Genomic DNA, 57,671 nt, shown 5'->3' on the forward strand with positions numbered 1-57,671 from the left:
CCGGGCTGGTAAATTCAATGGTGTAGCAAAAAGGCTGGCTTAAATATTCCTGCCCGGTAAACGCTAATACATCCAGCGGTGCCTTGTTGCCCCAGACTTTCAGCCGATAACGACTGTGATCAAAGATGACCACTGAGGTTGAAGGGATCATGACTGACTACTCCGTTTCTCTTTTTTTCTGCACACTATCAGTCTGTAAATCCCCTTGAATATTATGAATACGAGATGGGGACATTTCGTTTTGAAAGCTCGGTATCACAAGCCGCTCCTCAATAATAAAATAGAACGAAAGACATGAGTGTCATGTCATCACAAATTTCAGAAATGAAAAACCGGAACCCGCTATTTCCCACAGGCCATTAGCCGGACAGAAAATAAGAAAAAACCGATAAGATGTGTTCAAACAAATATTCAAATTGACCGAACGAGTCATTTCTTAACCAAGGCGATTTTCTAAACAGCTTGACATAAAATCAAGCTATTTTTTGCCATAAAGCACTTTTGTTTAATCTAAATCGGATATAAAAACTAAAGAACTCAATATAGGGTACACAATATATAAACCCAACTTAAACAACACAACATGTATTCAAATAAAAAGGTTGCATTTATTCTCATAAAATGACAGGGATGAAAAATCCTATTACACCAGGATAACTCAATGATAATAAAACTATCATAACCATTATTTTTCAATTGGTTACCTGATTAAGATAAACAGGGCAGATTATTTTTATCCCGACGACACCTCAAATAAAACAGGCGCAAAGAAGAATGATTATCAATTAATTCATACGAACGAGAATAAATGAATATCTGCTTATTTAAACAGGGCAGAAATAACGTTATTACACGTCTGTCCACTCCGCCAGAATAAAGTCCGGTAAATTAATCAGAATACCATGACAATATCAACTAAGCAGATTTACGCTTTGTCGATAACAGCTCCCGGTAATTAACAACGTCATGGTGATAATAAATATGATAGTGAAACTTGTGTTTGTCGCTTGTCCATTGAGGCGGGTCTGCCGGCCAGTAAAATCAGCGTTTTTTTTCCAGACTGCGGCTACTCAACGCTTCTCTGCCAGAAAATGGCTTAACCCACGCCCCATTATTCAGTTTCCCCGCATTACATAATCTGCGGAAGATCTACCTTGTATATTATCGACATGTTTATCTCAATCACGGCACATCGAACGCTTTACCTACTTCACTTAAATTCTGGAACTCACCTGCTGTTCCGGTTGCTTTAGCTTGAATCGAACTCAGGATGTCCTGACGATTAAAAATCGAAGCCTGCAATAACGCAGTCTGTTGCAATGATTCGTAGACACTATGATCACGGCTGTAAAGCATTGCCCGTTTAATCCCATTAATGGCAACTGGAGGCCTATCAGCAATACGCCGAGCGGTCGTCAAAGCCCCGTCGATCAATGCTTCTGTAGAAGGGAAAATCTTTACCACAAGACCTAAATCATGAGCCTGAGCAGCGCTCAACGTATCCCCGGTGAGTGCAAGATAACGGGCCATACCGCCAGGAATAAGGTGTTGCAGACGTTGAAGAATCCCCAAGTCAGCCATCATACCGATATTGGTTTCTTCTATACGAAATTTCGCGTCATCGGAGGCAAAGCAAAAGTCACATGCGGTAATTAAGTCAAATCCGGCCCCAAGACAGGCTCCTTGTACCGCAGCAATGACAGGAAAGCGTGCACGTTCCAATACAGTTATCGCTTCCTGCATTTGCAATAAACTAAACTGCATAGCTTCCCTCTCATGGGGATTAGCTGTATCGACATCTTTACTGGAGGCAAAGATTTGCAGGTCAAGCCCTCCACAAAATACGCGTCCTTGTGCAGAGATCACCATTACCCGCACCTCACCTGAACGACTGAGTTGATCCACTGCTTCAGGAAATAGTTTCCAAAACGCGAGTGTCAAGCTGTTGGCCTTTTCAGGACGACTTAGTTGTAAATGAGCGACTCCATTATCAACGGTGATGATAAAATGCTCATTGGATTGATTAATTATCATAGGAGACTCCTCTTACCAGTTTAAATATGAGACTAGGATTCAACCTTAGCATTGTCAAGCCGCTCGCCTATAATAAGCTTCAGTTAACAAATTCGTTTTAAGCGCACTCCCCAATTTATGTATGCAGAGCGTATCCATTAAGATATATACCGATGGACCAATAGGTGCAAAGTGACTTGGATGTGGTATTTTTTATTTATAAGAATTTTTAACTAAAATAATTTCGGAGAATACCATTCCCTCATGGAATAGGGTTTCTTTGATTAAAATGTTACTCAATGGTTTTGTTTTTTTACATTCAGACGGAAATTATCCGCTTTCTAAAGAGAAAAATTGAAATAATTGGTTTTCATGACAAAAATTTATTCTCTTTCTAAAAAACTTTGTGTAATACTTATGTGGCTACTTGGAGATTAACTTAAATCTAGAGGGTATTACAATGAATCGTACTAAAATTGTACTGGGTGCAGTAGTTCTGGCTTCTACTATGTTGGCTGGTTGTTCAAGTACTGCTAAGGTTGATCAATTGTCTTCCGATATTCAGACTCTGAATGCAAAAGTTGATCAACTGAGCAACGATGTGAACTCAGTACGCACTGACATTCAAGCTGCTAAAGATGAAGCAGCTCGTGCAAATCAGCGTCTGGATAACCAAGTTCGTTCCTACAAAAAATAATTTTTTGTAATTAAGTATAAAAATGGTGCACATATCTGTGCACCATTTTTTTATTAAAATTTTTGTCAGATAAATATTCTCTGACCTCCCTGTCCACAAAAAATCATTAATCTTTCTGATAGATTGGCCCAGGCTGATATAACGGTGGTAATTTAAACGATTCAAATGCGTTTTCATTCACTTCCTGTTCCACATCTTTAATATCGTCTTCTACTGAAGTTAAATTCTCGTCTTTCAGGTTCTGTTGCGTTTCAAGCTGTGTACCTTTACTTACCAATACCGGCATACCAGAACGGCGCACAAGAGCTTGTTCAACAATATTTTTATTCGTCTTGCTATTATCAATGAATTTATTCAGATTAGCTGATCGGACAATTTGTAACGTCTGTGGATCATCATCCTCTTTTTTAGATAACGGCTGGTGTACTTCCACATAACGTCTACCATCTGGTTCTACTGAATATTTAACGGCTTCGTTGATAATCTGTACTCTCGTTCCACGGGGGACACTGTTAAACAGCGCTTCAATATCATCAGGACGCAAACGGATACAACCAGAACTCACGCGCATACCGATACCGAAATCAGCATTAGTACCGTGGATCAGGTATTCTCCGCGCCCGGCAGCTAAGCGCAATGCAAACAATCCCATTGGGTTTTCCGGACCAGCAGGTATAACCGCAGGTAAAGTAATCCCTTGTTCGGCATAATTCTTGCGGATATTTTTAGTCGGCGTCCAAGTTGGGTCCTTGATTAATTGGCTGACAGACGTTGTCATCACCGGCGTATTACGGCCAAGCTGCCCAATGCCAATCGGATAGATGATGACTTTATTTTTTCCTTTAGGAAAATAGTAGAGTCTCAGTTCTGCAAGGTTAATCACAATTCCCTGCCTTGGTGTATCAGGCAACAACATTTGTGATGGAATAATCAATTCAGAACCCGGAGCAGGCAAATAAGGATCGGTACCTGGATTAGCTTCCAGCATTGCCAGTAAACCAATTTTATATTTGGCTGAAATGGCCTCCAGAGAACGCCCGTCATCTGGTACAACAAATATCGTATTTTCGCCAATTAAACGACTATTGGCAGGTGGCAAGGTATATTCTGTAGCGCTGACTGTATTAGTCAACCCACTTAACAATAACATGCCGATAAGCGTTAAAACTTGTTTCATGCTTGCTTCCTGGAATTACTTTTGAATGTTATCGGATAAATTAATCGCAAAAGGTTGAGATCTTATTCCCCTGTCACGGTATATATTATCAGTAGCTAAAGAAACGTGTAAGACTGGTATTTAAACCATTTTACTTGCCGTATTCCGGATAGCACATATCATCGCATGTAGCCCCTGTGTTCGTGATGGTGTCAAATGTTGTTCCAGAGAAAGTCTTGCAAAATATTCCGTCACATCCACATCCAAAATCTCCTGGGGCATCCTATCTTGAAAAAGAATAAAGACAATCGCAACCAGCCCTTTAACAATCGCAGCATCACTGTCACCAGCAAACTCTACTTTACCTTGGTCATTTTTTTTCAGTGAGATCCACACTTGGCTCTGGCAACCTGAGATTAAATACTCAGGTTGGCGCTGTTCATCAATAAGAGAGGGCAATCGCGCCCCCAGTTCAATCATATAGAGATATCTCTCTTCCCAATTCTGACAACGGGAAAAATTACGCAACAATTTATTTTGGTCGGGCAAACTTGCCATGACTTTTTCCTTATCATTTTTTTGATCTACAACCGGCTCAACCAAGCAGTTTTTCGATCCGCTTCAATGCAGCAACAAGTGCATCAATATCTTCTTTCGTTGTATAAATCGCCAGTGATGCTCTGCACATGCTGGAAACCTGATAATGTTCCATTAAAGGAAGTGCACAATGATGCCCAGTACGAATAGCTATTCCATATTGATCAAGGAAACTTCCTACATCATAAGCATGATGGTAACCAAGGTTGAAAGCAATAACCCCCTGACGTAGTTCGGGGCCATACAATTTCAGTGACCTAATCTCCTTCAGTCGTATAATGGCATAATCCATCAGCCCCTGTTCATGTTGCTGAATTTCATCCAGTCCAAGTGAAGAGATATAATCAACAGCAGCACCAAGCCCAATAATTCCCGCCGTATTCGGCGTTCCTGCTTCGAACCGCCACGGTGGTGACGCATAGGTTATCCCTGTTTGTAAGCTGACGTGTTTTATCATCGCCCCACCCCCTTCCCAAGGTGGCATAGCATCCAGAAGGGATTTACGCCCGTAAAGCACGCCGATTCCTGTCGGTCCGTATAATTTATGGCCGGAGAAAACATAGAAATCGCAATCCAGCTTCTGCACATCAACTTTCTTATGCATGATGGCCTGAGCGCCATCAACCAGAATATGTAATTGGGCGCCCTGCTCATTAGCCAATTTTCTGGCCTGTTTTATAATTTCACATACAGGATTTACTGTGCCAAGCACATTAGATAAATGAGTAAAAGAAAGTAATTTGGTACGTGAATCAATCAAGGATGATAAAACCGATTGATCCAGTTCACCATTTTCATCCAACGTCCATATTCTGATTTCACATCCAATCTGTTCTGCCAGCATATACCACGGAACGATATTGGCATGATGTTCCATCTCAGTAATCACAATATTATCGCCGTCATTGATGAATTTGCGGCCATAGCTGTTAGCAACCAGATTAATCCCTTCTGTCGTACCTTTAACGAAAACAATCTCTTCATCACTTTGCGCATGAATAAATTGCGCTATCTGGTGGCGCACGTTTTCAACCATACGAGTAGCCGCAGAACTCAAGGTATGAATTCCCCGATGAACCGCCGCATACTGATGCAAACAAAATTCACCTTCCCGTTCAATAACCTGGACAGGTTTCTGAGCACTGGCAGCACTGTCAAGATAAACCAATGGATTTCCATTAACCTGCTGAGCTAATACCGGGAAATCCTGTTGCACTTTTTTTACAGAAAAAGTCATTTTTCCACTCCCGCCAGACGGTGTTTAATGTGTTCCATGACAACGGATCTCAGGACTTCATCTTCAATAGAGTCAGTAAGTTCGGCAGCAAAAGCAAATACAATCATATGCTGTGCTTCACGTCGGTTGATACCTCGTGATTGCAAATAGAATAGTTGTTCTTCATCTACCCGACCAACGGTCGCACCATGACTGCATTTCACATCATCAGCGTAAATTTCCAATTGTGGTTTGGTATCCACTTCTGCCTGCTTGCCCAATAGCAGATTGTTATTGGTCATTTGTCCATCGGTTTTCAGTGCATGAGGCGCTACTTTGATCATGCCATTGAACACCGCTTTGCTCTGATCCATCACAATTGTTTTATGCAACTGGCGACTTTCACAATAACCGTTGTTATGTTCCAGATAAGTGCGAGTATCTGCAACCTCTTTACCTTGTGGCAACAACAAGCTATTCAGTGATAAATTAGCTCCTTCACTATTAAGCTGCACACTGGTATTGTGCCGGCCAAGCCCCGCCCCTAACAAAAAGCTGGTGCTTTTCACCTGAGCATCTCGACCAATCACAATGTCGTTATGCGCAAAGTGGTAGCTTTCGCTGTTTTCAACGCCCAGTTTTATATGAGTTAAACTGGCATTATCACCCACGTTTGCGGTCAGTCTGCTCCCGGTCATATGGGCTTGCTGCTCATCAATACTGACGAAATGTTCGATCACTTTGGCACTCGCATTAGCCCCCACAGAAATGTGGTAGCGGTAATGGCTAGTATTCAATATTTCACCAGAATAGCCACTCGTCATATTTAGCAGATACAGTGGCTTTGCTGCGATTTGTCCAGCTTTTAATGTGATCACCAAAGGCTGTTGTGCTAAACTTTCTGTTAGATGCAGAAAAATTTCACTCTGTATCGGTGTCGGAAGTTCACTTTTGTTATCCAATAAGCTGAGCTGATAAGGCCCAAATTCACAGGAACTCAGTAAAGGGGAAAAACAACCATCCACCAGCACAACTCGCCAGCAATCTACGGGAATAGCCAGTTGTTCGCACTGTGCTGCTGTCAATTCCCCAGTTTTGATACTGTATTGCTGATTTAGCAGTCGTTCCAGCGGCGTATAGCGCCAGTCTTCATGTCTGAATTGAGGAAAATTGGTTTTGGTTGCTTTCTCCCAATGCATGCTGGCATGCAATGAATCATCACCATGGCGAGAGTGATACAAACCAGCAAAACGTCCTAATGCTTTCTGATTACGTTCTGTAACCTGGCGGGTCTTCTCAGTCCTTTCACTGTTGGTCAATAAGCCAGCCATAACCTTGTTCCTCCAACTTTTTCGCCAGACTGAAATCACCGGATTTAATAATCTGCCCCTGATAAAGCACATGAACAAAATCAGGTTTCACGTAATCCAGAATACGTTGATAATGGGTAACGATAATGAATGAACGGTTCGGATCACGCAGGGAATTCACGCCATTAGCCACAATTTTCAATGCATCAATATCCAACCCTGAATCGGTTTCGTCCAGAATACAAAGCGTCGGTTCCAGCGCGGCCATTTGCAGAATATCATTACGCTTTTTCTCACCGCCGGAAAAACCAACATTGACTGAACGTGTCAACAAGTCTTGTGGCATATTCAGCAATTCAATTTTTTCTTCGATAAAATCGGCAAAATCAAAACGATCCAGAGGCTCCTGATGACGATATTCACGCACAGCGTTTACTGCCGTTTGCAGGAAGAATTGATTGCTGACACCGGGAATTTCTACCGGATATTGAAAAGCAAGAAAAATCCCTTCACCGGCCCGTTCTTCCGGATCAAGTTCAAGTAAATCTTTTCCTTTAAAAGTGATGCCACCATCATCAATTTCATATTCTTCACGGCCAGCTAACGTTGCTGATAATGTACTTTTGCCAGACCCATTTGGCCCCATAATGGCATGGACTTCACCAGGTTTAACTTCAAGATTTAATCCTTTTAGAATTTCATTACCTTCAACACTGACTCGTAAGTTTTTAACACTTAACATATTACATGCCTTCGAACGACTTAACGTTCTGTCATAAAAAAGGGAAACAGGGAGAACTTATCCAACGCTGTGCTCAAGGCTAATCGCCAACAATTTTTGCGCTTCAACGGCAAATTCAAGGGGAAGTTCAGAGAACACATCCTTACAGAAGCCATTAACAATCATTGAAATCGCATCATCTTCACTGATGCCGCGTTGCAGGCAATAGAACAACTGATCTTCACCAATGCGGGAAGTTGTCGCTTCATGCTCAAGTTGCGCGGTATTGTTCTGTACTTCTACATAAGGGAAAGTATGCGCGCCACATTCGGTTCCAATCAGCATGGAATCACATTGGGTATAGTTACGGGCGTTTTCTGCTCCCGGCAGTATTTTTACCAACCCACGATAACTGTTCTGGCTACGGCCAGCAGAAATGCCTTTTGAGATGATGGTCGATTTAGTGTTACGGCCAATATGGATCATCTTGGTGCCCGTATCTGCCTGTTGAGTACCATTAGTCAGGGCAACAGAGAAAAATTCCCCAATCGAGTTATCCCCTTTCAGGATCACGCTCGGATATTTCCAGGTAATTGCTGAACCCGTTTCAGATTGGGTCCAGGACATCTTGGCATTTTCACCTTCACACAACGCTCTTTTAGTCACAAAGTTGAGAATTCCTCCTGCACTATCACCACCTGAAAACCAGTTCTGTACTGTGGAATATTTCACTTCTGCATCTTTATGGATAATCACTTCCACAACAGCGGCATGAAGTTGATAGTTGTCACGTACAGGGGCGGAGCATCCTTCTATATAGCTGACATAGCTGCCTTCATCAGCAATTAGAATAGTCCGCTCAAATTGACCCGTTTTAGCAGCATTGATACGAAAATAGGTGGATAGCTCCATCGGACAACGAACCCCTTTTGGTACATAAACAAAAGTACCATCAGAAGCAACAGCTGAATTCAGTGCAGCAAAGAAGTTGTCGTGGCTTGCAACCACACTACCAAGGTATTTCCGAACTAATTCAGGATATTCCTGTATCGCTTCACTGAATGAGCAAAAAATAATGCCCTCTTTCGCTAGCTTATCCCGATACGTTGTTGAAACAGACACAGAATCAAAAATAGCATCTACTGCAACAGCTTCTCCTTCTCGTACAGGAACGCCTAGCTTATCAAATGCCTCTTCAATTTCTGCCGTCAAATAGTTACCAGTTTGCTCTGCACCAGACTGCGAACTACAACTATCATCACAAGCACCACATGAAGGTGCTGAATAGTAGCTGTAGTCCTGGTAATCAAGATTAGGGTAATTCGCTTTTAACCAATGTGGTTCTTCCATTCCCTGCCAATGGCGATAAGCCTCTAGCCGAAACTCAAGCATCCACTCAGGTTCATTGCGTTTTGTGGAAATTGCTCGCACAACTTCTTCACTCAAACCTTTAGCTAACTCATCCGTCGCTACCTGAGTGAAAAAACCTTCTTTATAACGATGATCGCTGAGCCAAGTCTGCACATCGTCGCTGATTTCTACATTGCTCTGAGACATATATTGGTACACTTATATACCAAAGCTTTCACCACACCCACAGGCATGTTGTGCTTTTGGATTATTGAATTTAAATATCTGATTTAAACCTTCACGAACAAAATCCACTTCAGTACCATCAATAAATGGCATGGCTTTCAAAGGGACATACAAACATGCTCCTTCATTCTCATACCTTAGATCGTCAGGTGCAGGATCGTTAACCATCTCAAACACATAGCCAAAGCCTGCACATCCTGATTGCTTAACACCCAGATATAATCCTTTGCTTTGTGGATTTTGCTGCATCAATTTTAAGATCTGTACTGCAGCTCTCTCTGTGATGGTAATTCCTTGCCATGCCGTTTCATTCAGAGAGAAAGTTTCAACACTATTTGTCATCGTTAACCTCATATTTTCTATGGCAGTTTTTCGCCACTGTTATCGGAGTCTTCTCCTCTTATTATAATGGTAATGATAACCCTTATCACTTCAACCATTTGTTTTAAGAGGATATACATTAAATAGATTAAATTTTATTCGAATGCAGGGGTTTATGTTCATTCCATATGAAAGGTATATCTTTAATTTACTGTTTTATCTATAAATTACTAGTTTGATCAACTGTGCTATTTTTTGCTTATCGACGTAAGACAAAAAGCACAAAAGGTTCATTAGGGATACTATTTGAGGTGAACTTTCAGATATACCGGAAATGCAGAGCAAGAGTTGCTATTATGATCATAATATATACAAATAAAGTTTCTATTTAATTAACTCAATTAAACGTATTCAGAAATAATCTTATCTATATATTACGCTCTTAATATGCCTTCCTTTATTCTATTAATAGCTTTATTAACCGCTAATTTAATTTGAAAGTATTACGTGACCATAATAAATATTTGCAAGACCTTGCAGATCATGCGAATAAACGTATACTGCCTCCGGGTGCTTGAGACTTTCTGTCTTGAGCATTGTGTTCTAGGCAGAAAGAGAAAAGCCCCATCCGACTATAAATCGAAATGAGGCTACTCCTTATGCCCAACAACGTAAGGCTAGCCTCTTACCTGACAAAAAGCAAGGAGAGAAGGCTATGAAGCCGCAAAAAATCGTAATATTTAGTTTGATCGTTATTTGTGTGACGTTACTTCTGTTCACATGGATAACAAGGGGTTCACTCTGTAAACTCCATATAAAACGAGGTAATACAGAGGTTGCGGCAATCATGGCTTACGAATCCAGCAACAGGTAAGGCAGCCTTGGCGGGAGGTTTTTACTCCCGCCCTTTTAGATGTTGTTATGGCTTGGATCTCAGGCACCCTTCATATTTAAGTGGAATTAAACATAAATTAAAACCGGTGAAATTTTAGCATTAATTGATATATCGGCGTTTACAGACTTAAATAAAAATTTGCAATTAGGTTTTTATCTATTCCAGCATTAATTTCCTCAATATAATTTAACATTTAAATTCATCGGATATATATAAGAAAATCAAATAATCCATAACATTATAAAAATATCAACAAGATCCAGGAAATATATATATTCCCTAGATGGACATCACAAATAAATTTAATTACCTTGAAAGATAACTTTTTCACTTAAATAGTAGGTTATCATCCATACAATAACCTACTTTTACTTTTGTTTTATACCCGTTATCTTTCAAGTTGCCTCTTTGTTGGCTGCACTCACTCACCCCGGTCACAGAGTTATCTATGCTCCCGGGGATTCGTTCCCTTGCCGTCGCGATACATCTTGAAATCCATTGGGTATATATATTTTATCCAGGTAAAACTGATGTGGTTAATCGGGAAGTGCAACATAGATGTTGCCGATCATCAAAAATATCGATTCCCCATACCTGATGATTACGCCCAAGGTGGAGAGGTCTACACACCCCTTTCACCTCACCACTGCGAACAGAACGGATATGGTTAGCATTTATTTCCAGCCCGACAACTTTTTCCTCACCTTCAGAACAGAGATACCCAGCCAAAGAACCAAGTGATTCTGCTAATACAACCGACGCCCCACCATGTAATAAGCCAAATGGTTGCTGGGTGCGATAATCAACCGGCATTGTACCTTCGATAAAGTTATCACCGATATGCGTGATTTTTATGCCCAGATGGCCCATCATACATTGGCTACTCACTTGATTCAGGCTCTCCAGTCCAATATCACGTTTCCAAATCATGGGATTATCTCCAATAAAGCTTGCAACGGATGCTTAAGTACTTGCCCTTCTATCCGCTTAACCTGACTACGGCAGGAATAACCAGAACTCAGGCAACGCTCCAATGGTAGTTTTTGCAAGGCAGGTTGCCAGGATAATTTATAGATACCAATAGAGTGTTTTATGTTTTTGTTTTCATGACCATACGTTCCAGCCATTCCACAGCAGCCTACACTGATATTATCCAGCTTGCTACCCAGCCGATGGAAAATTTTTTCCCACTGTTTACTACTGCCCGGTAGCATAGTCACTTCCGTACAATGTCCTAACAGATACCATTTATCTCTGGGCGCTTCTTTATTACCCATTTTCTCTGGCAAAGCATTGATCAGCCATTCATGCACAAGCTGAACCTCAAACTTGCCTCGCTGTTCACCAAGAATATCGTTGTATTCATCCCGGTAACACAATACCAATGCGGGATCAACACCAACCATAGGAATCCCCAGCTCAGATACCCGATTAAGGAAATCTGACGTTTTTCTGGCCGTTTTAGCAAAATGGGATAAAAATCCTTTGATATGTTGAGCCTTACCATTAGGAGAAAATGGCAACAATATCGGTTTATATCCTAATTTTTCTACCAAATAGGCAAAGTCAGCCACAACTTTAGCATCGTAATAGCTAGTAAACGGGTCCTGAACAATCAACACATGTTTATCACGGTGGGTCTGATCCATTTTTTCAAGCTGTTCTAAAGTGGTAGAAAGCGCATAATGGCCAGCAAGCTGCTGGTGTAATGTCGGGCTGGATAATAAAGGTAAATCCACCATCCCGATGGTACGGCGGCTCAATTCCTGCACCCACGGTTGTTTTAGGAAGAAATTAAATACCTGCGGTGCCTTAGCCATTAATGGCGTACTGCTTTCCGCGCCTGCCACAATATGATCACGTAAAGGGCGAAAATAGCGACCATGATATAACTCAAGAAAACGTGCTCGAAATGATGGCACATCAATTTTGATCGGGCACTGTGTTGAACAAGCTTTGCATGCCAGACAACCAGACATTGCCTCTTTTACTTCATGAGAAAAATCATACTCTCCACGCCATGCTTGCCAGCTATTACGCGTCTTTTCAATCAGCCCACGCAGGCTTGGTCGTTTTTGTTCCAATCCCTGTTGTAGCAGTTTCAGGTCCATGCCCTGTTCAGTTAAAAGACGAAGCCATTCACGCACTAATGTTGCCCGTCCTTTCGGCGAGTGGATGCGCTGTTGGCTAATTTTCATTGATGGACACATCGGGCTTTTCACATCGAAATTAAAACAGAGTCCATTTCCATTACACGCCATAGCGCCACGGAATGTATTTCTTATATTTATCGGAATTTCCCGGTCATAAGTTCCTCGTTTGACCGCGTCGACTTTCATCATCGGCGCATCAACGCCAATCGGTGAACAAATTTTACCCGGATTCAAACGGTTATCTGGGTCAAAGGCAGCCTTAATCCGACGCAATTCTTCATACAGGGTGCTACCGAAAAATTCAGGGCTGTATTCAGCACGAAATCCTTTACCATGTTCCCCCCACAACAAACCACCATAACGTGCCGTGAGGCGGACAATTTCATCAGAAATCTGTTTCATTAGTATCTCTTGCTGAGGATCACACATATCCAGCGCTGGACGAACATGCAACACACCAGCATCTACATGACCAAACATACCATAGCTAAGATGATGGCTATCCAATAGCTGTCGGAATTCTACAATATAATCAGCGAGATGTTGTGGCGGTACGCAAGTATCTTCCACAAACGGGATCGGTTTCGCAGCACCCTTACTGTTACCTAGCAAACCAACGGATTTCTTGCGCATCGCATAAATACGCTCAATATCATCCAACTCCCGACAAACTTGATAACCAATAACACCCGCCTGCTTGCCATCCATAAGTTCATCAAGACGCTGACAAAGGGTTGTTACTTGCTGATCTATTAGTTGTTGGTCATCACCACTGAATTCAACAATGTTCAATCCCTGCATATCCTTACCAGGCACATCAGTAATCAACTCTTTCACTGAATGCCAGACGATATCCTCACGCGCTAAATTCAGCACCCTGGAATCTACAGTTTCAACTGATAAAGCCTTTGCATTCACCATAAAAGGCGCATTACGCAGTGCAGAATCAAATGAATCATATTTTACGTTCACCAATCGCCTGACTTTCGGCAACGGTGTAATATTCAGAACAGCTTCCGTAATAAAAGCCAGCGTTCCCTCTGAACCAGTCAAGATACGGCCTAAATCAAACTTCTGCATATCATCACTGAAAACATGGCGCAAATCATAACCTGTCAGAAAACGATTAAGTTTAGGGAATTTTTCAACGATAAGTTCACGTTGTTCACGGCAACGGTTAAGCACCGTGTTATAAATACGACCTGTAACAGAATCTTCTTGCGCAATCGATTCCGCCAGCTCTATGTCCATAGAGCGGGTATCAAGTAGCTCTCCACCCAACAAAACTGCCCGTAAACCAAGAACATGATCAGAAGTTTTACCATATACCAACGAACCCTGACCGGACGCATCGGTATTAATCATTCCTCCCAACGTCGCGCGATTACTGGTTGAAAGCTCCGGTGAAAAAAAATAACCATACGGACGCAAATATTGATTCAGTTGATCTTTAATCACACCCGCTTCCACTCTCACCCAACCCTGCTCTGGGTTAATTTCAAGGATGCGATTCATATAACGGGACATATCTACCACGATACCACTATTAAGAGCCTGTCCGTTTGTACCTGTCCCGCCTCCGCGCGGAGTAAATGTTAAATTCTGGTATTTTTTTTCACCTGCGATACGAGCCAGCAAAACTACATCGGCTCCGGATCGGGGGAAAATAACAGACTGTGGTAATAGCTGATAGATACTGTTATCTGTCGCCATTGTCAGACGATCTGCATAGCTGTTTGTAGCATCTCCGGTAAACCCGTGCTCTTTCAGTGTATTCAAGAATTCCTGAGCCAACTCACTGACGTGAGGTGCTTGTGATATGCGTGGGATCATTATCGTTTTGACCCTTGTAAAATGAGTGTCCACATTGCTTTATTTATACTACTCTTTGAGTTTGATACCTTAGTCAGTCGTAACAATTAATCACTGCTAACTCATTTATCTGAGAAGGCAAGCGTTTACCTTATCATAATATTCACCTATTTTGAGTAACTTATAGATAACATCTTATTTATTGATTATCTTTATCGCCACTGAATTACTTAGAGAAATTAACTTATGGACAAATCACAACCGCATTATGATCTACCAAAGTTATTGTTTACCTTAATTTTTCTTTCACTCTTAATCGTTACCAGCTTCTGGGTAATGAAACCCTTTATCCTTGGTTTTGTCTGGGCCGGAATGGTTGTTATCGCCACCTGGCCTTTACTGGAAAAACTACAGAACGGCTTATGGGGTAAACGCTGGCTTGCTGTCGCGATTATGACGTTATTACTTATTCTGTTATTTGTGATCCCGATTGTATTGCTGGTCAGTAGCTTGTTAGAAAACAGCGGGCCATTAATTGCGTGGGCTAAATCCCCTACTAATTTTCAAATGCCGGCCATGACCTGGCTGAACGATATTCCTCTAGTTGGTGATAAGCTTTACAGTGGCTGGAATTCACTGATTACTGATGGTGGAAATGTTCTGATTGCCAAAGTTCAGCCCTATATTGGAGAAGCTGCAACCTGGTTCTTTACCCAAGCAGCAAATGCCGGACGCTTTGTTTTCCATCTTGCTTTGATGGTGCTATTCAGTGTGTTGTTATATCTGAAAGGTGAGCAAGTGACGATGAGTATTCGCCATTTTGCCATTCGCCTGGCGGATAAACGTGGAGATGCCGCCATCCTGCTGGCAGCACAATCTATCCGTGCTGTAGCGCTCGGCGTGGTCGTTACTGCTCTGGTTCAAGCTATTATCGGTGGTCTTGGCTTGGCTGTTGCGGATATTCCTTATGCTACATTGCTGACAGTACTTATGTTTGTCTGTTGTGTTGCCCAGATCGGTCCATTGCTGATTTTAGTTCCTGCTGTTGCTTGGCTTTACTGGACAGGTGATACAGCTTGGGGTACCGCGCTATTGGTCTGGAGCTGTGTAGTCACAACAATGGATGGATTTCTTCGTCCATTTTTAATCCGTCTGGGCGCAGATTTGCCTATGGCCCTAATATTAACCGGTGTTATTGGCGGGATACTCTCATTCGGAATGATTGGTCTATTTATCGGACCCGTTGTGTTGGCTGTTGCTTATCGTTTATTAATTGCATGGATGAATGAAATTCCAGAACCTGAAAATGATTTGACAGAAACTGAAAAATATCTGGAACAGAAATTCTCAGAATAATTTGTATAACAATTAATTTTGCCGCATACAGCGAAAGAGGATTAACTCTTTCGCTTAAATATAGCTTTATACAGACACATCTAATCATTCATCTGAAATACGAGTTTATTAAATATAAATATTGTCAAATAAATGTTAAAAAAAGGTTAAATATCGCCATTTTTACCCATAAATAATACGTAAATTAGGACTATTCTTAATGAATAAACTATTCAACTAAATTAATATAAACGGGCTATGAACGAGACGTTTATTTCTCCTTTTGATGGTTCTAGTAATTAGGAACGCGTATATTGCTGTGTGTAGTCTTTGCCTATCGAGCCCACGATAGGCTTTTTTTTACTATTTTTATGCTTTTCTAGAGTCATGTCATCCGTTGCTCTAGCCATTAAAAAAACCCGCCATTGCTTTGACGGGCTTCCAGCTCAACGGTGTATTATCCGGAGTTAACTCTCTTTTGCTAATCCTAACCAAGTTTTTACAACGGTATCTGGATTTAATGACAGGCTATCAATCCCCTCTTTCATCAACCAGTGCGCAAAATCCTGATGGTCTGAAGGCCCTTGACCACAAATTCCCACATATTTGTTTTGACGCTTAGCCGCCTGAATAGCTAACGAAAGCATCGCCTTAACCGCATCATTACGTTCATCAAATAGTTCAGATACCACACCGGAATCCCGGTCCAAGCCAAGAGTAAGTTGAGTCATATCGTTAGAGCCAATAGAGAAACCATCAAAGTGTTCAAGGAACTGTTCTGCCAGAATTGCGTTGGACGGGATCTCGCACATCATAATGACTTTCAGTCCATTTTCACCACGCCTCAATCCTTGCAATGCCAGCTCAGTAACAACAGCTTCAGCCTGAGCAACAGTACGCACAAATGGGATCATAATTTCAACGTTTGTCAGCCCCATATCATTACGTACACGTTTAACCGCTTCACATTCTAATGCAAAACAATTACGGAAGCTGTCAGAGACATAACGGCCCGCACCACGGAACCCCAACATAGGGTTCTCTTCATCAGGTTCATAAATGTCGCCACCAACCAAGTTAGCATATTCATTGGATTTAAAGTCAGACAGACGAACAATAACCCGTTTCGGCCAAAATGCAGCCGCCAGAGTGGCGATCCCTTCAGTCAGGCGCCCAACATAAAATCCAACCGGATCATCATAACCCGCCATCAGAGATTTTATCTCTTGCTGCAATTCCGGGGTTTGCTGATCAAACTCCAATAATGCGCGGGGATGAACACCAATCATCCGGTTAATAATAAACTCCAAACGAGCAAGACCTACACCTTCATTCGGTAAACGGGCAAAATCAAATGCACGGTCTGGGTTACCAACGTTTAACATAATTTTCACATTAAGCGCTGGTAATTGATCTACCTGAGAGCTTTGCACCGTGAAATCCAGTTGATTCTGGTAAACAAAACCGGTATCACCTTCCGCACAGGAAACCGTCACCTGCTGATTTTCTTTCAAACGTTCTGTTGCATCACCACATCCAACAACTGCCGGTATTCCCAACTCGCGAGCAATAATTGCTGCATGACAGGTGCGGCCACCACGATTAGTTACAATTGCAGCCGCCTTTTTCATAATCGGCTCCCAATCCGGATCAGTCATATCAGTGACTAAAACATCACCCGGTTGGATACGCTCCATTTCATTTAAGTTATGGATAACTTTTACTATACCTGAACCAATACGATGACCTATAGCACGTCCTTCCACTAATACTTGACCTCGTTCATTCAGTTGGTAACGTTCCATAACCTGCTGGTTTGAGCGGACAGTCTCAGGGCGAGCCTGAACAATGTATAACTTGCCATTATGACCATCTTTGGCCCATTCAATATCCATTGGACGACCATAATGTTTTTCAATCAACAGAGCCTGACGAGCCAGCATTTCGACTTCTTCATCAGTTAAAGAGAAACGATTGCGTTGTGATTCTGGCACATCTTCGATACGTACTTGCTTACCATGCTCTTTATTATCAGCGTAGATCATATGCAGCTTTTTAGAGCCAAGATTGCGGCGAACAATTGCTGGCTTACCTTTATTCAGCGTTGGCTTATGAACATAGAATTCATCCGGGTTTACTGCCCCCTGAACAACCATTTCACCCAAGCCGTAAGCCGAGGTAATAAATACAACCTGATCAAATCCTGATTCAGTATCAATAGTAAACATCACACCAGACGAGGCGAGATCAGAACGAACCATACGTTGTATACCCGCTGACAGAGCAACCCCTCGATGGTCATAGCCCTGATGGACACGATAGGAAATAGCGCGATCATTAAACAATGAAGCAAATACATGCTTAATGGCAATCATCACAGCATCAATACCTTGTACGTTCAAAAAAGTTTCCTGCTGACCAGCAAAAGAAGCATCTGGCATATCTTCAGCAGTTGCAGAAGAACGTACAGCAAAAGAGGCTTCTGGCTCCCCGTCGGACAATTGTTGATAAGCATCTTGAATATCTTTTTCCAACTGCGGAGTAAATGGCGTATCTATCACCCATTGGCGAATTTGTGCCCCCGCTTTAACCAGTTGATTTACATCATCAACATCAGTTTCATCCAGCAAATTATAAATACGCTGATTGACGCCGCTTTGTTCCAGAAAATCATTAAATGCCCGTGCTGTCGTAGCAAAACCATTCGGGATAGAAACCCCCAATTCTGACAGATTCGTGATCATTTCTCCCAGGGAGGCGTTTTTACCACCCACCCGGTCAACATCATGCATACCTAATTGGTTATACCAAAGCACATTACACGGGGTGAGGTCATTATTGGGCATTAAAACAATCCTTTTAACATTCATGGGGTACAAGTTGGAAAATGGGTACTGCACTTAGCAGTCGTAAATAGACTAACACAATGTTTTGACACACATAGAAAGGTGAATCGATCAACCAAACAATATTATTTTTTTGCAGGTATAATCTGTAAAAAACCGATATCCTGCTTCGCTTAACTGAGCAATTTACAAAGACAAAAGGCCACTATAAATATCATGACAAAAGCCAGACTAGAAATATCAGGAGAAAATAACAATGTTGAACGCACCGTTTTCTTTATTTCCGATGGAACAGCAATTACCGCAGAAGTATTGGGTCATGCAGTATTATCGCAATTTCCTATTAAAGTAACCTCACACACTCTCCCTTTTGTTGCAAGTGAAGATCGCGCAAAAGAAATAAAGCAACAAATAAACCAAATATATCAAGATACGCGTATAAGACCTTTAGTTTTCTATTCTATTATCTCTTCTGGAGTGCAAAATATTATTACCAGTAGTGAAGGATTTTGTCAGGATATTGTCCAAACACTAGTCGCTCCATTACAGAAAGAAACCGGATTGGAACCAAAACCTGAACTTAACCGCACCCATGGTCTGACGGAGCAGAACCTTAGCCAGTATGATGCACGCATAGCCGCTATTGATTATGCTCTGGCGCATGATGATGGTATCTCTTTACGCAATCTTGACCAAGCGCAGGTTATTCTACTAGGCGTATCTCGCTGTGGAAAAACCCCTACCAGCCTCTATTTAGCCATGCAATTTGGTATCCAGGCTGCAAATTATCCTTTTACTGCGGACGATATGGATAATTTGCAACTACCTGCAACATTAAAACAATTTCAGCATAAGTTATTCGGTTTAACTATAAGCCCTGAACGACTGGCCACTATTAGGGAAGAACGCCGAGAAAATAGCCGTTATGCATCATTAAGGCAATGTAGAATAGAAATTTCTGAAGTTGAAGCTTTATTCCGTAAGAATAAGATTAATTATCTTAATACCACCAATTATTCTGTTGAAGAAATCTCGACCAAAATAATTGACATAATGAAGCTAAAACGCCGAATGTTTTAAGAACATATCAATATGAATAATTGAAAAAATTTATCATATGACTAACTATATTGTTTGTTCGATTTAGTCATTTTCGTTTATTGTAATTTCAATTATCCATATATACCCAATAGATTTCAATTTGCAGCGCGGCGGCAAATGAACGCATCCTCAGGAGCATAGATAACGATGTGACTGGGGTAAGTGAACGCAGCCAACAAAGCAGCAACTTGAAGGATGAAGGGTATAAACATACTCGCTAGTGTGAAACAAACATTGAGAAAATATATGTCCAGAACAGATGGTTTAAGGACTCATCACGTCGATAGTCTGATAACACCTCAAGCCCTTACGATTCAATTTCCTATATCCGAAAAAATCGCCAAAAATGTGACAACGTCACGGAAACGTATTGAAGCCATTTTATCAGGTAATGACCCACGACTTATGGTTATCGTCGGTCCCTGTTCTATTCATGATATTGATGCTGCTTTAGATTATGCTCATCGACTGAATACATTACGCGAAAAATACCAGCATAGACTGGAAATTGTTATGCGTACTTATTTTGAGAAACCACGCACAGTCGTGGGCTGGAAAGGTCTTATTTCAGATCCAGACCTCGACGGCTCCTGTCAGGTTAATCGTGGTATTACTCTGGCCCGGAAATTATTGGTTGACGTAAATGAATTGGGTTTACCCACTGCAACCGAATTTCTGGATATAGTGACCAGCCAGTATATTGCTGATCTGATTAGTTGGGGAGCTATCGGTGCCAGAACAACTGAAAGTCAGATTCACCGTGAAATGGCATCAGCACTCTCCTGCCCGATTGGTTTTAAAAACGGAACTGATGGCAACACTCGTATCGCAATAGATGCCATCCGGGCAGCCAGTGCCAGTCATACATTCTTATCGCCGGATAAGCATGGTCAAATGACTATCTACCAAACTGAAGGCAATCCACACGGTCATATTATTATGCGTGGAGGTAAACAACCCAATTACAGTGCCGGAGATATTGCCTCAACTTGTGATCAACTACGTGAATTTGATTTACCGGAGCATTTAGTCGTCGATTTTAGCCACGGTAATTGTCAGAAAATACACAAACGCCAACTGGATGTAGCAAAAGAGGTAGGTCAACAGATCCAGAATGGTTCTACAGCAATTGTCGGTGTGATGGCTGAAGGCTTTCTGGTTGAAGGCTCTCAAAAAATCATTCCGGGGCAGCCACTGAATTACGGCCAATCTATCACAGATCCTTGCCTGAGCTGGCAAGATACAGAACAACTTATTGAAATTCTTGCCAAAGCAGTAAATTCTCGCTTCTGAATCTTTTCCTGAGTTAGCCTTTTTGATTCATAAAAGGCTAACTGACAATACATTAATAACTTGCATTAATATATTGATCTTGAACGTTAAAAATATTACTTGAAGTCATCTCTCCATATAACGATAATGATTCTCAATATAATAATGGTTAGTATTCTCTAAGTGGATCTATGACTAAAAATTCTACTAATTTCACCAAACTAAAACCGATAAACTAATATTAACTAAATATAAAGACAACTCAGCTAGCCACCCAGAACATGTATCGGAGCAGTTAGCTATTCCATAAATCACAACATATTATTATGGGGATTCGTTTGATGTCTCAATCTGCGAAATCAACACTTAAATTATCAGCGCTAAGCTTGGCAATTATCAGTAGTATTCCGACTGTTTATGCAGCAACAAAATCGCCCGATTCCGAAAGCGATAAATCATCCCACGATGTGATAACGGTTTATGCAACGGGTAATGAACGGGATAGTTTCGAAGCACCCATGATGGTGACAGTGATAAATAATAAATCACCACAAAGTCAGACAGCCGGTAATGCCAACGATCTCATCAGAAAAATACCCGGCATTAATATAGCCGGTACAAACCGTGCTAACGGACAAGATGTTAGCCTGCGTGGTTATGGCCCACAAGGCGTTTTGACATTGATTGATGGTATTCGCCAAGGTACAGATACCGGTCATATTAATGGTACGTTCTTGGACCCGGCATTAATTAAACAAGTCGAAGTTGTACGCGGTCCCTCAGCTCTGCTCTACGGTAGTGGTGCTTTAGGCGGTGTTATCGCTTATCAAACTGTAGATGCCGCAGATCTTCTACAAACGGGTCAAGATTATGGATTCCGCGTTTTTGCCCGCGGTGCAACTGGTGACCATAGCATGGGTTTTGGCGGTGCGACTTTCGGCAAGACAGAATCTCTGGATGGTTTATTTGCATTCAGTACGCGTGATGCAGGTAATATCCGCCATAGCAATGGTTTGACGGCTGATAATGATGAATTTATCAGTAACCTAATAGCGAAAGGTAGTTGGAAAATTGATGAAAACCAGTCCTTAAGCAGCCAGTTACGCTATTACCGCAATGAAGCTAATCAACCTAAAAATCCACAAACGCTCATCGGGAAAAATGACCAGCCTGACTCGTGGGCTGACCGAACGACAACTCAGCGTGATGCCCAACTCAGCTACCAGTTAAATCCAGCAGAATATGACTGGTTAAATGCCAAGGCTGATCTTTATTATTCGGATGTCACGATTGATGTCCGCACTAAAGAAAAGGGGTTCGAAGGCCGCGAGCAGAAAACCTATGGCGTAAAACTGGAAAACCGCTCCCGCCTGTGGACAGACAGCCCATTAGCGCATCAATTTACTTACGGTGGTGAAACTTACCAACAGAAGCAGACCCCAAACGGTAACACTGAACTCTTCCCTGATGCTGATATCCGCTTTTCTTCTGGTTGGGTACAAGATGAAATAACCTTACGCGACCTGCCAGTATCTATTATCGCCGGTACTCGCTATGACAACTACAAAGGAACCAATTCTAAATATAAAGATGTCAGCGCGGATAAATGGTCTTCCAAAGGCGCTATCAGCATCACACCAACTGATTGGTCAATGCTATTTACCTCTTATGCTCAGGCTTTCCGAGCGCCGACAATGAAAGAAATGTATAACGATTCCAGGCACTACTCAATGGGTCCAGGAATGGCTAACTACTGGATACCTAACCCTAATCTCCGTCCAGAAAGTAACACAACATGGGAATCTGGTTTTGGACTACGTTTCGATAACCTGTTAGCAGAAAATGATGAACTGAAATTCAAAGCCAGCTATTTTGATACCAAAGCTAAAGATTATATTAAGTTAGAACTTATTAACCCGCTTAAGAAAAAATCGGGCGAGATAGTTAAATTACCATCGGGTGATCCAATATACCTGAACACAACATCTACTAATGTACCCAGTGCCAAGATCTGGGGTTGGGATATCTCTATGAATTATGAATCCAATCTGTTCTCCTGGGAACTGGCTTACAACCGCACTGAAGGCAAAGATGAAAAGAGCGGTTATTCTCTTAATAACCTTAGCCCAGATACTATTACCAGCATATTGGATATCCCCATTGCACAGACCGGTTTTTCTGTAGGCTGGGTAAGCCAATTCACAAATCATACTGATTTCAAAGGCAAAGACGACAAAGGTAACGATCTCAAACAACAAGCCGGCTATGGGATTAATGACTTTTATGTCAGTTATCAAGGCGAAGGAATGTTAAAAGGTGTGACCACTACGGCAGTTCTAGGCAATGCCTTTGATAAAGAATACTACTCACCACAGGGAACACCGCAGGATGGCCGCAATGCCAAACTGTTAGTCAGTTACCAGTGGTAACTTAATACACTGTATTTCCACAAGGAGTTAAATTGTGAATTCGTCACTTTATGAGCGTTACCTGCAAGCCAAAGCTGATAATAAAGCCAAATATGCCCGTGATCTGGCTACCTATCTAAATGTCAGTGAAGGTGAGTTATTACACAGCCGCGTTGGCGTAGATGCCAAACGTCTTGATATTGATGCGCCCACTTTACTGGAGGAGCTGGCTGTTGTTGGTGAAACTAAAGCGATTACCCGCAATGATTTTGCAGTGCATGAACAAATTGGCCGATATGAAAATACCCGTTTCAGCAACCATGCCGGGTTAATCCTGAATCCTCGTGAGCTTGATTTGCGAATGTTCTTTAATCACTGGAGCAGTGTATTTTATCTGGTTGAACCAGCGAAAAATGGTATGCGCCACAGCATCCAGTTTTTTGATCATCAAGGTGATGCACTGCATAAAGTTTATGCAACAAGTAATACTGATATGGCAGCCTGGGAAGCGCTGATCGAAAAATACCAGACAGAAGAAAACCCAGCGCTGGTTATCAAACCTGTAGAAGAAACTGACCATTCAACTATAACAAATGAACTGAAAGTGCAGCTTGATGAAGAGTGGCGTGCCATGACTGACGTTCATCAATTCTTCATTATGCTTAAACGCCACAACTTAAGCCGGCAGCAAATTTTCAATGCCGTTCCGGACGATCTGGCTTACAGAGTAGAAAACTCTGCCCTGAACGAGATCATTAATGCCGCTTATGGTGATCAAAACGAAATCATGATTTTTGTTGGCAACCGTGGTTGTGTACAGATCTTCACTGGTAAGCTGGAACGTTTGATGCCATATCAAGAAGAAAACTCAGATCAGAAATGGATTAATATCTTTAACCGCAATTTCACACTACATTTAATAGAGAGTGCTATTGCTGAAAGCTGGGTAACCCGCAAACCAACAGAAGATGGTTTTGTCACTAGTCTTGAATTATTTGATGCTAATGGCAATCAAATTGCTCAATTGTTTGGTCAGCGTACAGAAGGCACTCTTGAGCAAACTAAGTGGCGTGAGCAAGTGGCTGCTCTGCCAAAACTGCAACCAGTACAGGAAGAGCGTGTAGCATGAAACAATGGCTTCTAACATTTGTCCTTGTGGTATCGTTCAGTGCTTTTTCCACTGAGCGAATCGTTACTATTGGTGGCGATGTATCTGAAATTGTTTTTGCACTTGGTGAAGGTGAAAAAGTTGTCGCCAGAGATAGCACCAGCCTGAAACCGGCAGCGTTGCTTTCCTTACCGGATGTCGGTTATATGAGGATGCTTAATCCTGAAGGCATTCTTTCTATGAATCCGACACTGGTTCTGACCAGTGAGCTGGCAAAGCCTTCACTCGCTCTTAAGCAAATCCAAGATTCTGGCGTAGAAGTTATTCAGATAACCGGAAAAGCATCGTTAGAAGCCATTCCTGAAAAAATTAAGACCGTCGCCAAGGCGGTCAATCAAGCTGAACGTGGCGAACAACTGATTCAGCAATATCAAAAAGAACTGGCAAAAATACCCACAACCAAATTGCCAACCCGTATCCTATTCGTTATGAGTCACGGTGGCATCATGCCAATGGCTGCCGGGCAGAAAACCGCAGCCGATAAAATGATCCGTGCTATTGGCGCGACCAATGCAATGCAAGGCTTCAACAATTATCGTCCACTTTCTCAAGAAGGCGTTATTGCCAGCGCACCAAATTTATTACTGGTGACTGAGGATGGCATCAAATCAATGGGCGGTTTAGATAAAATTTGGCAATTACCGGGTTTGAAACACACCCCAGCAGGTCAGAAACAACAAGTTTTAATTGTAGATGATATGGGACTGCTTGGTTTTGGCCTCAAAACCCCCACAGTGATGAAACAGCTAAGACAAGCGGCGGAGAAAGCTCAATGAGCCGTATGAAGTCCCCAGGATTAGGGATAGCATTTCTTTGTCTATTACTCTCTGGGTTAGCTATTGGCTCTGCCAATATGGGTGCATTATCACTATCTTTTAAGACATTGTGGGAAGCATCTATCAGTGATCCTCAATGGCAAATCTGGCTAAACATCAGATTGCCAAGAGTATTATTAGCGATACTGGTTGGCTGTGCTTTAGCGGCTTCCGGTGCTGTGATGCAAGGACTATTTCGTAACCCATTAGCAGATCCTAGCTTACTCGGTATCAGCAGCGGTGCTGCACTGATGGTTGCCGTGGTCATTGTTCTGCCATTTAGCCTACCATCTGCAATTGCTGTATACGGGCATATTATTGCGGCCTTTATTGGTAGCATATTAATTTCATTACTGATTTTTTCACTGAATAAATATAGCTACGGAAATCTGGCTCGTTTATTGTTAGCCGGGATTGCCATCAATGCACTCTGTATGTCTGCTATTGGTGTCCTAAGCTATGTCAGTGACGATCAACAATTACGGCAATTCTCTTTATGGATGATGGGTTCCCTTAGCCAAATAGAATGGCCGACTCTGGCAATTGCTGCTTCTTTGATTATTCCAACCACCATCCTAACTTTCAGTCAGGCACGTAAACTGAATCTGCTGCAACTAGGAGATGAAGAAGCCCACTATCTTGGTATTAATGTCCAGCGCACTAAATTCCAGTTATTGCTACTCAGCGCTCTACTTATTGGTAGTGCCGTTGCATTAAGTGGTGTCATTGGATTTATCGGGTTGGTTATTCCACATCTGATCAGAATGCAGTTTGGTGGTGATCATAATTGGCTGCTTCCCGGTGCTACGTTGGGTGGCGCTTCCCTTCTGCTCACCGCAGATACACTAGCAAGAACATTGGTTTCCCCAGCAGAAATGCCCGTTGGCCTAATCACTGGTTTAATCGGCGGTCCATATTTCTTATGGTTGATACTCAAACAGCCAGGGAGCCGCACATAATGGATACAATAAGAAATAATATTTTTCTACAAGCGGAAAATCTGAGTTATTCAATTAGTCATCAGAAAATAATTGATAATGTTTCGCTCTCTGTGAATAAAGGCGAGGTTATCGCCATTATCGGACCAAATGGTGCTGGGAAATCCACATTATTGCGGCTATTAACGGGATACATGAAGCCTGAATATGGGCAATGTTATTTGCATGGAATACCTATTGAGCAATGGCCAGCTCAACAGTTAGCTCGAACCCGTGCTGTCATGCGTCAATACAGTTCACTCTCCTTCCCCTTTAGTGTGGAAGAGGTTATTGCTATGGGACGCTCCCCTCATGGTAATCATCATAAACAAATAGCAATTGATACGGTTATTAAGCAAACAGATTGCCAGGAGTTACGCCACCGCGACTATCGACAATTATCCGGAGGTGAACAACAAAGAGTACAATTAGCTCGTGTACTTGCTCAGCTCTGGCATTCAACACCAACAGAGTGTTGTTTATTTCTCGATGAACCGACATCAGCTTTGGATCTCTACCACCAGCAGCATACGTTACGTCTGCTTTATCGGCTGACTCGGGAACAACCCATGGCCATGTGCTGCGTTCTGCATGATCTAAATCTCGCCGCTCTCTATGCCGATAAAATATTTCTGTTACATAAAGGAGAGCTGGTCGCAGCAGGCACACCAGAAGATGTGCTGAGTGATAAGATTCTAAGGAAATGGTATCAAGCCGATCTGGGTATCACCCGCCATCCTGAAACCCAGCAGCCTCAGATTTATCTGAGGCAATAACAACAAAAGCTAACAGGCAAATTATTTCCGTAATTTGCCTGCCTTATTTTTCCACTTATTCTACTTACGAAGCTTTATTGCATCAGGTAGATACCAGAAAGTTGAAATCAGGCACAAGCAATAACCCAAAAGCTCACACCCTTCTTCAACCATATTTTTTGCAGTGCGATCAAAATGTTCCTGCATTAAACCTTGCCATAACTCCCCCATACCAAACAGGCGGGAAAAAACTAACACACACAAAATACCCGCAGCCATCATGCCGTAACTTTGATGACGAGCAAAATGAGCAAGCCCAACTAACGTATCCTTACCTCTGCGAACAGCATAAAAAATACAAATCAACGCCAATGGAATGGCTATCCACGCCCAAGCACCATGAAATATTTCATCAAATATGGAATCCAGTTCTCTTATCAACAAACAGGCAAAAAAACCAGATATCAAAATTAAGGCAGGACGTAATTTGCTATTCTTCCTTGCTTCCCGAAGAAATACAGCAGAAATAACAAACAGTATACTCTCCTGAGAAATTTCAGTTAATGAATTCTCCTTCACTGCATTCTGCAAATAGATAATATCGATAAAAAGTAAGCCTATTACTATGGACAAGATCAGAGCATACAGGATGAAAAATACCAATTTTTTAGCTAAAAAGGCCAAATCCGATTGCATTACAACCTCCTTTAAATTGAACGACGAGCGATGATACTAATTTAAATAAATTGATGGAGAGCATTTGATGCTACTTATTATTAAAATGAAGAAAATCTTTATAAATGATAATAATTATCAATTATAAATAGCATTTTTTGCCTATCGATATTTTCAATTTATCTTAAAATACACCTATTAATAACTTACGTTATTATCATTATGAAAATAACTAACAGACTCTAATATTTTAGCAACTAGCCCACCTTAGTGGGAGGTGAAAATGTCAGAAATTGTAGTAAACGATATTATCAGGTGGCTTGAAACTCAGCTTCAATGTAATGAAGGTATAAAAATAGATACCATTGCTGACAAAAGCGGTTATTCAAAGTGGCACCTGCAAAGAGTGTTTAAAGAGGTAAAAGGCTGTACTTTAGGTGAATACGTTCGCAAACGGCGTTTACATGAGGCAGCAAGATCTCTGCGTGAAGGAAACCTACCGATCCTTGATATTGCCTTACAGTATGGTTTTAGTTCTCAGGCAACATTTACCCGAATCTTCAAAAAGCACTTTAATACCACACCTGCCAAATTCAGAGAGAATGGTAACCTACCTGAATTCAAGTACTTCTTAGGTTATGAGTGATAATCGATTTCCTAATAACTTTATTGGCAGTATTCTCTAATGGTCAATAGTTTATTGACCATTATTTTCTTATGCTATCTGAACTAATTCCCCCCTTACAATGAAGCAAAAACCAGATAAGAATTTCCCAAACAGCTATTGGCTAGTCCCAGTTTATTTCCTGGAAATGGAGAACAGATTTCCATAAATCTTCCAGAACAATTACTACATGTACCAGCATAAGTGATTCCGGATAACAATTTTATAAAATGGCAAAAAAACCATCCAGCTTTATTAACCCAAGATGAATAAAACAATTAATATAATTTAAAAACAAAAACATTTTCATACAATTCATAACCATAATATACAGTATTTTTTATTCAATCAGTAGGATCATTTTCACTCTCAGCAGGCAGATAAAAAACAATCGGAAATATTAAAACACTGTTCCTAAAGTTCAATGAATTTTCAGTTATTAAAGAAGTAAAAACCCTGAAAAACCAAATATCAGGGTTTTATTTAGAATTAATTACGATTCACTATTTATCCCAATAAACGTTATTTTTCATAAATCTTGAGCACTGCCCAAGTTTAAAATGGAAAAGAAAATAACATAATAAGATAGACTTTTAATACCTTTAACGTGAATAATGTTTTCTATAGGAATTCTCACTCCTATAATATCTTACCTATCATCCCCCACTTCCACCACTTCCTCCACCACTTCCTCCACTACTTCCTCCACCACTTCCTCCGCCACTTCCTCCTCCACTTCCCTTATCCTCTTTAATTAATACACCGTTGATATATCCATGTTTATTATATTCATACCCGGTAGTTCTAAGAGTGACCTTTTTTGAACTAAGGTGTGCAAGAAGCAAAGTTATTAGACTACCATTTCCCTGATAACCCCCGTTAGAGTTATCCAGCAAAAAATCCCGTGAAGCACCTTTGTCATCAATAATGACTACATGCACATTGTTTCTGGCTATTTCCGGAGCAATTTGAATGGAGGACACAGTTACATTAGAAATCGACACATTAGGGGAAACTATGTCATTAGAATTATTTTGATCAATCATAATATATTATTCCTTATAAAATTGGGTTCATACCAAGTTACGAATATAGAAATTTATATTACACCAAAAAACTCAACTAATTTATCAACATCCATATTAAACCATCATAATCCATAAACTTATAAGATATAAAAAACTTTACAACTTTAAAAATAGTTTATAACCATTAATTCGTCAATAAAATACCAAAGAAAATCAAACTAAAAAGAATAAACATTTAATATTAATTTATAACAACAAATTAAATTACTGTATGTTTTTTTATTTTTAACTTAGTGCTGACACATATCATATATTGTATTACCTACACATAACATTATAATAAACAAAAAACCTCCTAATAATAATCACTAATAATTATATAATTCATCAGAAACTAAAAAAATAACCAGCTAATATTTAACTAAATATCAGTTCAATAAAAACAATAAAAACAAAATGAGCCAGATATCTCTAATAAAATAATCTGACTCATTGTTCATTACTTCATAGTGAATTCAACTGACCATTCGTAAGTCACAAAGTTAGTAAAAGTGATGGTCGCATTGCAAATGGCACCACCGCTCGGAGTTGCCCCCTTATTCCACTTAGGCAATTTAACACCATTGACATATGTATTAACGAAAGTAGTCGAAAAAACACAAGTCTTATTTCCAATTTTATATCGTACAATCGCATAATTTCCATCAGGTGAAATCGGGCTTTGAACCTGATAATAATCGAAACCTCCTTGCTCTACCCTAACCTTGGGCTTGGATAATGCATTTACGTATGTACTGACTTCATTATTAGTAACGATGGTATAAACAGCATCAGCGCTACCCGGCGCACCGAGATGCTTAAATGTAACTGTTACGGCTGGTCCTGCATGAGCAATACCCGCAGCAGCTAAGGAAGCAGTTGCAAACAGGGCCAACAACGATTTACGTACTAACATTTAGATATTTTCCTTATGTTGTTTAGAATGGCTTACTGCATTTTGATACAACTTTTTCTTCTACAAGATCACTTAGAACACGATATATGTGCCAACCTCATAAAGCGAATTTCCGCTTTATATATTTATAATATAGACTACTTTAATCAGAATTTATTCAGATAGGGAAAATATTGAGGTAAATAGATAGGAATTATTTCATGGGAAAATTAAATCTTCCCAATGAATATTAATATTCACTTGTAGCGACAGCCAAAATTTAAATTTTAGCAGTGTAAATATATCAAAGTAAATTAGTTGCAACGAACCGTTTTAATATACAAAATTTTAATATAAACAATGGTACCAAAACTGGATTACCCATACACCATTAGGCCAAATCAGTCATTATTGCACAGGAATTTCAACATAGCCTGCCTCCAGCCCGATTACTTCTACCCCCTGAGGAACAGCATATCCTGGCGTCACCGTAATCTGTTGCACTGGATCGTGTAATTCTCGCCGATAGATAACAAAAGTCTGCCCGTCAGGACCTGTTCGTAATGCATTAGTTGGCACCGCCAAGCCATGTTCATTGCGATACGTGACAATAGCCAGTTTTGCACTCATATTCAGACGAACTCGCTGTCGTTGTTCAGGTGTTAATGGATCAATCGCGACCAACACATCATAAGTTACACCAGCCCCCTGAGATTCTGTTGAACTCCCCTGTACGCCAATCGTCTTAATCTGCCCTTGCAAGGACAACCCAGCAAAACCATCTCCTGTGATCTGAACCGGCATTCCTTCATATAATTGATGTAGATCCGCCTCTTCAATGCGCGCCACCGCCTGAACTTGCTCCAAATTGATTATGCCAAAAAGCGGTGCTCCCTGAGTTACCCGTGTCCCTTTTTGAATAGATAACGTTTTGTCTGATTCGGTGACAAGAGGACGAACAACAATTCCATCAAAAGGCGAAACTAATTCCCGTTGAGCCTGCTGGGCTTGCAGCGCTTGATAACGCGCTTGAGCATTCGACAATTCCATATCAGCAATCTGCCGATACTCACCTGTGCCTTTGTCCAGCGTAGCCTGTAATTCCGCCTTAGCCGCAGCAAGATCGAGCCGTTGAACTTTGACCTGCTGTTCCAGTGTATCAACCTCCATACGGGCAACGATGCCACGTTCAAACAAAACGCGAGTATCAATTAGTTTACGTTCAGTATCGCTCAGGCTTAGCTGGGCATTGGTCAAAGTCCTGCGTGCTCTGGCAACATCCTGGCTGTTTTTCCAATCCGCCAGATCTTGTACCGCTCGCTGGGCTTTCAGCAGTTCTGTAAGTGCCTGTCGCAACTGGATATCCAGTTGTGCAGTATCAAGGTGCAATAATGGTTGCCCACGTTTAACTCGCTGACCTTCTACCACCACCACCTCGGCGATAATTCCGTCGAACGGCGCAGTAATAGTCAAGCTGATGGCGGCCTGAATGCGGCCAACTAACCCAAGATGATTTTCTAATAGTTGAGGTTCAACGCGTACCCATTGCTCTGGTAATGATGTATCGGTTGAAGAAGGAGAGAGAACATAAGCAATAGTTGCCCCAGCAATTAGCATAACAGCGAATGCCACGAGCCAATAAATTTTATATCTGAAACGAACAAGTGCCCTGATTTTAGTCATTAAGTGCAATATCCCAACTCCCCAGAGTGGTACCGAGTGTTTCATCCAACTCCGCCTGTGCATTTAGATAAGCAATCAATGCATTAAGACGAACATTCTCGGCGTTGCGCAGATCAGTTTCAAAGCTTAATACCTGAAAGTTGCTGGAACGGCCCACCGTTAATTTTTCACGTTCAATCTCCAGCTTACGTCGGGACAGATCCAAAGCACGCTGTGCTATCTCGTATTGACGCCAGCGCGTACCAATATCGCGTACCGCATTACCCACATCACGCTCCAGTGACTGTTTTGCTTCAGTAAGACGGATATCCTGATTCTGAACATCAACCTGCGCCCGTACTTCCGCCTGGCGCTGGCTCAAATCCCCTATAGGTATCTCCACCTGGATACCCGCGTAATTTTCCCAATTACGGGAGCTATTTGATCCTGTTCGATCACGAACCTGATTGGCCCTACCGACCAAAGAAACATCCCATAAGCGATCATTACGAGCAACTATCAAGTTTATCGCTGCCTGTTCTACAGTAATCAATTGGGTGAGGTATGATGGTTGATGTTCTTGTGCCAAATGTTGTGCCTGGAGGAGATTGATATCTATGTGTTTAGCCTCCAATCTGTCAGTTGCCTTTACTTGAGTTTGCAAGTCTAAAGCAAGTAAACGTAGTAACTCTAAGCGACTGGTATCCAGTTGATTGGCTGCTTCCTCAGCAGCCAATTCCTGCATGGCAACATCAGCCTCAGTCTGGACAATTTCAAAGGCTGCCATTCTGCCCGCAGCAATCATGGCTTTGTTCACTTCCAGCAATTGGCGCGACCGTTCCAGAGCATCACGCGCAATTTGCAATTGTTCTTGAGCACGCAGCAATTCACGGTAAGCCATAATAACCTGTGTGATCGTCTGGGATACGGTCGCTTTCAGGTTCAAACGATTTATCTGCTCCATCATTTGGGCAATACGTACAGGTGCTGTCGCCACATCTTTGCCAGCACCTTTCAGCAGAGGCTGAATGACAGAGAAGGAAACGCCATCATTACGATTATGACCAGCATTGTTTGCCCATGTCGTTCGGCTCGTCCATGACAAACTAAACTGGGTGCCATATTCTCCAAACATTGTAGATGTAGGCACAATCTCACTCTGGCGGTAACGATCATCTTGATTACGGGCAACAGCATAACGACTATTGAGTAACAACTTGGGCGTAAAACGATCCTCCGCAACCCGCAAATCAAATTTCTGGGCAATGCGATCCAAATAAGCACTGCGGATAGAACGATTGTTTCGTAATCCCAAATAGATCGCATCACCGAGCGTTATATCAATAGCCTGTTGACTAAGAGAAATTGTACTTGTTACAGGCATAGTTGCCTGTGACGGAACCAGCTGCTCCGCTAAGACCAGCTTCACAGACAAGACTATTACCAGTCCAATGATGGTACCAATAATACGTAGAAAAATTTGGCTAATCATCACGCAGTGCCTCTATAGGTTGTAACTTAGCAGCAGCCAACGCCGGATTAATGCCAAAAAACAGACCAATCACTAATGAACTGGCAATCCCCAGAGGCACAGAGAATGGGGATAACGTGAATACCCAGCCAGAAAATTTTACGAACAGGTACCCAGTAGTCACTCCTAACAATGAACCAACTATTGCACCGGCGATTGCCAAGGTGGCAGCCTCCAACATAAAAAGCACACCGATATCAATGGGTCTGGCCCCCAAAGCCATACGCACACCAATTTCACGCCTGCGTTCCGAGACATTCATCAGCATGACATTCATAACACCCACACCACCCACCAACAACGAAATGCCCCCTAAACCGGCAAGCAAATAAGAGAATGTCTTAGTCTGACGTGTCAACCCATCAAGCAATTGTTGCGGGATTTGAACTTCGACATTACGACCTTTTGATAGTGAGATAAGGTAGTTACGTAATAATATAGCGTCACTGTTTAACGTTGTTGTGTCATGTGTTTTGGCAATGATGCTGCCAATCTCCGGAGCAGGCCGCAACCGTCTCATTCCTTCAATAGGCAATATCACAGAATCGTCAACAGGGACAGGAAGTAAAGGATTCGCACCCTGAACAGCAAGAATTCCTATAACTTCAAACAGATAATCCCCAATTTGCAGTTGGCTACCCACCTGAATCTTTGACTGCTTCGCTATATTTGCACCAATGACGGTATAAGTCGTCTGACGATCATAGTCCGATAAAAAACGCCCCCGCTCGATTTGTAAATCAAGCACCTCAGCCAGATCAGAGGATGTACCTGTAATATTTGTATCGATCCCTTGCCCCCGAAAACGAACACGAGTTGAATGTAATGTGATAGGCGCAGCATGTGCAATAGTCGGTAATGTACGGGTCAGTGCTTGAATATCCAATGTAGATGGTGCAGGTTTATCATTGACGCCAGGAATAAAACTAAAATGAGCAACCAGAATATTGCTTCCCATGCTTTTAAAAGTGCTGATAGCTTCATTAGCAGCGTTGTAACCAATGTTCAAAAGTGCAATAACCGAAGCACATCCGACTGCAATACCAAGCAAAGCAAGCAAAGATCGCCTTCCCAGAAGACGCAGACTATCCAACGACTCGCGCAGGGCTTGCGCGAAAGAAAGACCGTGACGACCAGAATTCATGCTAAGCATCAAATATCCAGCAGATCAGTTTCGGAAATTCGCCCATCTTTGACATACAAACAGCGCTGCATATTTTTAGCTATTTCCACATCGTGTGTAACCATGACGAGCGTAGCACCCTGCTCACGGTTTAATGACAGAAGGAGTGTCATGATATCGCGTGCCGTGACACTATCGAGATTGCCTGTTGGCTCATCAGCCAAAATGAGAGAAGGCTTGCCGACCAAAGCTCGGGCGATAGCAACACGCTGCCGTTGTCCACCAGAAAGATCTGCCGGACGATAGTGAATACGATTAGCCAAGCCAACCAACTCAAGCTGGTATTGCGCTTCCTTCCGAGCTAGTGAGCGTGAATATCCACGATATAACAATGGCAGTGCCACATTATCCAATGCTTGCATTCTGGGAAGTAAATTGAAACTCTGGAATACGAAACCTATTTCCTGGTTTCTTATTTTCGCCCGCTCATCAGAAGTCACTTTTGTTACATTAACGTCATTAAACTTAAAACATCCAGAAGTTGGCTGATCCAGCAAACCAAGGATATTAAGCAAAGTACTTTTACCCGAGCCGGAAGCGCCGAGAATAGCACAACTTTGCCCACGCATTATAGTAAATGATATTTTATCAAGTACGGTATGATACTTTTCCCCCATACGATAGGATCGACAAATATTTTCCATGTAAATCAAAGATTCCAGACACCGGGAAGTCGTGATTGTCATGTCTGATTTATTCATCGTTTTTTACATCCATTAAATGTTTCACTGACTCCATTTAATCGCTTAATCAGGTTTATATCATGGGAAGAATCTCTTGTAAAAGATTGCTGCCTGAGCATGGCATAAAAACAGCAAACATTAAAAATAGATTAGACTTACTTAACAAAAAATCAGATTTCCCATTGCATTTAAAGATTATCCCATCCAAATTAATCCAGCCTCCTTTGGCGTATCGTACATATTTTTATGAAAATTCAGGAGATAAAGGGTGCGAGATCGAAAGATATCTCTAAGTTCTCGCAATAGAAAATTATCAGATATTGGGGTAATAGCTATGAAATTAAAAAAAATCTTTGGGATCGGGGCCGCATTACTGTTAATGATGTTTTCGCAAACTGGGTTTGCGGCAAGTGGGAGCTATCAATCTTCAGTCACTCTACCAACGATATATGCTAGAAACTTCACAGAAACAGCTTATCTTCCGGTTGTCGGATCTCCACCCGCGACGGGCAGTATTACCAATGTATCTTGGACTTGGAACGTTGTTGGATGGCCTCAAGGATTGTCTGTTTATCTTTGCCAAGGAAGTACCAGCAATTGCATAGATATATCACGCGTTCGAAGAATGTCGACAACCGCATTCAATAATAGAAGCCCGTCACAACAGTTCTTTTATGCTATGAGAGTTGCAAGTGGTGGCACAGTACCAGTGGCAGGTCAAACCGGAGAAATTATTGTCAGTTGGCAGTAATATTTCAATTGTTCTCCAAAAATTGCCGCCAGCATTATAAGCGGCAATTCTAATCTAATTTGCTTTGAATATTTGGTAGAGTTTGAAAAATATGAATATATTATTTTATTCCTGCCCGAAAATATTCTCTGCCAAGATAATAGATGGCAACATCAGTCACCATCTCGATATATCCAAGTGATTAATCCTATGGCAACTTAATCCCTTTATAACCAGATAAAATCAACTCCCATTCCTGTTGGGCAAACCATGTCTGAGTTTTGTCAGCATAATGTATATTATCAGGCAAAAAGACACCAAACCGAGGGGCTATTCCGGTATAGTCAGGAGAATTCCTTGTATCAATTAGTGTCCGGTATTGTGGAGCATCAGCGATAACATTGTTGATTGCTTCAAGCACATAATTGGTGTTGATGGGATCAAACGCAACCGAAAGTGGGTAATACAATCTCCACGGTATACGACAGGAACCTAAAGCATCGCTGATACCGGTAATGATACGGGTAAAATTCTGCTCTGATGCTTGTGCAGCCAATAAACTTTCAGTTTCTGCTTCCCACTGATTCCAATGGACAGCCAAAATGCGAGGTTTTTTGCCCAGTTTGTGCAATGATTCTATTGCCATGCGCAACGTTCTGATTGCACGGGGATAGAGCGATTCCACATCGCAGGGATCACGCTCAGGCGCCCAGCGGTTATCCGGCGGATTGTCCAGATACATGCCTTGACCGCCCCAACCCATTAAAATGACATAAAGATCAGGCAAATTAAGCGTATTACCTTCGTTGATATGATCTTGCCAGAGCTTGGCAAAGCGGTTAGCAGCATTGACAGAGTTATCCTGATTGCCGCGTAGTAAACCGATGGGAGCACCAATATTGGCATTGCCAAAGCTAGTCAACGCTGTCCAGTTAATTGCGGGAAAATCAACGTTGTAAACCTCTGGCAAGGATAATGTGAATACGTTTTTTAAACCTTGCGTTATTTGTTTAGCTAGCGGTAATTGCGTTCCATGACCATAACTGTTGGATTGCCCAAGTACGATAAATAGCGGGACATCATTGGGTGCCCATGAAGGATATTTTATTTCAGGAGAATAAAGTTGTTTATCTATCATCAGTTTTCCTCTCAAGATGATTTAAGTTATTGGGTTAGTTCTATTCGCAAAAATATAATTGTTTTCTGGAAAAGAAAATAACATCTGGTTAATCAATCATATTTATGGTACGAAAATAAAAATTTCCTTACATATTAATTTTATATTTCTTGCTCTAAGTTAAATAAAATATAATTAATTATTAACTTACGATTTTTATCATCTTACCTTCTTCCTTTAAAATATAAATCTGATATTATTCTTCACAAATAAAATCATATTTCATAATATATTTTCCTTTGGAGCACAACATGCTGAATTATAATAACTATCGCACCTCTTATTAAAAAATACACTTATTAACCAAATCCAGCAAATTAAAATATCACTTATAAAAACAACTTGGTTTAATAAATAATATCTAAGTTTTTTTATCATAAAGACAAATAAAAATGTTTTTTATTTCATTCTGTTCCAGTGGTATTTTATTTATGAACAAAAGTTCATTTAAAATATGTATTTTACGCAATAGAAAATCACCACATTAAATTAAAATAATCTTATCAATAATATTTTGATTTATGACTAACTTTAAACACATATCAATGAGAAAAATAACATGATTAGATTTAAAAATAAGTTGTCTGTGGGAGAAAATATCGTGCTCACTCGTAGAAAATTCACGAAGATTGCATTAGCCAGTATAATTGTAGTTAATACCTTCTTGATAATTCACGCCCATGAAGTTAAAGCAACTGAAGCACAATCACTCTCACAAATATCATATCTTAATGAAAATAATATTACCAATAGTATCGGAGGAAGAGCGATTATTAATAATACAGGATCTATTCTAATCACAAAAATAGTCCTACCAGAGATTAAAGAAGGCTCTTCTTTTAAAGCAGAAGGTGGAACACTATATGTATATTCTGGTTTTTCTGGTCAAGTAGAATCAGATATTGGCTTTCAATATAGTACTACCTATAATGTATGGAAACCAATTATGAAAGTAGGAAGCCGTGGCCAAGAAACTATTCAATATATTGAAGGAAAAGATAATTTTACTTATACAAATGGTTTTAAACCTGGTAGTGAAGTACAACTTACAATATATAAAAACCTAAATAGCGCAACCAGAGCGACATATTGGGGAATTTCCAATAAGGGTTATACAGGTAGACTTATTTCAGAGATAAAAAACACTAATATCAGTTCAGTAAAAAACTGGAAAATATTATCTACAATCGCTGTACCTCGTGGAGTACCAGAAAAGAATATTAAAATTCATAAAAATTACGCTGCTAAATTTAAAAATATAGTTATAGACAATAAATCTGTTAAACCAGTAATTCATGCGACAAAGAAGGCAAATATTACTACAAATTCCAATAGCACCACGATAGAAATAACAAGATAATACCATAACAAATATTTTAACCAGTTCCCGGTACATTAAGGAACTGGTTATTTGTTTTTAAGAATTTATCTCATCATGATCTGAATTTATAACGACATTAATAAACCTAACGACGTTGAAATCCAGTTGGTAAGTCGGGGATCATTGCCATTAATAGCTGAAACTTAAATATAGTTGCTATCAACAGAATTAATTTTATAGATCGTTCATGAGAATGTATTTAAATCCTACGAGCTTGCCAAAAAGCTTTTCTCCAGTAAACATTATTCATAGATGAGCGGGTAACCCCCTTACTGGTTGATGCATGAATAAACTGATTGTTGGCATCATAAATGCCAACGTGTAACCCATGCTCACCACTACCTGTCTTGAAAAAGACTAAATCACCCGGCATTAAATCACTTTTATCAATGCGGGTCCCTAATCCTATTTGCCCACGGGTAGTACGAGGTAACTGAATATCAAACCGGTCACTAAAAGTACGGTAAACAAAACCAGAGCAATCTACACCCCGATGATCCATCCCACCGTAATGATACGGTGTACCGTACCATTGTTTAAGCTGTTCCTTAAGCTGAGCAATTACCATGATTGGATCAGAAAGTGCTGTTTTTAATGCTGGGGCTTGAGTCTTGGGGGAATGACTGGAACAACCGACGAGTACCAGGCTAAATAACAACAGCAACTCTTTCATTCTTATTGTCATAAATCCCTTCCCCACAAGCCCCGAAAAACACCGTAACTTTATCCATCACTTAATCAAAAAACAAGGCTATATCCTACAGCAGAATAGCTAAATATTTATTTTGCGATTCGTTCTGGACGACTGATCAGCCAGACGCCAAACAGGATAAAAATCACTCCTACTGTTTTTAATAATGTAACCGCTTCATTAAACCAAGGCATTAAAGCAGCCATCAAATATACAAATACATAACTCAGACTTATTAACGGATAGGCTTTATTTAATGGTAAATATTTCAGAGCAAATAACCAACACAGCATAGATAACAGATAGCCAACCAAACCAGCCATTATCGACGCAAGAGGATAACGATTACTCCATAACCATGCAATATCAAACCAATGCAAGCTAAGGTTTAATGCCGGCAGATTTACCACTCCCCATTTCAATAATAACTGTGCTATTGTCACCAACAATGCACTCGCTAACCCCCAAATATACCCCTTCATTAATTCAAGCTCATCAACAGAATTCCCAACATGATACAAACAACCCCACCCCAATGCTTTTTGCCTACATTTTCTTGATAGAAAAATTTACCCGCTAAAGTAACAATAATAAAGTTAATACTCAGCATTGGATAGGCAATTCCCAACGGCAATATCTGTAATAAACGCAGCCAGAACAGCATTCCGACAGCTAACAGAATCACTGCCCCCAGCAACCATTTCAAAGCTGATACCCTCTTATAAGTATCACTCTGCCAGCATATCACAGCCTGTTTCTGACACAGCTGACCAGCACATGTAAGCAAGCTGACCAGCAGTAATAGGGCAAAATCTATCACGGGCGTTTCTCATAGACCATAATAACAAAACGATAATTACGGCTGACTTGATCTGCTTTAGGTAAATCAGGTAATTCTTCATTTTTATACATATGAAGGAGTACTGATACCTGCCCTTCTTTACGGGCCTTCTCCAGCCATTGTGGGAAATCTTTATAGCTGATATGGCGATATTGACTATCTGGATAACTCAAGCCGTATTCCAATTCTCCCCAACGCTCAAGCATATAAATATCACTGCGTTTCATTTCCCACGCAGCACTGGTTGCAAGACCAACACTTTCCGAGAGAATATACCGGCTGTCTGCAAGTTCCTGACGATGCAGGTTAATAAAATTCTGAGGTAATTTAGAATTAATCGTATTTTCAGGCAAAGCATTACCAATCGCTAAGCTAACAACAATAGAACAATACGCAGCCAACAGCCAGTATTTCCCATTCAGCATAAAACACAAATAACCAATAATTCCCCAGATACCAAAGGCAACAATAGCCAAAACCCATTTAGGCCATTCTGATGGCTGATATAAAGAATGTTGTGTCACGGTTTCCATAGCAAACAAAACCATCACTGCCAACAAACCAATAAATACGTTAACCATTCCATTGATTTTCAGTAATTTCATCTTGCCATTTTTTGCGCAATCTACGCCGAACTTAGCCATCATCATTGCCAATGGCGCCATACAAGGCAAGATATAAGTTGGCAATTTTCCTTTCGCAATACTGAAAAACAATAATGGCACTGCAAACCAGCAAAGCAAAAAAAACATTTCAGGATTGGATTTCCTTTCTTTCCAACCTTTCATCACCGCTCCCGGTAATAACCCCAGCCACGGAATTACACCAAGGATCAGAATAGGAATATAATACCAGAATGGCGCAATATGCTGCGCATCATCGGAAGAGAAACGCTTAATATGCTCAATCCAGAAAAAATAATGCCAGTAGTCAGGCTCACGTTGAGCAACCGCAATAACCCACGGTAGACTGATGGCTATTGCCGAAATGATAGCAAGCGTGCCAAAATATGCCGTTTGCAGGAACCGCTTCTGATAAATGACAATTGGCAGCATAGCAATCACCGGAACAGCCAATGCCAAAAATCCTTTAGTCATAAAACCCATACCACAGCATAAACCGAGCACCAAATAGGCTATAACCCGCTGTCTGGTACAGTCTGCTTTTAGCGCCCAGAAACTACACACCATGGCAGCTGTCATCCACAGAGAGAACATTGGATCGAGTACGCTATAAGTGCCAATCGCCAATACCAGAAACATTGAGATATAAATCAGACTGGTGACAAAAGCAATATGCCGACTTTGCCACATCATCATAGCCAGCCGATATAATAAAATTGCACTGATAAAAATACAGAAAACTGAACCAAAACGGACAGCAAAGTTATTATCGCCAAAAATCCATTGGCTGATGTTGTTAATCCAATAACCCGCTATAGGCTTTTCAAAATAACGAATGTCCAGCAAATACGGAACAATCCAATCCCCTCGTTGGAGCATTTCACGGCTGATTTCTGCATAACGAGTTTCATCAGGCTGCCATAATAGACGGCCATTAAGGGGTAATAAATAGGTAAGGATAAAAAAAAGAGCCATCAAAAAGGCCCCCACTTTACACGCCCGGTTATTTAACATAGATAAGTTAAACCTCTTGTTGACATCCTAACCACCCTTCTCTGCCGGGAAATTCAGAACGGACAATTCGCCCTACAGGAAGTCGCTGGATATTTTCAGGTAGCAGATGACTCAATGCACAAAATTGTATGTTTTCCCGGTGGGCCATTTCCAACAGAATTGCAAATCCTGTGGATTTGGACATCCCTTCCACTTCTGTATGGATGGTATATACCGGAATACCTTGGTCGTTTTTCATCTCATTAAGAATAAACTGATTAAAATCCTTATCCTTAATCTGAGTTCCTACAACTTCATCATAAGTTGGTAGTGTCACCGGAATTTGCACCGTACCGATAGTGCCATCTGGCAAAACTGGCCTGAATGGGTGCGTACCCCGGCAATCACTGTTGTAATCAAAACCAAATTGCTGCTTTACCGCCAGTACGCGCTCATCCGCCCGCCAACCAGCTACAGCAGAACAAGTTACCCGTTGACCCATTGCCCGGACCAAAGCATCCACCCCCAATTTAACCTGTTCTGTTAACTTAGTTTCAGACCAACGGCCAACTTTCGCCTGCCAACCCTGGTGATCCCATGCATGCAGACCAACTTCGTGGCCTGCATCCAGAGTCTGTTTCATCAAGTAGCCTAAATCCTTGGCTATTTTCTTACCTGGCCATGCAGTCCCCGCCAGTAAAATATCAAGGCCATACAGAGATGCCGCATTTGATCTCAACATCTTCCATAAGAATTTCGGTCGCAAAAGGCGCCATAAATGACGCCCCATATTATCAGGACCAACACTGAAAAAAAAACTGGCCTGAATCTGATGTTTTGCCAAGATTTTAAGCAACTGCGGTACACCTTCAAAGGTGCCCCGATAGGTATCTACATCAACTCTCAAGCCAACTTGTTTCATTATTTTTTCCCTAATTCTTCCACTTCACCACGCAAGAAGAAATCCAGTGTTTCATTTATCGTCTGTTTCATATCAATAGTTGGTTTCCAGCCTAACAACCGTTCCGCATTTTTAATACTCGGCTTACGATGCTCAACATCCTGATAGCCTTTGCCGTAGTAACTTCCGCTTTCGATTTTTTTGAATCCAGCAAACGGAGGAAAATAACCTCTCAACTCATGATTCTCAAAGCTATCAAGTAACATTTCTGCTAACTGACGAATACTGGCTTCGTTAGTTGGATTACCAATATTGATAATCTGACCGTCACATAATCCATCACGGTTTTCAATAATGCGGAATAACGCTTCAATACCATCATTAATATCAGTAAAGCAACGCTTCTGTTCACCACCATCTACTAGTTTGATTGATGAACCCTCAACTAAGTTCAATATCAGTTGTGTAATTGCTCTTGAGCTGCCAATACGCGCAGAGTTCAGGTTATCCAGACGTGGCCCCATCCAATTAAATGGGCGGAACAAGGTGAATCTGAGCCCTTCTTTCTCACCATATGCCCAAATAACGCGATCCAGTAATTGCTTAGAAACAGAGTAAATCCAGCGTTGTTTGTTAATCGGGCCAACAATCAGACGAGAATCATCTTCGTCAAACTCTTTATCATCACACATTCCGTAAACTTCTGATGTGGATGGGAAAATAATCCGTTTATTATATTTAACACAATAACGGACAATTTTAAGATTCTCTTCAAAATCCAGTTCAAATACACGCAGTGGGTTACGGGTATATTCAATTGGAGTTGCAATAGCGACCAACGGCAGAACCACATCACATTTCTTGATGTGATACTCGATCCATTCAGTATGAATGTTAATATCACCTTCAATGAAGTGAAAATGCGGATTACCGATAAAACGCTCAATAGCAGAAGAGCCAATATCCATACCGTAGATATCATAGTTGCCATCACGCAACAGACGCTCTGTCAGATGATTACCAATAAAACCATTCACGCCAAGGATTAATACACGCTTACGGTAGCTAATCTGGGATGTTGCCTTTGGACCAACACAGATATCAGTCACAATGCTCATTTCTGCTACCAAGCGGGTCCCTCGAACATATAAACTAGATTCACTTTGCCCACTGATAATTTCTAATGCCCCTTTTCCACAAGCAATAACCAGTGGATCTACCGACAATACCGTACCCGGCTGTTTGTTATGGGCTTCATCTAATGGAGAAGCACGCCAGATAGTAATCTTGCGCTCACCCAAGAAAGTAAATGCACCCGGATATGGCTCAGCCACCGCTCTGACAAGGTTGTTGATTTCAGTTGCTGATTTTCCCCAGTCAATCTCTCCATCAGCAGCAGTACGGCGACCAAAGTAAGTTGCCTGACTTTGATCCTGAGGTGTTGAAATATAGGTTCCTGATTTGATCTGAGGTAATACTTTATCAAGCAGTTTTCCCGCCGCCTCACGAATTTTTCCGTGTAAAACCAGCGAAGTATCCGTTTCTGTAATAGCAACTTTATGTTGAGCAATAATATCCCCGGCATCCGGTTTCAACACCATTTTATGCAGGGTTACGCCTGTTTCCGTTTCACCATTTAAAATTGCCCAGTTAATGGGTGCACGACCACGGTATTTTGGCAACAGTGATCCATGCAAGTTAAATGCACCAGAACTCGCCAGTGATAAAATATCTTCACTCAGCATATTCCGGTAATAAAAAGAAAAAATGACATCCGGTTTTAGTTCACGGATACGTTCAATCCATAGAGGATGATTAACATTTTCTGGCGCAAAAACCGGAAGCTCTAAATCTGCACTCAAACGGGCAACAGAAGAGAAAAAATGGTTTTCAGTAGGATCATCTGTATGGGTAAATACCGCCTGAATATCAAACCCAGCTTTAACTAAGGCATTGATCCCGACACAGCCGATATCATGATAGGCAAATATAATTGCTTTCATTAGTACTCTTCCTGGTTGTCGTTGGTCTTTTTATCTCCGACCACTTTTTGAATAAAATAACGTGGGCGCGCACGGACATCGTTATAAATACGACCTATGTATTCACCTAATAAGCCCATCGCGACGAACTGTGCACCAATAAACATGAAAAGGATGGCAAACAGGGTAAACACGCCGTCTGCTGCCCATATGGCCCCAAAAATCAGACGTAAAACCACCAGCAATACAGCCAGCAAAAAACCAGAAACTGCAATCACGCTCCCTATTACGCTCAGCAAACGTAAAGGTGCGGTTGTCAGACAGGTAAGCAGGTCATACATCAGATTAATCAACTTCATGAAGTTGTATTTGGAATCACCAAATTCACGCTCGGCGTGGGCAACATCTATCTCAATCGTTTTGCGAGCGAAAGTGTTCGCCAGAATAGGAATAAAGGTACTGCGCTCATGGCACTGCAACATGGCTTCAATAATATGGCGACGATAGGCACGTAGCATACAGCCATAATCGCCCATAGAGCGGCCTGTTGCTTTAGTGATCATCGCATTGATGATTTTTGAAGCTGTTTTACGGAACAGAGAATCCTGCCGATTAGCACGGCGAGTACCAACAACGTCATAACCCTGCTCAGCCGTTTTAACAAGACGAGGGATCTCTTCTGGCGGATTCTGTAGATCTGCATCAAGAGTAATCACTAAATCTCCACTGACCTGATTAAAACCCGCCATAATCGCTGAGTGCTGACCGTAATTACGGTTAAGCAAAATGGCAATAATATGATTTTCAGGTTGTTCCGCTGCCTGAACCAAAATTTCAGCAGATTTATCACTGCTGCCATCATCAATAAGAATAAGCTCATAGTCCTGAGTCAGTTGCTTACAGGCTGCCAAGGTTCTTTCCAATAAAAGAGGTAAGCTTTCCTCTTCGTTATAAACTGGAATAACAACAGAAACTTTTTTAATTTGTTCAAAAGACACTAAATCTGCGCTCCGAAAGAATTTCTTGTAAAGCATCAATTACACGATCCACATCGTTATCACTCATATCAGGAAAGAGTGGTAATGAACAAAGTGTTGCCGAGTTCCATTCTGCTTCAGGCAACGACAACTGCGGAAAGCGTTCCCGATAATATTTTTGCGTATGTGCGGCTCTGAAATGCAAACCTGTGCCAATATCTTTCTCTTTCAGACATTCCATCAATGTGTCACGGTCAATGCCACATACATCTTTATCAACCCGTACCATAAACAGATGATGTGCGTGCAAATGCTCATAATCTGGCGCATTCAACATCTGCAAGGGAGAATTTTTTAATACTGTTGAATAACGAGCAACGATTTGTCGGCGACGAGTATTCATTGATTCCAATTTACTTAATTGCACAACAGCAATCGCAGCATGAATATCTGATAAATTATATTTGTAACCTGGCTCTACGACTTCCGCTTGTGGTTTCCTGCCCTGAATCTGACGATCAAAAGCATCAATACCTAATCCATGAAACTTCAGACACCGAATCCGTTCAGCAAGTTCATTATTATCAGTCGCAATCAATCCGCCTTCTGCACAGGTAACATTTTTTATGGCATGGAAAGAGAAAATAGCTGTACCCTGCTCACCGACCCATTCATTCTTATAACGGGTTCCTACTGCATGAGCAGCATCTTCAATCAATGGAATACCCGCATTCTGAGCAATTGCACGCAATGCGTCCAAATCACAGGGAGCACCAGCATAATGAACAGGAATAATGGCTTTGGTTCTGGGAGTAATTGCCCTTTCTACTGTTGCTGCGTCAATCATTAAAGTATTGCGATCAACATCAATCATGATCGGCTCAGCACCAAGCAGGCAGATCATATTTACCGTAGAAACCCAAGTCAGAGATGGAGTAATAACTTCATCACCAGGGCCAATACCCAATGCCATCAATGTCAGATGCATACCCGCAGTTGCAGAGGTCAACGCAACCGCATGTTTACAGCCAAACATTCGGCAGAAGTCCTGTTCCAATTGATGATTTTCAGGGCCTGTTGTAATCCAGCCCGAACGAAGAACTTTTTCTACTGCCTGAATTTCTTCATCACCTAAAGCAGGACGGGAAAATGGAAGAAAACTTCCCATAAAATACAATCCGATTCGTTCATAATATAATGATATATTAGATGACTATATTTTAACGAATCATCAACGCAGGCACAGATTTAGCAAATTAAATGGAAATAAAGCTATCAAAACAATAAAATTCACTATGGCATACATCAGACTGAATTATAATCAGGTAGAAAAACCCGCCAATATTTATATGTCTTCTCAGATACGCATTTGATATCAGCGGCAAAAACTTTAGATAGCGTATTTTCTTTCATTACCTCGTCTGGTTTTCCATCTGCAACCAATTGCCCATCGGCAAGCAACCAGATACGATCAGCTCTATCATAGCTATGGTTAAGATCATGACCACTCATGACTACGGAGCCACCATGTTCACAGAATTTTTTCACTAACAGATCAAGCGCTGCTACCTGAGCGATATCGAGGTTATTAGTAGGCTCATCCAAGAGTAATAGTTTTCCCTCCAGATTGATTGATGACCAAACTTGCAAAAAAACCCCCGTTAATCGAACTCGTTGCCATTCACCACCAGATAATCTCCCTACCGGTGTCTCCAGAAGCGTTCCTAACTTAAAAAAGGAACATAACTCTGACAGTACATCATCATAATTAACCGGAGAAGGTGTTAAATACAGCTGCAAATATTGAAAAACCGGCATTATTGGTACAGAAACAACCTGCTGACTCAACCATGCTCTATGACGTGCTAATTCGCGGGGGCTATATTCACTGAGACACCTTTGTTGCAAATAGATTTTGCCGCTATACGGCAAAATACCTGCCATACAAGCTAATAGCGTACTCTTTCCTGAACCATTCGGCCCAATAAGATGTATTTGTTCACCTTGTTGTATTGATGCTGTCAGCGATACTAATCGAGTTTGGATTGATATCTGCCTGAGAGTCATCAATTGACGGGTCATTTGCACTTGATTCACTTTTTAACTCCAGTCTCTGACTTTTAATAATAACCAAATGAACACCGGTGCCCCCAATGTGGCTGTCACAACACCAATCGGCACTTCTGCATTAGTCAGACTGAGGCGGGAAAGCAAATCAGCCAGCAATAACCCATACCCCCCTGCCAGAACACATGCAGGCAGTAGTGTTTTATAATCTGTCAAACCGCATAAACGCAGAATATGTGGAATAACTAAGCCGATAAAGCTGATTGTCCCGGCAAGTGCAACGCTTAACCCCACCAACAATCCAACAGCGAGTACAAATAAATTCCGCCAATAATAAAGCGAGATACCTAACTGATGAGCCTGTATTTCTCCCAATGAAAGGAAATTAAGCACTTTTCCTTGACTACTCAGCCAAATAATCAAAGGAAATAAAGCGACTACCAACCATTGCTGTCGCCAGTCTATTCCACTGAAACTACCCATCATCCAATACATTAGCTGGCGCAAATCCATACTGGTACTAAAATAGACCATCCATGTCATCAGAGCACCAGAAACAACACCAAAAGCGACCCCCACTAACAACAAACGGGCATTATTCAAGTGACGCTTTCTTGAAAAGATCAACAATATCATTGTGACAATAAGTGCTCCCAACACAGCTCCAGTACTCAACAGCCAGAATGGAGCAATACCGTGAAACATCAGCACCAGAAACACAACAACAACACCAGCACCATTGCTGATCCCTAGTAGCCCTGGTTCAGCCAGCGGATTTTCAAACAATGCCTGCATTATCGCACCAGCCACAGTCAAACTTGCACCCACAGCGACTACAGCCAATACACGAGGAAAACGTAATTGCCACACAAACAACCGACCTGTTTCAGAAAACCACTTATCAGGCCATATCCAATTTTCCCCTGCACAAAGTGAAAGAAAACAAACAAACAAAAATAAACAAGTAAGAATTGCCAGAAAACGATAATCACGTCTTTTCTGACGAATCACTAATTCAGCAATGGAATGGGTGGGTTGCATTGGACATCAGCTCATAAGAGAAGATATTTTAAGAAAAAGGCCGCTATTAGTGCGGCCTTTTTGATTTGATTATTCCTTAGGTGTGGCTTTCTCAACCCTGCTTTTTAACTTCTGACCAGGACGGAATGTCACTACTCGGCGAGCTGTAATCGGAATATCTTCACCAGTCTTAGGATTACGTCCCGGACGTTGGTTTTTATCCCGTAAATCAAAGTTGCCAAATCCAGACAATTTTACCTGCTCACCATTCTCCAAAGAACGACGCACTTCTTCAAAGAACAATTCAACTAGATCTTTAGCATCACGTTTGCTAATCCCCAGTTTCTCAAACAGATTTTCTGACATTTCAGCTTTAGTAAGCGCCATAGGTTCAGTCCCTCAAGGATGCTTGGAATCGCTGTTTTAGTACTGCAACACATTTACTAACGGTTGCAGCAATCTCTTCTTCTTCCAGTGTACGCGCGGTATCCTGCAAGATAAAACTTATAGCGAGGCTCTTATGACCCTCTGCTACACCTTTACCACAATACACGTCAAACAAGTTTATGCCAACTATATGATTTACGCCAACTTTCTTACATTCAAACAAAACATCTTCTGCTGCAACATTTTCAGGCACCACAATTGCGATATCACGACGGTTTGACGGGAAGCGTGAAATCTCTTTCGCGTCAGGAATCACGCAGTCTGCCAACTTATTCCAGAGCACTTCGAATACCACGGTACGGCCATTTAAATCAAGTTTGCGCTCCAATTCTGGGTGAACAACACCAATGTATCCGATATATTCATTTTCCAGATAAATTCCGGCGCTTTGACCTGGGTGCAATGCAGGATTTACATCTGCTCTAAAAGAAATCTTAGATAACTTTCCAGTCAATTCCAGTACAGCTTCCAAATCGCCTTTCATATCGAAGAAATCAACAGACTGTTTTTCTAGTGACCAATGCTCTTCAAAACGATTACCGGTGATAACTCCCCCTAACACCAGTTCCTGGCGAATACCCTGTTCCGCATTTTCATCAGGAACAAAACGCAAGCCAGTTTCAAACAAGCGCACACGGTTTTGCTGACGGTTCTGGTTATATACCACCGTTGTTAGCAAACCAGTCAACAAAGATAAACGCATTGCTGACATATCCGCTGAAATTGGGTTAGGTAGCATCAGCACGTGTTGCTGTGGATGTAACAGTGCCTGAATTTTAGGATCAACAAAGCTGTAAATAATCGCTTCCTGATAACCTCTATCGACGAGCATTGTTTTAACACGTTTCAGGGAAAGATCCGCTTCACGGTGTTTTTTCATGACAAGATCTGCACGCATCGGTACATCTGGAATATTGTTGTAACCGTAGATACGGGCAACTTCTTCAACCAGATCTTCTTCAATTTCCAGATCAAAGCGCCAACTTGGTACAACCGCCTGCCAACAATTTTCTTGCGTAGTGACTTTACAACCTAAACGGGTCAGGATGTCACCAACTTGTTCATCAGGCACATGATGGCCAATTAAACGATCCAGCTTTTCACGACGCAGAGTGATTGTCGCTGGTTTTGGCAATTGAGACTCATCAGTAGCATCAATGATTGGACCGGCTTCACCACCACAAATATCGATCAGTAATTGGGTCGCCCTCTCCATCGCTTTGTGCTGCAATTGAGGATCAATGCCACGCTCATAACGATGAGAAGCGTCGGTATGTAAGCCATAACGACGAGCGCGACCAGCAATCGCCAAAGGTGAAAAAAATGCACACTCAAGTAAAATATTTTGGGTTTCTTCATTCACACCGGAATGTTCACCGCCAAAAATACCTGCCATTGCAACAGCTTGTTTTTCATCAGAAATAACTAGAGTATCAGTAGAAAGGTTGGCTTCTGTACCATCCAGTAGCACCAATTTTTCATCCTGTTTCGCCATGCGTACAGTGACTGAACCATTTAGACGTTCCAAATCAAACGCATGCAATGGTTGACCCAATTCAAGTAACACATAGTTAGTCACATCGACTATCGGATCGATGGAACGGATACCACCACGGCGCAATTTTTCACGCATCCACAGTGGCGTTGCCGCTTTCACATTAATTTTCTTAATTACCCTACCCAAGTAACGTGGGCATGCTTCTGTCACTTCAACACGAATAGGGAAGGCAGCATCTGTTGTCGGTTTTACTGCTTCAATTTGCTGTTCAAATAATGAAATTTTATTAGCGACTGCTACATCACGTGCAACGCCAATGATACTCAGGCAGTCAGCACGGTTAGGTGTAATACTAATTTCAATTATGCTGTCATCTAACTTCAGATATTCACGCAGAGCAACACCTAAAGGTGCATCAGTTGGTAATTCAATAATACCGTCATGGTCTTCTGAAATACCTAGTTCAGAGAAAGAACACAGCATCCCTTCAGAAGGCTCACCGCGCAGTTTAGCCGCTTTGATTTTGAAATCACCCGGTAGCACAGCTCCCACAGTTGCTACAGCAACTTTCAATCCCTGACGACAATTCGGAGCACCGCAAACGATATCCAGCAGGCGTTCACCACCCACATTCACTTTTGTTACCCGCAACTTATCCGCATTCGGATGCTGGGCACATTCAACAACTTCACCAATAACCACACCATGGAATTGACCGGCTACTGCCTCCATGCCATCAACTTCCAGACCAAGCATGGTCATTTGGTCAGATAATTCTTCACTGCTAATGGCTGGATTTACCCATTCGCGTAACCAGAGTTCACTGAATTTCATGAGATACTCCCGCCTTATTTAAACTGTTTGAGAAAACGCAGATCATTTTCGAAGAACGCACGCAGATCCGTTACACCGTAACGTAACATTGTTAGACGTTCTACCCCCATGCCGAAAGCGAAGCCAGAATAGATTTCAGGATCAAGACCAACATTATTCAATACATTAGGGTGAACCATACCGCAACCCAACACTTCTAGCCATTTGCCATTTTTACCCATCACGTCAACTTCCGCCGAAGGTTCTGTAAATGGAAAGTAAGATGGGCGGAAACGGATCTGCAAATCCTCTTCAAAGAAATTAGTTAAGAAATCGTGCAATGTTCCTTTCAGATTGGTAAAACTGATACCTCTGTCAATAACCAAACCTTCCACCTGATGGAACATGGGAGTGTGCGTCTGGTCGTAGTCATTGCGATATACACGGCCTGGTGCAATAACGCGAATTGGTGGCTGTTGGTTATGCATAGTCCTAACTTGCACACCTGAAGTCTGAGTACGCAATAGACGTTTAGCATCAAACCAAAACGTATCATGATCAGCTCGGGCAGGATGATGCGCAGGAATATTCAATGCATCAAAGTTGTAATAATCATCTTCAATTTCAGGGCCTGATTCTACAGAAAAACCTAATTCACCAAAGAAAGTTTCAATACGCTCTATTGTACGGTTAACCGGATGTAACCCACCATTTTCCATCCGGCGACCTGGCAGTGATACATCAATCTTTTCTGCTGACAGACGGGAATTCAAGACATCAGTTTCCAGTTTTTCTTTACGGGCATTCAGAGCTTCTTGAACTGCCTGCTTAGCTTGATTAATAACAGCCCCTGCGGCTGGACGTTCTTCGGCCGGCAGATCACGCAGCGATGACATTTGGAGGGTTAAATGGCCTTTTTTGCCTAAATATTCAACACGCACCAAATCCAACGCAGCAACATCTTGGGCATCTTCTACGGCTGCTTTTGCTTTTGCAACCAGCTCAGCGAGATGTGGCATCGTTTTCCTCTTCCTTTGGCCTAACGGCCTGCTAATAATTATCGTTAATAACTTAATGACCCTATATGCCTGTCTCTGTTTTTATCGTGATAAAAACAAAAAAGCCTCCACAACGGAGGCTCAGGCGCAACTTTTCGTTTCTTTTCTTACGCGCAAAGCCTCCTGAATTCAGGCGCTAAAGTAAAAAAAGAAACGAAAAAAAGCGAAAAACATAATATTGGTTCTCTCAAAATGGTATTTTTCCTGACAGCGACACGCTAGTAAGCCACATTTTTGAACAAAAGTAAAAGAGGGAGCGATGCTCCCTCTTACCACCCTAGCTTATGCCAGAGCGCCTTTTGCTTTTTCAACCAAAGCAGCAAACGCTGCTTTGTCAAATACAGCGATATCAGCCAAGATCTTACGGTCAATTTCAATAGATGCCTTCTTCAAGCCATTGATGAAACGGCTATAAGACAGACCATTCTGACGCGCAGCAGCGTTGATACGTGCAATCCACAGTTGACGGAACTGACGTTTACGCTGACGACGGTCACGGTAAGCGTACTGTCCTGCTTTGATTACTGCCTGGAAGGCAACACGGTAAACGCGCGAACGAGCACCGTAGTAACCTTTCGCTTGCTTTAAAATTTTCTTGTGACGTGCACGGGCGACAACACCACGTTTTACGCGAGCCATATACTTCTCCTATCGTCTCTGAGTTCTAATCTAAAAAATTGCTTATGCGTATGGCAGACAAGCAACAACCAGGCCCAGATCCCCTTTGGAGACCATGCCCTTTGGACGTAAATGACGTTTACGCTTAGTTGATTTCTTAGTCAGAATGTGACGAAGGTTAGCGTGCTTACGCTTAAAACCACCACTTGCAGTTTTTTTAAAGCGTTTAGCGGCGCCGCGTACTGTTTTAATCTTTGGCATTTTAATTTCCACTTCGCATTGTTAATTACAACGAATTAGTCAGGCGAACAAGCCCCAACCAGATAAGACCGACTGGAGCTTATTACTTGCTTGCCTAACTATTTCTTCTTAGGAGCGAGCACCATGATCATCTGACGGCCTTCTATCTTCGAAGGGAATGATTCAACTACCGCCAGTTCATCCAGATCGTCGCGAATACGGTTGAGCATTTCGACACCAATCTGCTGATGCGCCATTTCACGTCCGCGGAAACGCAGAGTGATTTTGGCTTTATCGCCATCTTCCAGAAAACGAATCAGGTTGCGTAGTTTGACCTGATAGTCGCCTTCATCGGTACCAGGACGGAATTTAATTTCCTTAACCTGAATAACCTTTTGTTTCTTCTTCTGTTCTTTGATTGACTTACTCTTCTCATAGAGGAACTTGCCGTAGTCCATGATACGGCAAACCGGCGGCTCGGCATTTGGGCTGATCTCAACCAAATCAACACCCACTTCCTCAGCTTTTTCAAGAGCTTCTCTCAGACTGACAATACCAATCTGCTCGCCATCTAAACCTGTTAAACGAACTTCAGAAGCGCGAATCTCTCCATTAATGCGATTAGGACGCGCCGTTTGAATTCTTTTTCCGCCTTTAATACTTTATTCCTCCAATTGATGAAGCTTACGACTGCGTATTTCTATAAGCAGTTTCTCAATGAACTCATTAACGCCGATACTACCCAGATCTTTACCGCGGCGGGTACGAACAGAAATTTTTCCTGATTCGACCTCTTTTTCACCACAGACAAGCATATAAGGTACACGACGCAGAGTATGTTCACGGATTTTAAAGCCAATCTTCTCGTTTCTCAAGTCTGCTTTTGCACGGATGCCAGATTCTTGAAGTTTTTTTGCTAATTCCTGTACATAATCAGCCTGACTGTCAGTGATATTCATCACTACTACTTGCTGTGGAGCAATCCATGTCGGGAAGAAACCCGCATATTCCTCAGTCAGGATACCGATAAACCGTTCCAGTGAACCCAGAATCGCACGGTGAATCATTACAGGAACCTTACGTTCATTGTTTTCACCTACGTAGGACGCACTCAAACGACCTGGTAGTGAAAAATCAAGCTGTACAGTACCACATTGCCACGCACGATCCAAACAATCATACAAAGTAAATTCAATTTTAGGTCCGTAGAAGGCACCTTCACCTGGCTGATATTCAAATTGAACACTGTTTTCTTGCAGTGCAGCTGCCAAAGCTTCTTCCGCTTGATTCCACTGTTCTTCAGTACCGATACGTTTTTCCGGCCGAGTTGACAACTTCACAACAATTTTTTCAAAACCAAAAGTACTGTAAACGTCGTACACCATCTTAATACAGTTGCTAACTTCCCGATGAATTTGCTCTTCTGTGCAGAAGATATGAGCATCATCTTGGGTAAAACCACGAACACGCATCAAACCATGTAATGCACCTGAAGGTTCATTACGGTGACAGCTACCGAATTCAGCCATGCGTAAAGGCAAATCACGATAAGATTTCAAACCTTGGTTGAAAATCTGAATATGCCCAGGGCAATTCATTGGTTTAACGCAGTATTCACGGTTCTCTGAAGAAGTGGTAAACATATGCTCACCATAGTTTTCCCAGTGCCCCGTTCTTTCCCACATCACACGGTCCATCATAAATGGACCTTTAACTTCTTGGTACTGGTATTCTTTCAGTTTGGTACGCACAAAAGTTTCTAGCTCACGAAAAATAGTCCAGCCATCGTTATGCCAGAATGCCATGCCCGGAGCTTCCTCCTGCATGTGGTACAGATCTAATTGTTTACCTATTTTACGATGGTCACGTTTGGCAGCTTCTTCCAAGCGTTGCAAATAAGTATTGAGCTGTTTCTTATCAGCCCATGCAGTACCATATATACGTTGCAACATTTTATTATTGCTATTCCCACGCCAGTATGCTCCTGCAACTTTCTGCAATTTAAAATGATGACAGAAACGCATATTTGGCACATGTGGGCCACGGCACATATCAACATATTCTTCATGATTGTACAAACCAGGATGATCACCACGACCAATGTTTTCATCCAAAATCTGTACCTTGTAATCTTCACCACGAGCAGCGAACGTATCACGAGCCTCTTGCCAACTTACCTTTTTCTTGATGACATCATAGTCTTTTTTGGCAAGTTCCAACATGCGTTTTTCAAGCAGTTCAATATCTTCCTGCGTCAGGGCACGGCCAAGATCAACATCATAGTAGAAACCATTATCAATAACTGGACCGATAGCCATTTTAGTATCTGGCCATAATTGTTTGATCGCATGTCCTAGCAGATGTGCGCATGAATGGCGGATAATTTCCAACCCTGCTTCATCTTTACAGGTGATGATGGCAAGATTTGCATCTGAATCGATTAATTCACAGGTATCCACCAGCTCACCATTTACGCGGCCAGCAATACATGCTTTCGCTAAACCTGGACCAATGTCACAGGCAATATCCATTACAGAAACAGCACGGTCAAACTGGCGTTGGCTACCGTCAGGAAGGGTAATAACAGGCATTTAAAATCCTTATCTACAGTGGTGACCCCCACGAAAGGTCACTTGAAGGAGTTTGATATTCAACTAAAATAACGATTTAAATTATTATCTAGTCAATCCATTAACGTTTGGTACTAAAATTGGTGCACAATATAAAAAGTGACTGCCTTTGATACCTAAACACCATGAAAATATACCACTAACAAACATTCAGGTCACTGCTATGTTTAGTCAGAAAATCAAAGGGTATAAAAAGTTAATAATCCGTATGTTAATAACACGATCATGGCTACGCTAAAAAACCCCGCACTCTGCTCTTGTTGTAGAATTGGATAAATACCGTGAGTTTGATATTAAAATCAATGTTAAGAGTAGCCGCCAATATTTGTGACAACTATCCTGACAACAATGTAATCTCAACCCAATATTAGAAATTGGGAGTGTTAGAAATGAATCACCATTTTACTCAGCCCGTTATTCTACCGCTGTCAGTGAACGATAAGCATTTTTCACTTTCCACAAATAGCGTGGAGCCTGGGCTGCCGGATGATTATCCTGAATATGCTGATAAAACTCATCCGGTGTCATACGGTTTATTTTATTAACAGCTAACTGGCGATCTGTACTAAAAGTACGTAAAAGAGCACCTGCGCCATTTACGTAAGCAACGATAGTGGCATAGTAGAGAGTTTCAGGGTTATCGATACCTGCCAGATGCTGTTCTTTCAGGATGCTGATATAAGCAGCACCAAGATCAATATTGGTTTTAGGATCTTTCAACTCACGAGTTGTCGGTTGACCAGAACGCCCCTTCTGCCGATATACATCTCGTCCTGCTGTTGATGCTTTAATCTGCATAAGACCAATTGCATTCGATTTACTGACTGCATCAGGACGAAAACCTGATTCAACTTGAATAATCGCTCTGATAAGCGTTTCATCAACACTATACCGATTAGATGCCTGCTGAATAAATGTATCAAAAGGTGTCGGAGGGAAGTTAGCAGGAAAATTAACTGTGTTAGCCGTACCACCACTAAGCATGCGTTGCTGACTAGGTTGTTTGCCGAGATTGGTTTGCTGGGCATTCTTTTCAGCACAACCGACTAACAACACAATCAGTACTGCAAAGCTGAATCTTGATTTCACCTTAATAATCCTCTGGATCAGATTTATTAAAGCGCAGCATATACAATTTCGTTTATAACCCAAAAATATTTTTACTTAACTTTTAACTCTATTCGTGTTCATATCACATGGAATGACTATTGCTTAATTATTGCGATAGTCTATGTTTCCGAATTTTATAATCTTGACTTTACTTAAATGATATTGATAATCGTTATCATATATACTTATAACAAGTAAGGCTTGAACTCATGAAGAAAAAACATTCTCTGCTCCCGTCCCCCATACTGGGAATGACTTTGATTCTCCTATCTATAGTTTTATTTAGCCAGCAGGCATCTGCCACCAAAAAATTCAAAGTCGTCACCACCTTTACTATCATTCAGGATATA

General features: G+C 41.4%; 51 protein-coding genes and 1 other annotated feature (1 of these 52 running past the window's edge). Of the genes, 14 read left to right on the top strand and 37 right to left on the bottom strand.

All coding sequences use genetic code 11. The annotated features are described in order from the left end of the window. Positions 1-1,182 precede the first annotated feature (1,182 nt). Positions 1,183-2,034, bottom strand: a complete 852-nt coding sequence (locus C5469_RS03510; protein ID WP_166302399.1) for an enoyl-CoA hydratase-related protein — start codon at positions 2,032-2,034, stop codon at positions 1,183-1,185. A 439-nt stretch (positions 2,035-2,473) separates the two neighbouring features. Between C5469_RS03510 and C5469_RS03515 the strand changes: the two genes are divergently transcribed. Then, positions 2,474-2,710, top strand: a complete 237-nt coding sequence (locus C5469_RS03515; protein ID WP_036774799.1) for a major outer membrane lipoprotein — start codon at positions 2,474-2,476, stop codon at positions 2,708-2,710. 106 nt (positions 2,711-2,816) lie between these two features. Here the strand turns inward: C5469_RS03515 and C5469_RS03520 are convergent, their stop codons facing one another. From C5469_RS03520 to sufA, 7 genes are all read right to left on the bottom strand, one after another. Next, positions 2,817-3,887, bottom strand: coding sequence for a L,D-transpeptidase family protein (locus C5469_RS03520; RefSeq protein WP_166302402.1), 1,071 nt, complete (start codon positions 3,885-3,887; stop codon positions 2,817-2,819). A 120-nt stretch (positions 3,888-4,007) separates the two neighbouring features. Then, positions 4,008-4,424, bottom strand: coding sequence for a cysteine desulfuration protein SufE (gene sufE, locus C5469_RS03525; protein WP_166302404.1), 417 nt, complete (start codon positions 4,422-4,424; stop codon positions 4,008-4,010). Between the two features lie 37 nt (positions 4,425-4,461). After that, entirely contained in the window at positions 4,462-5,700 is a 1,239-nt protein-coding gene (gene sufS / locus C5469_RS03530) for a cysteine desulfurase SufS (protein ID WP_166302407.1), read from the bottom strand. Then, a complete protein-coding gene (sufD, locus tag C5469_RS03535) occupies positions 5,697-7,010 on the bottom strand; it encodes a Fe-S cluster assembly protein SufD (RefSeq protein WP_166302410.1) in 1,314 nt (437 codons plus the stop codon). Before sufD ends, sufS begins: the two co-directional genes overlap by 4 nt. Beyond that, complete coding sequence (gene sufC, locus C5469_RS03540; protein WP_166302413.1) at positions 6,985-7,731, bottom strand: Fe-S cluster assembly ATPase SufC; 747 nt, start codon at positions 7,729-7,731, stop codon at positions 6,985-6,987. The genes sufD and sufC overlap by 26 nt, the downstream gene beginning before the upstream one ends. Positions 7,732-7,788: 57 nt before the next feature. Beyond that, the gene (gene sufB, locus C5469_RS03545) at positions 7,789-9,267 is read right to left on the bottom strand and encodes a Fe-S cluster assembly protein SufB (protein ID WP_166302416.1); all 1,479 of its coding nucleotides are present in this window, start codon (positions 9,265-9,267) and stop codon (positions 7,789-7,791) included. A gap of 12 nt (positions 9,268-9,279) precedes the next feature. After that, on the bottom strand, positions 9,280-9,648 hold the full coding sequence (gene sufA / locus C5469_RS03550) for a Fe-S cluster assembly scaffold SufA (RefSeq protein ID WP_166302420.1): 369 nt from the start codon (positions 9,646-9,648) through the stop codon (positions 9,280-9,282). Positions 9,649-10,342: 694 nt separating this feature from the next. Between sufA and C5469_RS03555 the strand changes: the two genes are divergently transcribed. Beyond that, positions 10,343-10,501, top strand: a complete 159-nt coding sequence (locus C5469_RS03555; protein ID WP_166302423.1) for a Hok/Gef family protein — start codon at positions 10,343-10,345, stop codon at positions 10,499-10,501. Between the two features lie 534 nt (positions 10,502-11,035). Here C5469_RS03555 and C5469_RS03560 read toward each other — a convergent pair. Both C5469_RS03560 and ydiJ read right to left on the bottom strand, forming a co-directional pair. Beyond that, complete coding sequence (locus C5469_RS03560) at positions 11,036-11,452, bottom strand: hotdog fold thioesterase (protein ID WP_166302426.1); 417 nt, start codon at positions 11,450-11,452, stop codon at positions 11,036-11,038. Then, complete coding sequence (gene ydiJ, locus C5469_RS03565) at positions 11,449-14,508, bottom strand: D-2-hydroxyglutarate dehydrogenase YdiJ (protein ID WP_166302429.1); 3,060 nt, start codon at positions 14,506-14,508, stop codon at positions 11,449-11,451. Before ydiJ ends, C5469_RS03560 begins: the two co-directional genes overlap by 4 nt. Before the next feature lie 225 nt (positions 14,509-14,733). Here ydiJ and ydiK point away from each other — a divergent pair, with 225 nt between their 5' ends. Continuing rightward, positions 14,734-15,843: an AI-2E family transporter YdiK gene (gene ydiK, locus C5469_RS03570; RefSeq protein ID WP_166302432.1), complete on the top strand. Its 1,110-nt coding sequence runs from the start codon at positions 14,734-14,736 to the stop codon at positions 15,841-15,843. Between the two features lie 446 nt (positions 15,844-16,289). On the opposite strand, the gene ppsA is transcribed toward ydiK, so the two are convergent. Further along, positions 16,290-18,668, bottom strand: coding sequence for a phosphoenolpyruvate synthase (ppsA, locus tag C5469_RS03575; protein ID WP_166302435.1), 2,379 nt, complete (start codon positions 18,666-18,668; stop codon positions 16,290-16,292). A gap of 216 nt (positions 18,669-18,884) precedes the next feature. Here ppsA and ppsR point away from each other — a divergent pair, with 216 nt between their 5' ends. From ppsR to C5469_RS03610, 7 genes are all read left to right on the top strand, one after another. Next, on the top strand, positions 18,885-19,748 hold the full coding sequence (gene ppsR / locus C5469_RS03580; protein WP_166302438.1) for a posphoenolpyruvate synthetase regulatory kinase/phosphorylase PpsR: 864 nt from the start codon (positions 18,885-18,887) through the stop codon (positions 19,746-19,748). 267 nt (positions 19,749-20,015) lie between these two features. Further along, the gene (locus C5469_RS03585; RefSeq protein WP_166302441.1) at positions 20,016-21,062 is read left to right on the top strand and encodes a 3-deoxy-7-phosphoheptulonate synthase; all 1,047 of its coding nucleotides are present in this window, start codon (positions 20,016-20,018) and stop codon (positions 21,060-21,062) included. A 320-nt stretch (positions 21,063-21,382) separates the two neighbouring features. Beyond that, entirely contained in the window at positions 21,383-23,470 is a 2,088-nt protein-coding gene (locus tag C5469_RS03590) for a TonB-dependent hemoglobin/transferrin/lactoferrin family receptor (RefSeq protein WP_166302443.1), read from the top strand. Positions 23,471-23,504: 34 nt separating this feature from the next. After that, positions 23,505-24,578, top strand: a complete 1,074-nt coding sequence (locus C5469_RS03595; RefSeq protein WP_166302446.1) for a ChuX/HutX family heme-like substrate-binding protein — start codon at positions 23,505-23,507, stop codon at positions 24,576-24,578. After that, on the top strand, positions 24,575-25,393 hold the full coding sequence (locus C5469_RS03600; protein ID WP_166302449.1) for a heme/hemin ABC transporter substrate-binding protein: 819 nt from the start codon (positions 24,575-24,577) through the stop codon (positions 25,391-25,393). The genes C5469_RS03595 and C5469_RS03600 overlap by 4 nt, the downstream gene beginning before the upstream one ends. Then, positions 25,390-26,391, top strand: coding sequence for a FecCD family ABC transporter permease (locus tag C5469_RS03605; protein ID WP_166302452.1), 1,002 nt, complete (start codon positions 25,390-25,392; stop codon positions 26,389-26,391). The genes C5469_RS03600 and C5469_RS03605 overlap by 4 nt, the downstream gene beginning before the upstream one ends. Continuing rightward, a complete protein-coding gene (locus C5469_RS03610; protein ID WP_166302454.1) occupies positions 26,391-27,185 on the top strand; it encodes a heme ABC transporter ATP-binding protein in 795 nt (264 codons plus the stop codon). Before C5469_RS03605 ends, C5469_RS03610 begins: the two co-directional genes overlap by 1 nt. A gap of 60 nt (positions 27,186-27,245) precedes the next feature. On the opposite strand, the gene C5469_RS03615 is transcribed toward C5469_RS03610, so the two are convergent. Beyond that, a complete protein-coding gene (locus C5469_RS03615; protein ID WP_166302457.1) occupies positions 27,246-27,860 on the bottom strand; it encodes a hypothetical protein in 615 nt (204 codons plus the stop codon). 262 nt (positions 27,861-28,122) lie between these two features. Between C5469_RS03615 and C5469_RS03620 the strand changes: the two genes are divergently transcribed. Next, on the top strand, positions 28,123-28,485 hold the full coding sequence (locus C5469_RS03620; RefSeq protein ID WP_166302459.1) for a helix-turn-helix domain-containing protein: 363 nt from the start codon (positions 28,123-28,125) through the stop codon (positions 28,483-28,485). Between the two features lie 674 nt (positions 28,486-29,159). Here C5469_RS03620 and C5469_RS03625 read toward each other — a convergent pair. The 6 genes from C5469_RS03625 to C5469_RS03650 form a co-directional block, all read right to left on the bottom strand. Continuing rightward, a complete protein-coding gene (locus C5469_RS03625) occupies positions 29,160-29,549 on the bottom strand; it encodes a hypothetical protein (RefSeq protein WP_166302462.1) in 390 nt (129 codons plus the stop codon). A 481-nt stretch (positions 29,550-30,030) separates the two neighbouring features. Further along, positions 30,031-30,486 carry a hypothetical protein gene (locus C5469_RS03630; protein ID WP_166302465.1) on the bottom strand — a complete coding sequence of 152 codons (456 nt, stop codon included), beginning with the start codon at positions 30,484-30,486 and terminating at the stop codon, positions 30,031-30,033. Positions 30,487-30,873: 387 nt separating this feature from the next. After that, positions 30,874-32,148 carry an efflux RND transporter periplasmic adaptor subunit gene (locus tag C5469_RS03635; RefSeq protein WP_166302468.1) on the bottom strand — a complete coding sequence of 425 codons (1,275 nt, stop codon included), beginning with the start codon at positions 32,146-32,148 and terminating at the stop codon, positions 30,874-30,876. After that, complete coding sequence (locus C5469_RS03640; RefSeq protein WP_166302471.1) at positions 32,141-33,619, bottom strand: TolC family protein; 1,479 nt, start codon at positions 33,617-33,619, stop codon at positions 32,141-32,143. Before C5469_RS03640 ends, C5469_RS03635 begins: the two co-directional genes overlap by 8 nt. After that, the gene (locus tag C5469_RS03645) at positions 33,612-34,802 is read right to left on the bottom strand and encodes an ABC transporter permease (protein WP_166302979.1); all 1,191 of its coding nucleotides are present in this window, start codon (positions 34,800-34,802) and stop codon (positions 33,612-33,614) included. The genes C5469_RS03640 and C5469_RS03645 overlap by 8 nt, the downstream gene beginning before the upstream one ends. Positions 34,803-34,810: 8 nt before the next feature. Continuing rightward, positions 34,811-35,542 carry an ABC transporter ATP-binding protein gene (locus tag C5469_RS03650; protein ID WP_242689390.1) on the bottom strand — a complete coding sequence of 244 codons (732 nt, stop codon included), beginning with the start codon at positions 35,540-35,542 and terminating at the stop codon, positions 34,811-34,813. A gap of 250 nt (positions 35,543-35,792) precedes the next feature. On the opposite strand from C5469_RS03650, the gene C5469_RS03655 reads away from it, so the two are divergent. Next, the gene (locus tag C5469_RS03655; protein WP_339413607.1) at positions 35,793-36,275 is read left to right on the top strand and encodes a flagellar protein FlhE; all 483 of its coding nucleotides are present in this window, start codon (positions 35,793-35,795) and stop codon (positions 36,273-36,275) included. Between the two features lie 187 nt (positions 36,276-36,462). On the opposite strand, the gene C5469_RS03660 is transcribed toward C5469_RS03655, so the two are convergent. After that, positions 36,463-37,392: a sialate O-acetylesterase gene (locus tag C5469_RS03660; RefSeq protein WP_166302473.1), complete on the bottom strand. Its 930-nt coding sequence runs from the start codon at positions 37,390-37,392 to the stop codon at positions 36,463-36,465. A 598-nt stretch (positions 37,393-37,990) separates the two neighbouring features. On the opposite strand from C5469_RS03660, the gene C5469_RS03665 reads away from it, so the two are divergent. Continuing rightward, entirely contained in the window at positions 37,991-38,791 is an 801-nt protein-coding gene (locus C5469_RS03665; RefSeq protein ID WP_166302476.1) for a YrpD family protein, read from the top strand. Between the two features lie 220 nt (positions 38,792-39,011). Here C5469_RS03665 and C5469_RS03670 read toward each other — a convergent pair whose 3' ends face one another. The 18 genes from C5469_RS03670 to C5469_RS03755 all read right to left on the bottom strand — a co-directional run bounded on the left by C5469_RS03670 (position 39,012) and on the right by C5469_RS03755 (position 57,300). Beyond that, positions 39,012-39,497 (bottom strand): C40 family peptidase, encoded by a 486-nt coding sequence (locus C5469_RS03670; RefSeq protein ID WP_166302478.1) that lies wholly within the window; start codon positions 39,495-39,497, stop codon positions 39,012-39,014. A gap of 95 nt (positions 39,498-39,592) precedes the next feature. Next, a complete protein-coding gene (gene arnF / locus C5469_RS03675; protein WP_166302481.1) occupies positions 39,593-39,985 on the bottom strand; it encodes a 4-amino-4-deoxy-L-arabinose-phosphoundecaprenol flippase subunit ArnF in 393 nt (130 codons plus the stop codon). Beyond that, complete coding sequence (gene arnE, locus C5469_RS03680; protein ID WP_166302988.1) at positions 39,985-40,320, bottom strand: 4-amino-4-deoxy-L-arabinose-phosphoundecaprenol flippase subunit ArnE; 336 nt, start codon at positions 40,318-40,320, stop codon at positions 39,985-39,987. The genes arnF and arnE overlap by 1 nt, the downstream gene beginning before the upstream one ends. Then, the gene (gene arnT, locus C5469_RS03685; RefSeq protein WP_166302484.1) at positions 40,320-41,981 is read right to left on the bottom strand and encodes a lipid IV(A) 4-amino-4-deoxy-L-arabinosyltransferase; all 1,662 of its coding nucleotides are present in this window, start codon (positions 41,979-41,981) and stop codon (positions 40,320-40,322) included. Before arnT ends, arnE begins: the two co-directional genes overlap by 1 nt. 7 nt (positions 41,982-41,988) lie before the next feature. Then, on the bottom strand, positions 41,989-42,882 hold the full coding sequence (gene arnD, locus C5469_RS03690; protein WP_166302486.1) for a 4-deoxy-4-formamido-L-arabinose-phosphoundecaprenol deformylase: 894 nt from the start codon (positions 42,880-42,882) through the stop codon (positions 41,989-41,991). Then, entirely contained in the window at positions 42,882-44,864 is a 1,983-nt protein-coding gene (arnA, locus tag C5469_RS03695; RefSeq protein ID WP_166302489.1) for a bifunctional UDP-4-amino-4-deoxy-L-arabinose formyltransferase/UDP-glucuronic acid oxidase ArnA, read from the bottom strand. The genes arnD and arnA overlap by 1 nt, the downstream gene beginning before the upstream one ends. Further along, entirely contained in the window at positions 44,864-45,841 is a 978-nt protein-coding gene (gene arnC, locus C5469_RS03700; RefSeq protein WP_422615848.1) for an undecaprenyl-phosphate 4-deoxy-4-formamido-L-arabinose transferase, read from the bottom strand. Before arnC ends, arnA begins: the two co-directional genes overlap by 1 nt. Next, positions 45,831-46,988, bottom strand: coding sequence for a UDP-4-amino-4-deoxy-L-arabinose aminotransferase (gene arnB, locus C5469_RS03705; RefSeq protein WP_166302494.1), 1,158 nt, complete (start codon positions 46,986-46,988; stop codon positions 45,831-45,833). Before arnB ends, arnC begins: the two co-directional genes overlap by 11 nt. A 137-nt stretch (positions 46,989-47,125) precedes the next feature. After that, complete coding sequence (btuD, locus tag C5469_RS03710) at positions 47,126-47,902, bottom strand: vitamin B12 ABC transporter ATP-binding protein BtuD (RefSeq protein WP_166302991.1); 777 nt, start codon at positions 47,900-47,902, stop codon at positions 47,126-47,128. 18 nt (positions 47,903-47,920) lie between these two features. Beyond that, complete coding sequence (btuC, locus tag C5469_RS03715) at positions 47,921-48,928, bottom strand: vitamin B12 ABC transporter permease BtuC (protein ID WP_166302497.1); 1,008 nt, start codon at positions 48,926-48,928, stop codon at positions 47,921-47,923. A gap of 69 nt (positions 48,929-48,997) precedes the next feature. Further along, the gene (gene ihfA, locus C5469_RS03720; protein ID WP_011146885.1) at positions 48,998-49,294 is read right to left on the bottom strand and encodes an integration host factor subunit alpha; all 297 of its coding nucleotides are present in this window, start codon (positions 49,292-49,294) and stop codon (positions 48,998-49,000) included. Positions 49,295-49,298: 4 nt separating this feature from the next. After that, the gene (pheT, locus tag C5469_RS03725; protein ID WP_166302500.1) at positions 49,299-51,686 is read right to left on the bottom strand and encodes a phenylalanine--tRNA ligase subunit beta; all 2,388 of its coding nucleotides are present in this window, start codon (positions 51,684-51,686) and stop codon (positions 49,299-49,301) included. Between the two features lie 14 nt (positions 51,687-51,700). Next, positions 51,701-52,684: a phenylalanine--tRNA ligase subunit alpha gene (gene pheS / locus C5469_RS03730; RefSeq protein WP_166302503.1), complete on the bottom strand. Its 984-nt coding sequence runs from the start codon at positions 52,682-52,684 to the stop codon at positions 51,701-51,703. Positions 52,685-52,778: 94 nt separating this feature from the next. Then, positions 52,779-52,903 (bottom strand) — a sequence feature (Phe leader region). A 102-nt stretch (positions 52,904-53,005) separates the two neighbouring features. Beyond that, complete coding sequence (gene rplT, locus C5469_RS03735; protein ID WP_166302506.1) at positions 53,006-53,362, bottom strand: 50S ribosomal protein L20; 357 nt, start codon at positions 53,360-53,362, stop codon at positions 53,006-53,008. A 42-nt stretch (positions 53,363-53,404) separates the two neighbouring features. Continuing rightward, positions 53,405-53,602, bottom strand: coding sequence for a 50S ribosomal protein L35 (gene rpmI / locus C5469_RS03740; RefSeq protein WP_006118955.1), 198 nt, complete (start codon positions 53,600-53,602; stop codon positions 53,405-53,407). Positions 53,603-53,700: 98 nt separating this feature from the next. After that, positions 53,701-54,240, bottom strand: coding sequence for a translation initiation factor IF-3 (gene infC / locus C5469_RS03745; protein WP_166302994.1), 540 nt, complete (start codon positions 54,238-54,240; stop codon positions 53,701-53,703). A gap of 3 nt (positions 54,241-54,243) precedes the next feature. Continuing rightward, on the bottom strand, positions 54,244-56,172 hold the full coding sequence (gene thrS, locus C5469_RS03750) for a threonine--tRNA ligase (RefSeq protein WP_166302508.1): 1,929 nt from the start codon (positions 56,170-56,172) through the stop codon (positions 54,244-54,246). 453 nt (positions 56,173-56,625) lie between these two features. Then, positions 56,626-57,300, bottom strand: coding sequence for a transglycosylase SLT domain-containing protein (locus C5469_RS03755; RefSeq protein ID WP_166302511.1), 675 nt, complete (start codon positions 57,298-57,300; stop codon positions 56,626-56,628). Between the two features lie 230 nt (positions 57,301-57,530). Between C5469_RS03755 and C5469_RS03760 the strand changes: the two genes are divergently transcribed. Continuing rightward, positions 57,531-57,671: the beginning of a metal ABC transporter substrate-binding protein gene (locus C5469_RS03760; RefSeq protein ID WP_166302514.1), read on the top strand. 774 nt of this gene lie beyond the right edge of the window; the window shows 141 of its 915 coding nt (coding positions 1-141); its start codon is at positions 57,531-57,533; its stop codon lies off the right edge, out of view.

The organism is Photorhabdus cinerea, from assembly GCF_011189575.1.
GTDB lineage: Bacteria > Pseudomonadota > Gammaproteobacteria > Enterobacterales > Enterobacteriaceae > Photorhabdus > Photorhabdus cinerea.

Excerpts from the sequence above, each read along its gene's own strand:
- C5469_RS03625 (WP_166302462.1), bottom strand. The coding sequence starts at position 29,549 with ATGATTGATCAAAATAATTCTAATGACATAGTTTCCCCTAATGTGTCG.
- btuD (WP_166302991.1), bottom strand. The coding sequence starts at position 47,902 with ATGACCCGTCAATTGATGACTCTCAGGCAGATATCAATCCAAACTCGA.
- C5469_RS03520 (WP_166302402.1), bottom strand. The coding sequence starts at position 3,887 with ATGAAACAAGTTTTAACGCTTATCGGCATGTTATTGTTAAGTGGGTTG.
- btuC (WP_166302497.1), bottom strand. The coding sequence starts at position 48,928 with ATGCAACCCACCCATTCCATTGCTGAATTAGTGATTCGTCAGAAAAGA.
- C5469_RS03610 (WP_166302454.1), top strand. The coding sequence starts at position 26,391 with ATGGATACAATAAGAAATAATATTTTTCTACAAGCGGAAAATCTGAGT.
- ydiJ (WP_166302429.1), bottom strand. The coding sequence starts at position 14,508 with ATGATCCCACGCATATCACAAGCACCTCACGTCAGTGAGTTGGCTCAG.
- arnA (WP_166302489.1), bottom strand. The coding sequence starts at position 44,864 with ATGAAAGCAATTATATTTGCCTATCATGATATCGGCTGTGTCGGGATC.
- C5469_RS03645 (WP_166302979.1), bottom strand. The coding sequence starts at position 34,802 with ATGAATTCTGGTCGTCACGGTCTTTCTTTCGCGCAAGCCCTGCGCGAG.
- arnF (WP_166302481.1), bottom strand. The coding sequence starts at position 39,985 with ATGAAGGGGTATATTTGGGGGTTAGCGAGTGCATTGTTGGTGACAATA.
- arnT (WP_166302484.1), bottom strand. The coding sequence starts at position 41,981 with ATGTTAAATAACCGGGCGTGTAAAGTGGGGGCCTTTTTGATGGCTCTT.
- C5469_RS03560 (WP_166302426.1), bottom strand. The coding sequence starts at position 11,452 with ATGATTTGGAAACGTGATATTGGACTGGAGAGCCTGAATCAAGTGAGT.
- C5469_RS03650 (WP_242689390.1), bottom strand. The coding sequence starts at position 35,542 with ATGAATAAATCAGACATGACAATCACGACTTCCCGGTGTCTGGAATCT.
- sufD (WP_166302410.1), bottom strand. The coding sequence starts at position 7,010 with ATGGCTGGCTTATTGACCAACAGTGAAAGGACTGAGAAGACCCGCCAG.
- C5469_RS03615 (WP_166302457.1), bottom strand. The coding sequence starts at position 27,860 with ATGCAATCGGATTTGGCCTTTTTAGCTAAAAAATTGGTATTTTTCATC.
- C5469_RS03660 (WP_166302473.1), bottom strand. The coding sequence starts at position 37,392 with ATGATAGATAAACAACTTTATTCTCCTGAAATAAAATATCCTTCATGG.
- C5469_RS03555 (WP_166302423.1), top strand. The coding sequence starts at position 10,343 with ATGAAGCCGCAAAAAATCGTAATATTTAGTTTGATCGTTATTTGTGTG.
- C5469_RS03600 (WP_166302449.1), top strand. The coding sequence starts at position 24,575 with ATGAAACAATGGCTTCTAACATTTGTCCTTGTGGTATCGTTCAGTGCT.
- ppsA (WP_166302435.1), bottom strand. The coding sequence starts at position 18,668 with ATGCCCAATAATGACCTCACCCCGTGTAATGTGCTTTGGTATAACCAA.
- C5469_RS03620 (WP_166302459.1), top strand. The coding sequence starts at position 28,123 with ATGTCAGAAATTGTAGTAAACGATATTATCAGGTGGCTTGAAACTCAG.
- pheS (WP_166302503.1), bottom strand. The coding sequence starts at position 52,684 with ATGCCACATCTCGCTGAGCTGGTTGCAAAAGCAAAAGCAGCCGTAGAA.
- C5469_RS03635 (WP_166302468.1), bottom strand. The coding sequence starts at position 32,148 with ATGACTAAAATCAGGGCACTTGTTCGTTTCAGATATAAAATTTATTGG.
- C5469_RS03590 (WP_166302443.1), top strand. The coding sequence starts at position 21,383 with ATGTCTCAATCTGCGAAATCAACACTTAAATTATCAGCGCTAAGCTTG.
- C5469_RS03630 (WP_166302465.1), bottom strand. The coding sequence starts at position 30,486 with ATGTTAGTACGTAAATCGTTGTTGGCCCTGTTTGCAACTGCTTCCTTA.
- rpmI (WP_006118955.1), bottom strand. The coding sequence starts at position 53,602 with ATGCCAAAGATTAAAACAGTACGCGGCGCCGCTAAACGCTTTAAAAAA.
- C5469_RS03605 (WP_166302452.1), top strand. The coding sequence starts at position 25,390 with ATGAGCCGTATGAAGTCCCCAGGATTAGGGATAGCATTTCTTTGTCTA.
- C5469_RS03665 (WP_166302476.1), top strand. The coding sequence starts at position 37,991 with ATGATTAGATTTAAAAATAAGTTGTCTGTGGGAGAAAATATCGTGCTC.
- sufB (WP_166302416.1), bottom strand. The coding sequence starts at position 9,267 with ATGTCTCAGAGCAATGTAGAAATCAGCGACGATGTGCAGACTTGGCTC.
- sufC (WP_166302413.1), bottom strand. The coding sequence starts at position 7,731 with ATGTTAAGTGTTAAAAACTTACGAGTCAGTGTTGAAGGTAATGAAATT.
- C5469_RS03510 (WP_166302399.1), bottom strand. The coding sequence starts at position 2,034 with ATGATAATTAATCAATCCAATGAGCATTTTATCATCACCGTTGATAAT.
- sufE (WP_166302404.1), bottom strand. The coding sequence starts at position 4,424 with ATGGCAAGTTTGCCCGACCAAAATAAATTGTTGCGTAATTTTTCCCGT.
- rplT (WP_166302506.1), bottom strand. The coding sequence starts at position 53,362 with ATGGCTCGCGTAAAACGTGGTGTTGTCGCCCGTGCACGTCACAAGAAA.
- C5469_RS03640 (WP_166302471.1), bottom strand. The coding sequence starts at position 33,619 with ATGATTAGCCAAATTTTTCTACGTATTATTGGTACCATCATTGGACTG.
- ydiK (WP_166302432.1), top strand. The coding sequence starts at position 14,734 with ATGGACAAATCACAACCGCATTATGATCTACCAAAGTTATTGTTTACC.
- sufS (WP_166302407.1), bottom strand. The coding sequence starts at position 5,700 with ATGACTTTTTCTGTAAAAAAAGTGCAACAGGATTTCCCGGTATTAGCT.
- sufA (WP_166302420.1), bottom strand. The coding sequence starts at position 9,648 with ATGACAAATAGTGTTGAAACTTTCTCTCTGAATGAAACGGCATGGCAA.
- ihfA (WP_011146885.1), bottom strand. The coding sequence starts at position 49,294 with ATGGCGCTTACTAAAGCTGAAATGTCAGAAAATCTGTTTGAGAAACTG.
- pheT (WP_166302500.1), bottom strand. The coding sequence starts at position 51,686 with ATGAAATTCAGTGAACTCTGGTTACGCGAATGGGTAAATCCAGCCATT.
- C5469_RS03670 (WP_166302478.1), bottom strand. The coding sequence starts at position 39,497 with ATGACAATAAGAATGAAAGAGTTGCTGTTGTTATTTAGCCTGGTACTC.
- ppsR (WP_166302438.1), top strand. The coding sequence starts at position 18,885 with ATGACAAAAGCCAGACTAGAAATATCAGGAGAAAATAACAATGTTGAA.
- C5469_RS03515 (WP_036774799.1), top strand. The coding sequence starts at position 2,474 with ATGAATCGTACTAAAATTGTACTGGGTGCAGTAGTTCTGGCTTCTACT.
- thrS (WP_166302508.1), bottom strand. The coding sequence starts at position 56,172 with ATGCCTGTTATTACCCTTCCTGACGGTAGCCAACGCCAGTTTGACCGT.
- arnD (WP_166302486.1), bottom strand. The coding sequence starts at position 42,882 with ATGAAACAAGTTGGCTTGAGAGTTGATGTAGATACCTATCGGGGCACC.
- arnB (WP_166302494.1), bottom strand. The coding sequence starts at position 46,988 with ATGGGAAGTTTTCTTCCATTTTCCCGTCCTGCTTTAGGTGATGAAGAA.
- C5469_RS03585 (WP_166302441.1), top strand. The coding sequence starts at position 20,016 with ATGTCCAGAACAGATGGTTTAAGGACTCATCACGTCGATAGTCTGATA.